This window comes from Pseudomonas sp. P1_C12 (assembly GCF_056406435.1).
In genome coordinates this window covers 1-55,216 of record NZ_JBFUAE010000021.1, presented here as the reverse complement: position 1 = coordinate 55,216, position 55,216 = coordinate 1, and the positions used below count along the sequence as shown (strand labels likewise).

The 55,216-nt window shown below is 60.0% G+C and carries 56 protein-coding genes, 1 tRNA gene and 2 pseudogenes (1 of these 59 cut by a window edge); 30 read left to right on the top strand and 29 right to left on the bottom strand.

The annotated features are described in order from the left end of the window. The 10 genes and pseudogenes from AC1D19_RS26735 to AC1D19_RS26690 all read left to right on the top strand — a co-directional run. Positions 1 to 166: the end of an ABC transporter ATP-binding protein gene (locus AC1D19_RS26735; protein ID WP_477756186.1), read on the top strand. 623 nt of this gene lie to the left of the window's left edge; only the last 166 of its 789 coding nucleotides appear in the window; its start codon lies beyond the left edge, outside the window; its stop codon occupies positions 164 to 166. Positions 167 to 179: 13 nt separating this feature from the next. Beyond that, positions 180 to 905: an urea amidolyase associated protein UAAP1 gene (locus tag AC1D19_RS26730; protein ID WP_477765107.1), complete on the top strand. Its 726-nt coding sequence runs from the start codon at positions 180 to 182 to the stop codon at positions 903 to 905. An 11-nt stretch (positions 906 to 916) separates the two neighbouring features. Further along, complete coding sequence (locus AC1D19_RS26725; RefSeq protein ID WP_477765106.1) at positions 917 to 1,558, top strand: urea amidolyase associated protein UAAP2; 642 nt, start codon at positions 917 to 919, stop codon at positions 1,556 to 1,558. 304 nt (positions 1,559 to 1,862) lie between these two features. Next, positions 1,863 to 5,507 (top strand): urea carboxylase, encoded by a 3,645-nt coding sequence (uca, locus tag AC1D19_RS26720; protein ID WP_477765105.1) that lies wholly within the window; start codon positions 1,863 to 1,865, stop codon positions 5,505 to 5,507. 25 nt (positions 5,508 to 5,532) lie between these two features. After that, positions 5,533 to 7,311 carry an allophanate hydrolase gene (gene atzF / locus AC1D19_RS26715; RefSeq protein WP_477765104.1) on the top strand — a complete coding sequence of 593 codons (1,779 nt, stop codon included), beginning with the start codon at positions 5,533 to 5,535 and terminating at the stop codon, positions 7,309 to 7,311. A gap of 143 nt (positions 7,312 to 7,454) precedes the next feature. Continuing rightward, positions 7,455 to 7,577 (top strand): annotated as a pseudogene (locus AC1D19_RS26710) (hypothetical protein); the annotation flags it as partial. Further along, positions 7,564 to 7,779 carry a cysteine-rich CWC family protein gene (locus AC1D19_RS26705; protein ID WP_477755882.1) on the top strand — a complete coding sequence of 72 codons (216 nt, stop codon included), beginning with the start codon at positions 7,564 to 7,566 and terminating at the stop codon, positions 7,777 to 7,779. The pseudogene AC1D19_RS26710 and the gene AC1D19_RS26705, both read left to right, overlap by 14 nt. 36 nt (positions 7,780 to 7,815) lie before the next feature. Then, complete coding sequence (locus tag AC1D19_RS26700) at positions 7,816 to 8,508, top strand: pseudouridine synthase (protein WP_477765103.1); 693 nt, start codon at positions 7,816 to 7,818, stop codon at positions 8,506 to 8,508. 313 nt (positions 8,509 to 8,821) lie between these two features. Further along, the gene (locus AC1D19_RS26695; protein ID WP_477755880.1) at positions 8,822 to 9,706 is read left to right on the top strand and encodes an alpha/beta fold hydrolase; all 885 of its coding nucleotides are present in this window, start codon (positions 8,822 to 8,824) and stop codon (positions 9,704 to 9,706) included. A gap of 180 nt (positions 9,707 to 9,886) precedes the next feature. After that, positions 9,887 to 9,960 (top strand) — tRNA-Gly (locus AC1D19_RS26690). Between the two features lie 161 nt (positions 9,961 to 10,121). Here AC1D19_RS26690 and AC1D19_RS26685 read toward each other — a convergent pair. After that, on the bottom strand, positions 10,122 to 11,768 hold the full coding sequence (locus AC1D19_RS26685) for a phosphoethanolamine transferase (RefSeq protein ID WP_477765102.1): 1,647 nt from the start codon (positions 11,766 to 11,768) through the stop codon (positions 10,122 to 10,124). Between the two features lie 875 nt (positions 11,769 to 12,643). On the opposite strand from AC1D19_RS26685, the gene AC1D19_RS26680 reads away from it, so the two are divergent. From AC1D19_RS26680 to AC1D19_RS26665, 4 genes are all read left to right on the top strand, one after another. Next, positions 12,644 to 12,823, top strand: coding sequence for a type II toxin-antitoxin system HicA family toxin (locus tag AC1D19_RS26680; protein ID WP_034150107.1), 180 nt, complete (start codon positions 12,644 to 12,646; stop codon positions 12,821 to 12,823). Positions 12,824 to 12,860: 37 nt separating this feature from the next. Continuing rightward, positions 12,861 to 13,268: a type II toxin-antitoxin system HicB family antitoxin gene (locus AC1D19_RS26675; protein ID WP_392886121.1), complete on the top strand. Its 408-nt coding sequence runs from the start codon at positions 12,861 to 12,863 to the stop codon at positions 13,266 to 13,268. A gap of 412 nt (positions 13,269 to 13,680) precedes the next feature. Next, positions 13,681 to 13,950 carry a short-chain dehydrogenase gene (locus tag AC1D19_RS26670; RefSeq protein ID WP_477765101.1) on the top strand — a complete coding sequence of 90 codons (270 nt, stop codon included), beginning with the start codon at positions 13,681 to 13,683 and terminating at the stop codon, positions 13,948 to 13,950. Positions 13,951 to 14,158: 208 nt separating this feature from the next. After that, entirely contained in the window at positions 14,159 to 14,887 is a 729-nt protein-coding gene (locus AC1D19_RS26665) for a class I SAM-dependent methyltransferase (protein ID WP_477765100.1), read from the top strand. Positions 14,888 to 14,927: 40 nt separating this feature from the next. Here the strand turns inward: AC1D19_RS26665 and tam are convergent, their stop codons facing one another. The 5 genes from tam to AC1D19_RS26640 form a co-directional block, all read right to left on the bottom strand. Continuing rightward, positions 14,928 to 15,698: a trans-aconitate 2-methyltransferase gene (gene tam / locus AC1D19_RS26660; protein WP_477765099.1), complete on the bottom strand. Its 771-nt coding sequence runs from the start codon at positions 15,696 to 15,698 to the stop codon at positions 14,928 to 14,930. A gap of 220 nt (positions 15,699 to 15,918) precedes the next feature. After that, positions 15,919 to 16,422 carry a DUF4142 domain-containing protein gene (locus AC1D19_RS26655; RefSeq protein WP_477755359.1) on the bottom strand — a complete coding sequence of 168 codons (504 nt, stop codon included), beginning with the start codon at positions 16,420 to 16,422 and terminating at the stop codon, positions 15,919 to 15,921. Positions 16,423 to 16,494: 72 nt separating this feature from the next. Beyond that, positions 16,495 to 16,653 (bottom strand): KGG domain-containing protein, encoded by a 159-nt coding sequence (locus AC1D19_RS26650; RefSeq protein WP_477755358.1) that lies wholly within the window; start codon positions 16,651 to 16,653, stop codon positions 16,495 to 16,497. A gap of 117 nt (positions 16,654 to 16,770) precedes the next feature. Next, on the bottom strand, positions 16,771 to 18,117 hold the full coding sequence (locus tag AC1D19_RS26645; protein ID WP_477755357.1) for a sensor domain-containing protein: 1,347 nt from the start codon (positions 18,115 to 18,117) through the stop codon (positions 16,771 to 16,773). A 79-nt stretch (positions 18,118 to 18,196) separates the two neighbouring features. Next, positions 18,197 to 18,835 (bottom strand): LysE family translocator, encoded by a 639-nt coding sequence (locus AC1D19_RS26640; RefSeq protein WP_477765098.1) that lies wholly within the window; start codon positions 18,833 to 18,835, stop codon positions 18,197 to 18,199. 153 nt (positions 18,836 to 18,988) lie between these two features. Here AC1D19_RS26640 and AC1D19_RS26635 point away from each other — a divergent pair, with 153 nt between their 5' ends. Together AC1D19_RS26635 and AC1D19_RS26630 are read left to right on the top strand one after the other, a co-directional pair. Beyond that, positions 18,989 to 19,228, top strand: coding sequence for a CopG family ribbon-helix-helix protein (locus tag AC1D19_RS26635; RefSeq protein ID WP_150727562.1), 240 nt, complete (start codon positions 18,989 to 18,991; stop codon positions 19,226 to 19,228). Then, positions 19,218 to 19,502 carry a type II toxin-antitoxin system RelE/ParE family toxin gene (locus tag AC1D19_RS26630; protein WP_477755355.1) on the top strand — a complete coding sequence of 95 codons (285 nt, stop codon included), beginning with the start codon at positions 19,218 to 19,220 and terminating at the stop codon, positions 19,500 to 19,502. Before AC1D19_RS26635 ends, AC1D19_RS26630 begins: the two co-directional genes overlap by 11 nt. Before the next feature lie 20 nt (positions 19,503 to 19,522). On the opposite strand, the gene AC1D19_RS26625 is transcribed toward AC1D19_RS26630, so the two are convergent. Beyond that, a complete protein-coding gene (locus tag AC1D19_RS26625) occupies positions 19,523 to 20,431 on the bottom strand; it encodes a LysR substrate-binding domain-containing protein (RefSeq protein ID WP_477765097.1) in 909 nt (302 codons plus the stop codon). Positions 20,432 to 20,508: 77 nt separating this feature from the next. Here AC1D19_RS26625 and AC1D19_RS26620 point away from each other — a divergent pair, with 77 nt between their 5' ends. Further along, entirely contained in the window at positions 20,509 to 20,997 is a 489-nt protein-coding gene (locus AC1D19_RS26620; RefSeq protein WP_477765096.1) for a DMT family transporter, read from the top strand. Positions 20,998 to 21,075: 78 nt separating this feature from the next. Here AC1D19_RS26620 and AC1D19_RS26615 read toward each other — a convergent pair whose 3' ends face one another. The 4 genes from AC1D19_RS26615 to AC1D19_RS26600 all read right to left on the bottom strand — a co-directional run bounded on the left by AC1D19_RS26615 (position 21,076) and on the right by AC1D19_RS26600 (position 25,820). After that, a complete protein-coding gene (locus AC1D19_RS26615; protein ID WP_223462967.1) occupies positions 21,076 to 22,407 on the bottom strand; it encodes an MFS transporter in 1,332 nt (443 codons plus the stop codon). A 170-nt stretch (positions 22,408 to 22,577) separates the two neighbouring features. Next, complete coding sequence (locus tag AC1D19_RS26610) at positions 22,578 to 23,504, bottom strand: hydroxymethylglutaryl-CoA lyase (RefSeq protein WP_477765095.1); 927 nt, start codon at positions 23,502 to 23,504, stop codon at positions 22,578 to 22,580. Further along, on the bottom strand, positions 23,501 to 24,694 hold the full coding sequence (locus AC1D19_RS26605; RefSeq protein ID WP_477765094.1) for a CaiB/BaiF CoA transferase family protein: 1,194 nt from the start codon (positions 24,692 to 24,694) through the stop codon (positions 23,501 to 23,503). The genes AC1D19_RS26610 and AC1D19_RS26605 overlap by 4 nt, the downstream gene beginning before the upstream one ends. Positions 24,695 to 24,911: 217 nt before the next feature. After that, positions 24,912 to 25,820 (bottom strand): LysR family transcriptional regulator, encoded by a 909-nt coding sequence (locus tag AC1D19_RS26600; RefSeq protein WP_477765093.1) that lies wholly within the window; start codon positions 25,818 to 25,820, stop codon positions 24,912 to 24,914. 132 nt (positions 25,821 to 25,952) lie between these two features. On the opposite strand from AC1D19_RS26600, the gene AC1D19_RS26595 reads away from it, so the two are divergent. Then, on the top strand, positions 25,953 to 26,972 hold the full coding sequence (locus tag AC1D19_RS26595; RefSeq protein WP_477765092.1) for a DUF4917 family protein: 1,020 nt from the start codon (positions 25,953 to 25,955) through the stop codon (positions 26,970 to 26,972). A 122-nt stretch (positions 26,973 to 27,094) separates the two neighbouring features. On the opposite strand, the gene AC1D19_RS26590 is transcribed toward AC1D19_RS26595, so the two are convergent. The 3 genes from AC1D19_RS26590 to AC1D19_RS26580 form a co-directional block, all read right to left on the bottom strand. Next, positions 27,095 to 27,439, bottom strand: a complete 345-nt coding sequence (locus AC1D19_RS26590; RefSeq protein ID WP_116262203.1) for a YegP family protein — start codon at positions 27,437 to 27,439, stop codon at positions 27,095 to 27,097. A gap of 162 nt (positions 27,440 to 27,601) precedes the next feature. Further along, entirely contained in the window at positions 27,602 to 27,907 is a 306-nt protein-coding gene (locus tag AC1D19_RS26585) for a ribbon-helix-helix domain-containing protein (RefSeq protein WP_477765091.1), read from the bottom strand. 14 nt (positions 27,908 to 27,921) lie between these two features. Continuing rightward, a complete protein-coding gene (locus AC1D19_RS26580) occupies positions 27,922 to 28,503 on the bottom strand; it encodes a DJ-1/PfpI family protein (RefSeq protein ID WP_008051822.1) in 582 nt (193 codons plus the stop codon). 335 nt (positions 28,504 to 28,838) lie between these two features. Here AC1D19_RS26580 and AC1D19_RS26575 point away from each other — a divergent pair, with 335 nt between their 5' ends. After that, positions 28,839 to 29,729, top strand: a complete 891-nt coding sequence (locus AC1D19_RS26575) for a DMT family transporter (protein WP_477765090.1) — start codon at positions 28,839 to 28,841, stop codon at positions 29,727 to 29,729. 81 nt (positions 29,730 to 29,810) lie between these two features. On the opposite strand, the gene AC1D19_RS26570 is transcribed toward AC1D19_RS26575, so the two are convergent. The 3 genes from AC1D19_RS26570 to AC1D19_RS26560 form a co-directional block, all read right to left on the bottom strand. Further along, positions 29,811 to 31,025, bottom strand: coding sequence for a class I SAM-dependent methyltransferase (locus AC1D19_RS26570; RefSeq protein ID WP_477765089.1), 1,215 nt, complete (start codon positions 31,023 to 31,025; stop codon positions 29,811 to 29,813). A 132-nt stretch (positions 31,026 to 31,157) separates the two neighbouring features. Further along, on the bottom strand, positions 31,158 to 31,520 hold the full coding sequence (locus AC1D19_RS26565; RefSeq protein ID WP_477756057.1) for a hypothetical protein: 363 nt from the start codon (positions 31,518 to 31,520) through the stop codon (positions 31,158 to 31,160). Between the two features lie 2 nt (positions 31,521 to 31,522). Next, positions 31,523 to 31,801: an Ogr/Delta-like zinc finger protein gene (locus AC1D19_RS26560; protein ID WP_477756058.1), complete on the bottom strand. Its 279-nt coding sequence runs from the start codon at positions 31,799 to 31,801 to the stop codon at positions 31,523 to 31,525. A gap of 300 nt (positions 31,802 to 32,101) precedes the next feature. On the opposite strand from AC1D19_RS26560, the gene AC1D19_RS26555 reads away from it, so the two are divergent. Beyond that, positions 32,102 to 32,527, top strand: a complete 426-nt coding sequence (locus tag AC1D19_RS26555; RefSeq protein WP_477765088.1) for a helix-turn-helix domain-containing protein — start codon at positions 32,102 to 32,104, stop codon at positions 32,525 to 32,527. Positions 32,528 to 32,608: 81 nt separating this feature from the next. On the opposite strand, the gene AC1D19_RS26550 is transcribed toward AC1D19_RS26555, so the two are convergent. The 5 genes from AC1D19_RS26550 to AC1D19_RS26530 form a co-directional block, all read right to left on the bottom strand. After that, a complete protein-coding gene (locus AC1D19_RS26550) occupies positions 32,609 to 32,965 on the bottom strand; it encodes a putative holin (RefSeq protein WP_477765087.1) in 357 nt (118 codons plus the stop codon). After that, complete coding sequence (locus AC1D19_RS26545) at positions 32,952 to 33,254, bottom strand: helix-turn-helix transcriptional regulator (protein ID WP_477765086.1); 303 nt, start codon at positions 33,252 to 33,254, stop codon at positions 32,952 to 32,954. The genes AC1D19_RS26550 and AC1D19_RS26545 overlap by 14 nt, the downstream gene beginning before the upstream one ends. A gap of 130 nt (positions 33,255 to 33,384) precedes the next feature. Continuing rightward, a complete protein-coding gene (locus tag AC1D19_RS26540) occupies positions 33,385 to 34,002 on the bottom strand; it encodes a TPM domain-containing protein (protein WP_477756456.1) in 618 nt (205 codons plus the stop codon). Positions 34,003 to 34,030: 28 nt separating this feature from the next. After that, complete coding sequence (locus AC1D19_RS26535) at positions 34,031 to 34,786, bottom strand: TPM domain-containing protein (RefSeq protein ID WP_477765085.1); 756 nt, start codon at positions 34,784 to 34,786, stop codon at positions 34,031 to 34,033. A gap of 135 nt (positions 34,787 to 34,921) precedes the next feature. Continuing rightward, entirely contained in the window at positions 34,922 to 35,527 is a 606-nt protein-coding gene (locus tag AC1D19_RS26530; RefSeq protein ID WP_477756454.1) for a LemA family protein, read from the bottom strand. Between the two features lie 263 nt (positions 35,528 to 35,790). Here AC1D19_RS26530 and bglX point away from each other — a divergent pair, with 263 nt between their 5' ends. Beyond that, positions 35,791 to 38,082: a beta-glucosidase BglX gene (bglX, locus tag AC1D19_RS26525; RefSeq protein WP_477765084.1), complete on the top strand. Its 2,292-nt coding sequence runs from the start codon at positions 35,791 to 35,793 to the stop codon at positions 38,080 to 38,082. Positions 38,083 to 38,238: 156 nt separating this feature from the next. Here bglX and AC1D19_RS26520 read toward each other — a convergent pair whose 3' ends face one another. The 5 genes from AC1D19_RS26520 to AC1D19_RS26500 form a co-directional block, all read right to left on the bottom strand. Next, a complete protein-coding gene (locus AC1D19_RS26520) occupies positions 38,239 to 39,396 on the bottom strand; it encodes a phospholipase D-like domain-containing protein (protein ID WP_477765083.1) in 1,158 nt (385 codons plus the stop codon). 1 nt (position 39,397) lies between these two features. Beyond that, a complete protein-coding gene (locus tag AC1D19_RS26515) occupies positions 39,398 to 39,988 on the bottom strand; it encodes a YceI family protein (protein WP_477765082.1) in 591 nt (196 codons plus the stop codon). A 118-nt stretch (positions 39,989 to 40,106) separates the two neighbouring features. Beyond that, positions 40,107 to 40,430 carry an amidase gene (locus tag AC1D19_RS26510; protein WP_477765081.1) on the bottom strand — a complete coding sequence of 108 codons (324 nt, stop codon included), beginning with the start codon at positions 40,428 to 40,430 and terminating at the stop codon, positions 40,107 to 40,109. Then, entirely contained in the window at positions 40,427 to 41,521 is a 1,095-nt protein-coding gene (locus tag AC1D19_RS26505; protein WP_477765080.1) for a serine hydrolase domain-containing protein, read from the bottom strand. The genes AC1D19_RS26510 and AC1D19_RS26505 overlap by 4 nt, the downstream gene beginning before the upstream one ends. A 194-nt stretch (positions 41,522 to 41,715) precedes the next feature. Beyond that, the gene (locus AC1D19_RS26500; RefSeq protein ID WP_477765079.1) at positions 41,716 to 42,603 is read right to left on the bottom strand and encodes an acyl-CoA dehydrogenase middle domain-containing protein; all 888 of its coding nucleotides are present in this window, start codon (positions 42,601 to 42,603) and stop codon (positions 41,716 to 41,718) included. Positions 42,604 to 42,925: 322 nt separating this feature from the next. Here AC1D19_RS26500 and olsB point away from each other — a divergent pair, with 322 nt between their 5' ends. Continuing rightward, positions 42,926 to 43,681, top strand: coding sequence for an L-ornithine N(alpha)-acyltransferase (gene olsB / locus AC1D19_RS26495; RefSeq protein WP_477755429.1), 756 nt, complete (start codon positions 42,926 to 42,928; stop codon positions 43,679 to 43,681). Beyond that, the gene (locus AC1D19_RS26490; RefSeq protein WP_477765078.1) at positions 43,681 to 44,472 is read left to right on the top strand and encodes a lysophospholipid acyltransferase family protein; all 792 of its coding nucleotides are present in this window, start codon (positions 43,681 to 43,683) and stop codon (positions 44,470 to 44,472) included. Before olsB ends, AC1D19_RS26490 begins: the two co-directional genes overlap by 1 nt. Positions 44,473 to 44,580: 108 nt before the next feature. On the opposite strand, the gene AC1D19_RS26485 is transcribed toward AC1D19_RS26490, so the two are convergent. Next, entirely contained in the window at positions 44,581 to 45,159 is a 579-nt protein-coding gene (locus tag AC1D19_RS26485; protein ID WP_477765077.1) for an acyl carrier protein phosphodiesterase, read from the bottom strand. A 170-nt stretch (positions 45,160 to 45,329) separates the two neighbouring features. Between AC1D19_RS26485 and AC1D19_RS26480 the strand changes: the two genes are divergently transcribed. The 3 genes from AC1D19_RS26480 to AC1D19_RS26470 all read left to right on the top strand — a co-directional run bounded on the left by AC1D19_RS26480 (position 45,330) and on the right by AC1D19_RS26470 (position 47,973). Further along, positions 45,330 to 45,632 (top strand): ArsR/SmtB family transcription factor, encoded by a 303-nt coding sequence (locus AC1D19_RS26480; protein ID WP_477765076.1) that lies wholly within the window; start codon positions 45,330 to 45,332, stop codon positions 45,630 to 45,632. A 94-nt stretch (positions 45,633 to 45,726) separates the two neighbouring features. Further along, complete coding sequence (locus tag AC1D19_RS26475) at positions 45,727 to 46,893, top strand: MFS transporter (protein WP_477765075.1); 1,167 nt, start codon at positions 45,727 to 45,729, stop codon at positions 46,891 to 46,893. A 30-nt stretch (positions 46,894 to 46,923) separates the two neighbouring features. Further along, complete coding sequence (locus AC1D19_RS26470) at positions 46,924 to 47,973, top strand: alkene reductase (protein WP_477765074.1); 1,050 nt, start codon at positions 46,924 to 46,926, stop codon at positions 47,971 to 47,973. A gap of 262 nt (positions 47,974 to 48,235) precedes the next feature. Here AC1D19_RS26470 and emhR read toward each other — a convergent pair whose 3' ends face one another. Then, positions 48,236 to 48,868, bottom strand: a complete 633-nt coding sequence (gene emhR / locus AC1D19_RS26465) for an efflux system transcriptional repressor EmhR (RefSeq protein ID WP_477765073.1) — start codon at positions 48,866 to 48,868, stop codon at positions 48,236 to 48,238. A 277-nt stretch (positions 48,869 to 49,145) separates the two neighbouring features. Between emhR and AC1D19_RS26460 the strand changes: the two genes are divergently transcribed. The 4 genes and pseudogenes from AC1D19_RS26460 to AC1D19_RS26445 all read left to right on the top strand — a co-directional run. After that, positions 49,146 to 50,303: an efflux RND transporter periplasmic adaptor subunit gene (locus AC1D19_RS26460; protein ID WP_477765072.1), complete on the top strand. Its 1,158-nt coding sequence runs from the start codon at positions 49,146 to 49,148 to the stop codon at positions 50,301 to 50,303. Positions 50,304 to 50,306: 3 nt separating this feature from the next. Further along, a complete protein-coding gene (emhB, locus tag AC1D19_RS26455; protein WP_477765071.1) occupies positions 50,307 to 53,468 on the top strand; it encodes an efflux RND transporter permease subunit EmhB in 3,162 nt (1,053 codons plus the stop codon). Next, entirely contained in the window at positions 53,468 to 54,928 is a 1,461-nt protein-coding gene (emhC, locus tag AC1D19_RS26450; RefSeq protein WP_477755438.1) for an efflux RND transporter outer membrane subunit EmhC, read from the top strand. Before emhB ends, emhC begins: the two co-directional genes overlap by 1 nt. Before the next feature lie 112 nt (positions 54,929 to 55,040). Further along, positions 55,041 to 55,216: pseudogene (locus AC1D19_RS26445) on the top strand (IS110 family transposase); the annotation flags it as partial.

Genomic DNA, 55,216 nt, shown 5'->3' with positions numbered 1-55,216 from the left:
CACCCGCTTGCTGGTGTTCGACAAGGTCCGTCTCGACCCGCATGCACCCGGCCGCTATGGCGCACGCATCACCTACGACATCCCTTTGAACAGCGACCGCCGCACCCACCGTGCCGCCGTCGACGCCCTGCCAGTGCAACTGGCGGGCTCACTTCGAACCGCTTGAGAGGGTTTTGCCCATGACTGATTCGACCCGACTGTTCCCGCCCTTCGCCGAGGAAATGCTCCCCGGCGGCAGCCATCGTTCCTTCGTGCTCAAGCGCGGCCAACTGCTGCGCCTGACCGACCTGCGCGGCGGCGCCAACGTCAGCCTGACGTTGCTTAACGCCAATGAAAAAACCGAGCGCTTGAACCTGCCCGACAGCCTCAAATGCCAACACACCGCCAAGCTCACCGCCGGCCACTGCCTGTACTCGGACATGGGCCGCGTGCTGGCCGCCATCACCGCCGACACCTGCGGCTGGAGCGACAGCCTGGGCGGCGTGCTCTGCGCTGAAGAAGTGACAGAAAAGTACGGCGCCGGCCGCTATCAGGAATTGCGCAACGGCTTCTTCCGCAATGGCACCGACAACCTGTTGGTGGAACTGGGCAAGTGGGGGCTGGGCCTGTCCGAGCTGCTGATGACCCTCAACCTGTTCAGCCGCGTGAACGTCGATGACGCCGGGCGTTTCCACTTCGTCGAAGGCAATTCCAAGGCTGGCGACTACATCGAGTTGTACGCGCCGATGGACACCCTGGTGGTACTCACCGCCCTGCAGCACCCGATGGATCCGTCGCCGCAATACGCACCGAAGCCCTTGAAGCTCAGCTGGATGAACGCCGACGCCAGCGTCGCCGAACACTGCCGCACCTCGCGCCCGGAAAACGAGCGTGGATTCATCAACACCGACCGTTTGTTCGCCTGAGGATCGCTGCCATGTCACTCGCAATCGCCACCGCTCCACAGTCGCCTGAAACGGCCGTCTACCGCGCCACCATCCCCGCCGGAGAGCCCTGGCTGATGGAGGTCAAGGCCGGCCAGACTTTGCGCATCCTCGACCTGGAGGGTAACCAGGCTGTCGACACCCTGTTCTACAGCGTTGCCAACCCGAAGGAACGCTACGACGTGCAGCGCACCCTGCGCCGGCAGAACAGCGTGTACCTGAGCACCGACAGCGTGCTGTATTCCAACCTCGGCAAGCCGATGCTGACCATCGTTGCCGACACTTGCGGGCGTCACGACACCCTGGGTGGCGCCTGTGCGCAAGAGAGCAACACCGTGCGCTACGCTCTGGAAAAACGCTACATGCACAGCTGCCGCGACAACTACCTGCGCGCCTGTGCTCACGATGGCCGCCTGGGCAAGGGCGACATCGGGCCGAACATCAACTTCTTCATGAACGTGCCGGTCACCGCCGACGGCGGCCTGACCTTCGAAGACGGCATCTCGGCACCGGGCAAGTACGTCGACCTGCGGGCCGAGATGGACGTGATCGTGCTGATCTCCAACTGCCCGCAACTGAACAACCCGTGCAACGCCTACAACCCCACCCCTGCGGAGCTGCTGGTATGGAACTGAAACTTTCGCGGTTGCGCCGCTGGTTGTTTGCCTTGTGCCAGGCCCGTTCAGGGCAGTGCATCAAATCTACAGAACACCAATAAACCCTGTAGGAGCGAGCCTGCTCGCGATGGCGTCAGCGCATTCACCACATAGGTTGACTGACCCACCGCTATCGCGAGCAGGCTCGCTCCTACAGGGGATCGGTGGTGTTGCGAAGTGAACTGATTTTTCACCGGGGACGGCCCTGGTGCATCAAGAAAAACTGCGGGACGGCCCGCATCCCAGTCGAGGCTGATGCGCTATCGCCTCCGGGGGTTATGCCATGTTCGAAAAAGTCCTGATCGCCAACCGTGGCGCCATTGCCTGCCGCATCCTGCGGACCTTGCGCGAGATGCAAGTGCAGGGTGTCGCCGTGTATTCCGAAGCCGATGCCGCCAGCCTGCACATCCTGCAAGCCGACGAGGCCCACAGCCTCGGTGAGGGTGCAGCGGCTGGAACTTATCTTGCGGTCGACAAGATCCTCGCCATCGCCAAGTCCACCGGCGCCACCGCGATCCATCCCGGCTACGGTTTTCTCTCGGAAAACGCCGCGTTCGCCGAAGCCTGCGAGGCCGCCAACATCGCCTTCATCGGCCCGACGCCCGAACAACTGCGCGCGTTCGGCCTCAAGCACACCGCCCGCGCCCTGGCCAAACAACACGGCGTGCCCATGCTCGACGGCACCGAATTGCTCGACAGCCTCGACGCCGCATTGGTCGCCGGCGAACAGGTCGGCTATCCGGTGATGCTCAAAAGCACCGCCGGCGGTGGCGGCATCGGCATGCGCGTGTGCCGCAGCGCGGCCGAGTTGAGCGAGTCCTTCGAAGCGGTCAAACGCCTGGGCCAGAACAACTTCAGCGACGCCGGGGTGTTCATCGAGAAGTACATCCAGCGTGCCCGCCATCTGGAAGTACAGGTGTTCGGCGATGGTCGCGGCGAGGTGATCGCCCTCGGTGTGCGCGATTGCTCGGTGCAGCGCCGCAACCAGAAAGTCCTCGAAGAAACCCCGGCGCCGAACCTGCCCGACGGCATGGCCGATGAGTTGTGCGCAGCGGCGGTCAAACTGGCCAAGGCTGTGAATTACCGCAGCGCCGGCACCGTGGAGTTTGTGTTCGACAGCGAGGCCCAGCGTTTCTACTTCCTGGAAGTGAACACCCGCTTGCAGGTGGAACACGGTGTCACCGAACAGGTATGGGGTGTCGATCTGGTGCGCTGGATGGTGCAACTGGCGGCCGGTGACCTGCCGCCGCTGAGCGATCTGGTACAGGGTTTGAAACCGGAGGGTCATGCGATTCAGGCACGGTTATACGCGGAGGATCCGGGTCGTGATTTTCAACCGAGCCCAGGCTTGCTCACCGCCGTGGATTTCCCGCCGGCCAATGGCATTCAACTGCGCATCGACACCTGGGTCGAGGCTGGCTGCGAGATCCCGCCCTACTTCGACCCGATGATCGCCAAGCTCATCAGTTGGGCGCCGACTCGCGAAGAAGCCACTGCGGACCTGTATCAGGCGCTGGGCGACAGCCTGCTCTATGGCGTGGAAACCAACCGCGATTACCTGCGGCAGATTCTGCTCGACGCGCCTTTCGCCAGCGGCCAGCCATGGACCCGTTGCCTGGAGGGTCTGCTGTACCAGGCCAACACTTTCGAAGTGCTCAGCGCTGGCACCCAGACCAGCGTGCAGGACTATCCCGGTCGCCTCGGTTACTGGGCGGTGGGTGTACCGCCGTCGGGGCCGATGGACAGTCGCGCGCTGCGTTTGGGCAACCGCTTGCTGGGCAATGACGAAGGCGTGGCGGCACTGGAAATCACCATGAGCGGGCCGTTGCTGCGCTTCAATTGCGAGACGGTAGTAGCCGTGACCGGCGCGGTGATTCCATTGCTGCTCAATGGCGAAAGCGTACCGATGAACACTGCGTTGATGGTTCCGGCAGGCGCTACCATGAGCCTCGGCACCATTGCCGGAGCCGGTGCCCGCAGCTATCTGTGCCTGCATGGCGGCCTGCAAGTGCCGGATTATCTGGGCAGCAAAAGCACCTTCACCCTTGGCCAATTCGGCGGCCACGGTGGCCGCGCCTTGCGAGCCGGTGATGTATTGCACCTGCCAGCCCTGAATGACCACAGCGCCGGTCAGCAACTGGCTGAAGATCAGCTCACCGAACTGCCTGCGGTTCGGCGAATTCGAGTGATTTACGGCCCCCACGGGGCTCCGGAATACTTCACCGAAAACTACATCGACACCTTCTTCGCCACGCAGTGGGAAGTGCATTTCAACTCCAGCCGCACGGGCGTTCGCCTGATCGGACCGAAGCCGGAATGGGTGCGTGCCGACGGTGGTGAAGCCGGTTTGCATCCGTCGAACATCCACGACAATCCGTACGCGATCGGCGCGGTGGATTTTACCGGTGACATGCCGGTGATCCTCGGACCGGATGGCCCGAGCCTTGGCGGGTTCGTGTGCCCGGTGACGGTGATCGAGGCGGATCTTTGGCAGTTGGGGCAGCTCAAGGCAGGGGACAAGGTGCAGTTCCTGCCGGTCGATATCAAAACTGCCCGAGCCCTCGCCTTGAAATGGGATCACTGTAGGAGCTGGCTTGCCAGCGAAAACGGTGTGTCAGCGACATCAATGTTGACTGACAGGGCCCCTTCGCTGGCAAGCCAGCTCCTACAAGGGGTTGTGTCGCCTGTGGTATTGGATTTGGGGCGGGACGACACGCGTCTGGTGGCGAGGCTCTCGGGCGACACCCACCTGCTGCTGGAAATCGGCGCCCCCGAACTGGACCTCGTCCTGCGCTTCCGCGCCCACGCCCTCATGCAGGCGCTGGAAAGCAAACACCTGCACGGTGTGATCGACCTCACCCCCGGCATCCGCTCACTGCAAATCCATTATCAGCCCGAGCAACTATCACTACCGGATCTGCTCGGCATCGTTGCCGGCGAATGGGACGCCGTGTGCGCCGCCAAAGACCTGCAAGTACCGTCGCGCATCGTGCATCTGCCGCTTTCCTGGGACGACCCGGCGTGCCAGCTGGCCATCGAGAAATACATGACCACCGTGCGTAAGGACGCCCCCTGGTGCCCGAGCAACCTGGAGTTCATCCGCCGCATCAACGACCTGCCGAACCTCGATGAAGTGCAACGCACGGTGTTCGACGCCAGCTACCTGGTGATGGGTCTGGGTGACGTCTACCTCGGCGCACCGGTCGCCACCCCGCTCGACCCGCGTCATCGCCTGGTCACCACCAAGTACAACCCGGCGCGCACCTGGACCGCGGAAAACTCGGTGGGCATCGGTGGCGCCTACATGTGCGTCTACGGTATGGAAGGCCCCGGCGGTTATCAGTTTGTCGGGCGTACGTTGCAGATGTGGAACCGCTACCGCGACGTTGCCGCGTTCGATGGCAAACCGTGGTTGCTGCGGTTTTTCGACCAGATCCGTTTCTACCCGGTCAGCGCCGATGAACTGCTGCGCATTCGCCGGGACTTCCCCCTCGGGCGCTTCGACCTGAACATCGAGCACAGTCAGTTGAACCTTGCGGATTACCAGGCGTTTCTGGCGCAGGAAGCCGAGACCATCGACGCGTTTCGCGATCAGCAAAAAGGCGCATTCAATGCCGAGCGCGAACGCTGGATCGCCAGCGGCCAGGCGCATTTCGACAGTGAAGAACCGGCCCCGGAGACGACCGAAGAGACGCCGCTGGCCGGCGGCCAACAGAGCGTCGACAGCCACATCGCCGGCAACCTCTGGCAGGTTCAGGTCGAGGTCGGCAGCCGCGTCGAGGCCGGTGACGTGCTGGTGATCCTGGAGTCGATGAAGATGGAAATCCCCCTGCTCGCGCCGATGGCCGGCGTGGTGCGCGAGATTCGCGTGCAACCGGGTTCGGCGGTGCGCGCCGGACAGCGCGTCGTGGTGCTGGAACTCGACTGAACCCATTTTGAAAAGGACTCATGCCATGAACATCAATCTGCAACTCGACGCCGTGCGTGGCGCTTATCGCGACGGCCGCACCACGCCACGACAATTACTGCTGCAACTGCGGGACAAAGCCGCTGCGCTGAACCCGGACTATCACCTGTTCATCCACTTGCTCAGTGTCGATGAACTGGAGCCCTACCTCGCCGCCCTCGACGGTCGCGACCTCGACAGCCTGCCGCTGTACGGCGTGCCGTTTGCGATCAAGGACAACATCGACCTGGCGGGCATTCCGACCACGGCGGCGTGCCCGGCATTTGCCTATGTGCCGGAGCGTTCGGCGACCATCGTCGAGCAACTGCTGGCCCTCGGTGCAATTCCGTTGGGCAAGACCAACCTCGACCAATTCGCCACGGGGCTCAACGGCAGCCGCTCACCGTACGGCGCGTGCCCCAACAGCGTGTTGCCGGAATACCCGTCGGGCGGTTCCAGCGCCGGTTCGTCGCTGGTGGTGGCGCTCGGGATCGCGAGTTTTTCCCTGGGCACCGACACAGCAGGCTCCGGGCGTGTGCCGGCGGCGTTGAATAATCTGATCGGCCTGAAAGCCACCAAGGGCCTGATCTCGACGGCCGGCGTCGTACCGGCTTGTCGTACGCTGGATTGCGTCACCACGTTCACTGCCACCGCGCGGGAGGCCAGTCAGTTGCTAGCACTCACCGCGCGCCTCGATCCACGGGACGAATACAGCCGCAGCAACCCGTTGTGGAACGACGGCTCGGCGTTCGGCACACCGCGGCCGTTCCGTTTCGGTGTGCCGCGTGCGCAGGACCTGCAATTTTTCGGTTGCCCTGAAGGCCCGCTGTTGTTCGGTGATGCCATCGACCACCTCAAGGCCTTGGGTGGCGAAGCGGTGGAACTGGACCTGTCGCCATTTCTGGAGGCCGCCCGCTTGCTCTATGAAGGCCCGTGGGTGGCCGAGCGCTACAGCGTGGCCGGTGAGTTGATGGCGCAAAACCCCGAGGCCGTGTTGCCAGTGATTCGCGCCGTATTGGCCAAGGCGCCCGCCGTCGACGGCGTGCAAACCTTCCGCGCCCAATACCGCCTGCAAGCGCTCAAAGCCCTGTGCGACAACGCGCTGGAGGGCCTCGATTGTGTCGTCACGCCGACCATCGGCCGCCCGGTGACGCTGGCGGAACTCGAGGCCGAACCGGTGCTGCGCAATTCGGAACTGGGCTACTACACCAACTTCATGAACCTGCTCGACTACGCCGCCGTCGCCGTGCCCAGCGCCTTCATGGACAACGGCATGCCCTGGGGCGTGACGCTGTTTGGCCGCGCCTTTACCGATCAGTATCTATTGAGCGTGGCGGATGCACTGCAGCGTCAGCAAGGCCTGGCCGCACCTGCCCCGGCGCCGGTTGCACGCCATGATCGGGCGCGGCTGGTGGTCTGCGGCGCGCATCTGGACGGGCTGGCGTTGAACTGGCAGCTCAAGCAGCGCGGTGCCCGGTTGCTGGAATCGACATTCAGCTCGCCGGACTATCAACTCTATGCCCTGGCCGGCGGCCCGCCGTTTCGTCCGGGCATGGTCCGCGTGAAGGATGGCGGCGTGGCGATTGCGGTGGAGGTCTGGGAGCTGCCAAGCCGTGAACTCGGCTCGTTCCTGACCGGGATTCCGGCACCGCTGGGGCTGGGCAAGGTGCAACTGGCGGATGGTCGCTGGGAGAGCGGATTTATCTGTGAGGCGTATGGGCTGGAGGGTGCGGTGAACATCAGCCACTTTGGCGGCTGGCGGATGTATCTGAAAACACTGCTGTGATCTTTCGATTCGCTGGCAAGCCAGCTCCTACAGGGTTAGCGCAGAACTGGTAGGAGCTGGCTTGCCAGCGAAGGCATCAGCCCAGGCACCGCGGCACCTGGTCCCAGCCGATTTACCCTATGAATCCAGCAGTTATTTCCCCACAGCCCGATGACACCTTGCACAGCCTGCTGTCACGGGCGGATCATGCGATGTATCGGGCCAAACAAAGTGGCCGCAACCGAACCTGCGTAGAGAAGTCTCACTCCGTCCATGAACCAGCCTGATCTCTGCCCCGCCTGCGGCGCCCCCAACGACTGCACTCTGGCTGACCCGCGAACCGCCGACCGCGCCTGCTGGTGCTACGGCGTCAGCATCGACCCGGCGGTGCTCCAGGCGCTGCCGACGGAACTACGCAACGCCTCGTGCCTGTGCCCGCGTTGCGCCGAAGTCGAGACGCAGTTGCAAGCAGCGCCCGAATCGTTCTAGTAAGATGCGCGCCCCTTTCCTCACTGATCCTTAGTCATGCGCGTCGACCGTTTCCTCAGCAATCTGCCGTGCTTCAACCGTAAGCAGGTACGCCTGTTGCTGGTGGAAAAACGCGTCAGGGTTGACGGAAAAGTCGTCAGCGACCCGCACAGCGAAGTCCGCGAATTCAGCCGCGTCGAAGTCGACAACGACGTGCTGCAAGTCGGTAAACCCCTGCGCCACTTCATGCTGCACAAACCTGCCGGTTGCGTCAGCGCTACCAAGGACCCGCAGCACCCGACCGTGCTCGACCTGATTCATGAACCGGACAAGGAAGAACTGCACATCGCCGGACGCCTGGATTTCAATACTACCGGTCTGATGCTGATCACCAACGACGGCAGCTGGTCGCGACGCTTGACCCAACCACAGACCAAACTGCCCAAGGTCTATTACGTCGAAACCGAACAGGACATCGGCCCCGAATACGCGATCAAGTTCAGCGAAGGGCTGTACTTCGCCTTCGAAGACCTCACCACGCAACCGGCCGGGCTAGAGCTGCTCGGGGCAAAATGCGCACGCCTGAGCATCGTCGAGGGCCGTTATCACCAGGTCAAGCGCATGTTCGGCCACTTCAATAACAAGGTGATGCGCCTGCACCGCGAACGCATGGGGCCGCTGGTGCTCGACGACGCGTTGAAACCGGGCGAATACCGCCCACTGACCGATGAAGAGATCGGATCGATCTAAGCAGGCGACCGCCGAGCAGAAGTTGTCGAACAATTTACCAATGGCACTTGCGCGATGACGTGACCCCTGCTTGAATCAGGACGTCGGCCGAAATGTGACCGATGAGTCACCCCATACTTCTAAGAAACTTTTTGCCGGTAGGAACCCTTCGGTTCCGGCCTCATCCGGCAGACTGCCCGCCAATAACAATACCCGTCGACCGGACTGCAATGGATCGACATGGGCCTCTCAAATTCCAGGCGTATGCCTACCTGTCACAAAGCTCGTGCAATCTCTATTTGCGCGCATACCCGCTTGCCAGGAGTCTTATGACATGAGGCCAGAAATCGCTGTGCTGGATATACAGGGTCAGTATCGGGTTTACACGGAGTTCTATCGCGCAGACGCCGCAGAGAAGACCATTATCTTGGTCAACGGCTCGATGGCCACGACTGCGTCGTTTGCACAGACCGTGAAAAACCTCCATCCGCAGTTCAACGTCGTCTGCTACGACCAGCCCTACGCGGGCCGGTCAAAAGCCCACAACCTGCATGAGAAAATGCTCACCAAGGAAATCGAAGGGCAGATCCTGCTTGAGCTGATCGACCACTTCGCCGCCGAGCACGTGCTGTCGTTTTCCTGGGGTGGCGCCGCGACCATGATGGCGTTGTCGCAACGGCCACGGCGCATCGAAAAAGCCGTGATCAGCTCGTTCTCCCCGGTGATCAACGCACACATGCTCGACTACCTCGAGCGCGGCGTCGAACACCTCGGCAACCTGGACCGCGACCGGGTCGGACACCTGGTGAACGACACCATCGGCAAACACCTGCCGTCGTTGTTCAAGCGCTTCAACTATCGCCACGTCAGCTCCCTGGCCGAACATGAGTACGGGCAGATGCACTTCCACATCAACGACGTGCTGCACAGCGACCGCCAGTGCTACCTGCACGCGGCGAAAAAAATCGACGTGCCAGTGCTGTTCCTCAACGGCGAATGGGATGAATACACCGCCGCCGCCGACGCCCGGTTGTTCGCCAGCCACGTGCAACACAGCACATTCAGCACCCTCCAGGCCACCGGCCACTTTCTCGACATGGAGCACAAAGCCGCCTGCCGAGACAGCCGCAACGCACTGATGGGCTTCCTGAAACCTTCACAACACGAAAGCCGACCGCGTTACCACTACGTCCAGGACCACCATGCATTGGCAATCTGAAATAGAGTCATCGCGAGCAAGCTTCGCCCCGCAGCGTTAATCGCATTTCTGTAGGAGCGAGGCTTGCCCGCGAACGACCGCCATGCGGTCTATGCATCGTTTCACCTGCGCTAAAGCCATTTGGTGCAAAGAAAAACTTCAAATCCCCGCGCGTATCTGGTACAAAGTCAGCCGCTCTGAGCGGGTGTCGTATAATGGCATTACTCCAGCTTCCCAAGCTGATAACGAGGGTTCGATTCCCTTCACCCGCTCCACTAATTTCAAAGCTTCCAGCAGCGTCTGTACGCATCGACAACGAGCTGGAGGTCGCATTGGGGGACGTTTAGTCTCACCATCGCGCTTCAGACCAAATCCTCACCTCGCCATACCCGCCACGCCACTTCATGTTGCCCCGTCGGAAAACGATCTGGCCGGTTTAAAGCGCATCAAAATCAAATGTCGGAACATATCCTGAACCGAGCTGGTATGGACATTTCGACGTCACAAAATCATTGCTTAACAAATCATCCGAGCTCTTATATTCACTCGTGAGAACGCCAGTGATATTTAAAAGCGTATGCGGCAAGGACGATATGCTAGCTCTTTGATTCTCTCTTTCCTTCAACTTTGAAAGCTTGAGCGCTTGCTGGTTTGAAATATTATCGGATGCCCAGACAAACGCCGAAACCGGCAGATCATACTTATTGCCAATTCCATGACCCAACAGCCCTCGACTATCATCCATGAGATTTTCGCCATGATCCGATGAATAAAACAAGATCGATGGTTTTTTGCTCAATTTCAATTGCTCAATAATTGAGATTAACAGCCAGTCCGTATACAAGATGGAATTATCATATTCTGCGGTGATTTTATCTTTTACGCTATTGGTTGACGGCTTGAATTTTTTGAAATCATCTGGATACCGGCGCGAGTAATCGAAATGACTGCCCTTGATGTGGATAAATATGGCTTGTTTTTGCGTACCGCCGTTGTTTAAAATTCTTTCATATTCCGGCATCAATGCTCCGTCATAGCTCCTTTCAAAATATTGCCAATTTTGTGCCTCTGCTGCTATTTGCGGAATTATTCCGCCGAAACTATCGACTTCCTGCACTGACAACCAATAGGTCATGTAACCGGCTGCGCGAAATATACCCACCAAGGATTTTTTTGACGCAATGGCATTCCAATCCGATATGGGCTCAAGGCTGAGCATTGAGGGAACGGCGACCGAAGTATATGGGGCTGTCGTACACATGCGATTGAACTTGTAAATCCCTGCCAGCTTGTCGAGATTCGGAGTGGTCTGCTTGTCATATCCGTAGAGAGACCAATTTTGCGGCCGCGATGACTCACCGATTACAAAAACAACAGTTTCTATATTTGACTCATTCGAAACACTGATTATTTTCACCTCCGATTCCTGGCGCCGCTTGATAAATTGCTCCGATTGCAAATACAAGTGAGCAGTGAGGCCGAGTTGCGATAAGTACCCGACGGGCGTGCTTTGATCTTTTGCAACGAGATCCAGGACCGCATGCTTCCCGAAAGAATTGACTTTGACCGTTTTATAAAAATACGCGCCATACCCCAAAAGCAAGGCACTAATTGCCAAAACGAAAATACCCTTGTTTTTATGTAATTCACGCTTATGCAAGCCTATGAGCCCTGCCCCATAGCAAGCGACGAATATTATCAAAACGATGGTAAGCGGCCGCCAATAAGTCGGCAAAAAATCGCTTGCCTCCTTGTAGTTGTTCAAACCGATAAACACATAGGCCGCCGTGAATCTCGAATTGAAATTCAGAACAAGGAATAGATCGACGACCGCCAACAAATAGAACGGAAGCAGAACGACGTGAGTTTTGAATTGATTGAACGAAGAAAATCGAATCGCCAGAAGCCACAACACTGAAATAGAGATGGTATACATGGCCAATAAATCAATTTTCGAGTATCGATAGTTTATGATTAATCTAATTATCAGCGGCGACAACAAAAAAGCCCACAATACTAAGTTTGGCCATTCCGCTTTAAATACTCTTGTTGGGTAATCGATGGCCTTTGCTGATATTTTCATAGTCGAGCTGTTCTCGTCGGATCCAACCTGCTGCCCAAAGGTTAGCTCAGTTGGCGTGTAGCGCCACGAGGCTCACCCTGCATTCGCAACAGCGCAGAATCGACCCGCCGGGCCAAGCGCTCGTATAGTTTTCGTATAGATCCGCCCCTGCTCGTAAAGAAGCAATAGCGCTGCGTTGAGCCGGACGGGAGATACCTTATCCTCCCGGCTTACCCTTTGCCCCGATATCACCATGGACAGTTCAGAGTTGGGAATCATGATCGTTTCAATGATCGGGTTGTTCGGCTTTGCTTCGTTTATTTTTGAATACTTGAGTGCCAGGCGCTCAAAGAAAAGTAAGCCGCAGTGATTTTCACCATCTCGCGATGGCCAACGCCAATCCGTTAAGCGCGACTCTGAACCTGTGACGAGGGAGCTTGCTCCCGTTGGACGGCGCAGCCGTCCCATTTTTTGGGGACCGCTTCACGCTGGGGCGCCAGCCCGGCCCAGCGGGAGCAAGCTCCCTCGCCACAGATTACTGGTGAGCAATGCTTCGGTCCGACACCGGCTATCTTGAATTTGGCTTTTTCACCAAAAAATTAGCGCTTCGCCATAAAGTCGCTGTCCTGTTAGCGTTTTTCTCGCCTCCGTAAAGGATTTCGTCTCCTGGCAGACGATTGGCGCACCTGTTGCCCGCGCATACGCCTGCGCGGCAAATCCTTGCAATACACATATCACTTCAATTCGGCCATGCCTGAAGCCATGGCCGCAGAGCCCTCCTAGACTCGATCCCTATCGCCCTATGCCATCGACCCCAGGACGATTTCGGTGGTTATAGTATTGATTCAAATATTTCAGTAGGTATAGTAACCACAAGCACACCACAAGGAGGTGATGTGAATAGCCGATTTTTGATAAGCCAAATCATTGCGGACGGTTGGTATCTGGTACGTATCAGAGGCAGCCATCATCACTTCAAGCATCCGACCAAGCCGGGCTTGGTGACGGTCCCTCATCCCAAAAAAGATCTGCTGAAGAAAACGGCCATCAGTATTTTGCAACAGGCGCTGCTCTAACGAGCCCGATGCGCTGAGTCCTCGGAGGACAATGAACATGCTGTACCCAATTGCAATTTCAATGGGCGACGACGAGCACGCCTGGGGCGTGGAAGTCCCCGACATTCCGGGCTGCTTTTCCGCGGGGGAAGATCTGGACGACGCGATGGCCATGGCCCGAGAAGCCATTGAGGGCCATTTCGAGATTCTGGCCGAAGATGGTTCACCCATTCCGTCTGCCAACAAAGTGACCCTGCATGCAGCTAATCCGAAGTACGCGGGCTGTGCGTGGGCACTGGTGGACATCGACGTCACTAAATACCTGGGCAAGGCCCAGAAGCTGAACATCACACTACCCGGCTACCTGCTCAACCGAATCGATGAGTACGTGCTGCACCACCCGGAAGAGAAAAGCCGTTCGGGTTTTTTGGCGTCGGCTGCTCTCAAGGTGCTGCAGCAAGGCTGATGACCCTATTACATTGATATATCAACCGGCCCCAAGTGGCCGGTTTTTTTATGAGCGGGAATTTAGTGAAGCGCTGCAGGCAACTTTCAAGAAAAAGCCGCGTCCTACACGACACTAGGAATTGTCCGTACACTTGCGCATTGCTGTGCCTTTGTCATGAGCCCTATAGTCCGAGCGCGCCCAAATGGCGTATCGGGTTTGGCGACTCGATGTCAGCGGCATAGGAACCTCCGAGCTTAACTCGGAGCGTTTTTAATCGCACTTGGCTGCCTTTTTTCGGTAGCTGTGCGTGGGAGACCTTCGGGTCTGCCGGTTTTGCCGTTGCCCGGTTCGCCAACCCGCGTACAGCTACCACCCTATTGTTTGGCGACGATTGAGTGGTAGGTCTTTCACCTGCAAACGGTAGTTACTCATGAACGAATATATGGCTTTAACCAGCAACGCCGACGACCTCCCCTCCCTCTACGTCAACACCACCCAACCCCTGCACTCCCTGCTCAGCACGGTCAGTTACAGAATCCGCGCCGTGACGCAGCTTCTTGAAAACCTCGCAATGCGCGGCGACCTGACCTCTGACTCAGTAGTTCTCAGTGACTTCGCATTACTGTGCTGCGTGCCATTGCGCGACGGTTGCGATGTGCTGGACGTTATCGCTCGACGCATGGATGCAGAGCCGTCCTGAGCAATCGCGGCCAGTTAAGAGATAGCACGGACGAACAGTCATTGTGGCGAGGGAGCTTGCTCCCGCTGGGTCAGTCCGCGTTCGGGCGAAGCGACCCCGAAAGGGACTGCTACGCAGTCCAACGGGAGCAAGCTCCCTCGCCACGGGTTGCCATCACTCGCGGGAAAATTGTGCTGTCATGTGAACAATCCCATGAGAGGTCCCAAACATGACCCAAAACATCTACGACGACCCTAAATTCTTCCAGGGCTACAGCCAGATGGCCCGCTCCATCGGCGGTCTCGATGCCGCGCCGGAATGGCCTGCACTGAAGGCCATACTGCCGCCAATGCAGGGTCTGAAGGTAGTGGATCTCGGTTGCGGCTACGGTTGGTTTTGTCGCTGGGCCAGTGAGCAAGGCGCCGAAAGCGTGCTCGGCCTGGATGTTTCGCAGAAGATGCTGGAGCAGGCGCGCAAAACCAGATCCGCTTCGAACATCCGTTATGAGCGCGCCGATCTGGGGCAGCTCAATCTGCCCACCGCCAGTTTCGATCTGGCCTACAGCTCCCTGGCGCTGCATTACATCAAGGACTTGCCGGGGCTGTTCGCCAGTGTCCACGCAGCCCTCAAACCCGGTTCGCATTTCGTGTTTTCCATCGAACATCCGATCTTCATGGCACCGCGCAATCCTGGCTGGATCATCGATGCCCAGGGCAACAAGAGCTGGCCCGTGGACGGTTATCAGAGTGAAGGCGAGCGCGTGACCAATTGGCTGGCGGACGGTGTGATCAAACAGCACCGCACCATTGGCACGTTGCTCAACACGCTGATTGGCGCTGGATTCAGCATTCAGCACGTCGACGAATGGGGGCCGAGCGATGCCGAGGTGGCGGCGCAACCGGCCCTTGCCGAGGAGCGTGAGCGGCCCATGATGATGTTGGTCGGCGCTCAGCGTTGATGGATAAAAAAGGGACAGATAAGTCTGTCGCTTTTTCGCATCAGCGGGTTGCGACGATAAACAGTCGTGGGAACGGCAACAGTACCGAACCATCGGCCAAGGCCGGATACGCCTGTTCGATAGCCGCTTGATACTGCTTCAGATACTGCGCCCGTTCCGCTTCGTCCAGCGGGTCGAGGAACGGCCGCAACCCGCTGCCCTTGAACCACTCGACGACACCCGACGCACCGTCCGCGAGCGGATGATGATAGGTGGTGCGCCACACATCGACGCGGGCGCAGTGGGGCTTCAACATCGAGTAATAGCCACCGGCATCAGCCATTTCCGTGCGTTGCCCGGCAGCACCGGCCAGTTTGGTGGCCCAAGGGCCATGAGCTGCTACTTCGCGCATTAAACGGTGTGAAGGCTCATTGAGGTTGTCCGGCATCTGAATGCCCAAGGTGCCACCCGGTGCAAGCTTGTTCACCAGCGAAGGCAACAATGTCGCGTGATCAGGCAGCCACTGCAATACCGCGTTGGCAAATATCACATCGAACGGGCCAGTGCCGCTCCAGCTATCAATGTCCGCGATGTCGAAACGTACTTGCGGCAGACGCTTGCGGGCGGCTTCGATCATGTCGGTCGAACTGTCCAGCCCCTGCACCGAGGCGCCGGCAAAGCGCTCCACCAGCAACTCGGTGGAGTTACCAGGCCCGCAACCGATGTCGACGGCCGTACGCACGTCCCCGGCAGGAATGGCCGCCAGCAGGTCACGGGCGGGACGGGTGCGTTCATCTTCAAAAGCGACGTACTGTTTGGCGGACCAACTCATTGCGTTCTCCTGTCGGTGCGTTGTCCTCGGGCCGCTACGATACCGCGGCAAGCACCGCTAAAGGTTTCAGAAAATCACCTTTTCGGTCACGTCGAATTTTCATTCGACCGCCACTGTCTGAAAAATCCAACACAAAACCCCAAGCCGCATCTGGATCAGTGCCGAACAGAAAAACGGCGCGTGACCGAAATCCCGCGCCGTTTATGTTCAATCCTTGTGCTCAACTTTTGGCCTGCAATGCCTTGGCCATTTGCAGATGATTTTGCAATTTGGGCAGGGTTTCTTCGGCGAACGCCTTGATTTCCGGCACGTCGGTGGTCTGTGCTTCCTGCTGCAACTGATCGATGGCTTCCTGGGTGGTCTTCACCTGACTGGCTGCATAGGCCTCATCAAAGGTCGTCCCATCCATGGCTTGTGGCATCAGGGCTTTGGCCTTTTCGACAATTTCTTCGCGCGGGGCGACGGGCAAATCCAGTTGCCTGGCGATTTTCGCCAGGTGCTGGTTCGCAGTGGTGCGGTCGTTGATGACGACGATGGTGTAGTCCTTGACCTCTTTGGACTCGGATTTCTGGTGCGCCAGACGACTGGCTTCGATGTCGGCCATGCCTTTGGCCGAGGCTTCGTCGATGAATTCGGCGGATGACTGGGCAAAGACGCTACTGGCAAACAGCCCCAATAACGTGGCAAAACTGGCATTACATAATCGGGTGGCCATCCGGTTCATGGTCGCGCCCTCCTTGAAAAGTTCAAACGGGAGCTTTCGCCCCCGCTTCTCAATCAAAACCACCCGCATCCTTTAGCGGGATTTCTGACCGCCCTTGCGGCCCATGTCGGGTTTCGCCGGGTCTTTTTCGACGGTCGTGGTGGTGGTTTTCCCACCCTTGCGACCGGCTTCAGAAGCCTTCGTTCGATCGTTGGCGAAATTCCCCGAGTTCGAGTTTCTTGAGCTAGGCATGATTCTCTTCCTCTTGGTGATAGTCGCGGCGAGCTGTAGCCCCCATAGAATCTGAAGTTGCGCGTCCCAAAAGGTTTAGAAAATTATGTGGATACCACGACGAACGGTGCCTGGTTTTCAGACCAGTCGCAGGTGATGCTCGCGTTTGGCGCAATACATCGCTTCGTCGGCATGCCTGAACAATTGCTTCTCTTCGGTGCCGTGATCGGGGTATCGGGCGACGCCGATACTTGGCTGGATGTTCAGGCTGTGCCCGTCCAGACGCAGGGGCTGGACCAGGACCTGACGGATTTTCTCGACCACGATGTCGGTATCGTCCGCAGCGCGAATGCTGTGCAGCAACACCACGAACTCATCGCCGCCGATGCGTGCCACGGTGTCGGTTTCCCGCACGCAGCCCTTGAGCCGGTTGGCCACCGCTTGCAGCAGCATGTCGCCGACCGCGTGGCCATGGGTGTCGTTGACGTGCTTGAAGCGGTCGAGGTCGACGTACAACAGCGCCATGCGCCCGCGGTCTTCCCGGGCCACTTGCAGTGATGCCTTGAGCCGGTCGCGCAGCAGTTCGCGGTTGGGTAACTGGGTCAGTTGGTCGTACTGGGCCATGTATTGCAGGCGGGCATGCAGTTGCTTGCGCTCGATGGCGGTTGCGACCTGGGCGCAGACGTATTGCAGCAGTTCCTTGTCTTGCTCGGTGTAGCGCTCGCCGCCCGGAATGCTTTTGACGATCAACGCACCGATGGTGCCGTTTTGCGAGTTCAGCGGCACACCCAGCCAACACGGTGCGTTCTGCTCGGTTACCAGCGCTTCGAAGCCGGCAGGCGGTGTGCACTGGTCCGGGGTCAACAGGATCGGCTGCCCCGTGCGGATCACTTCGGCGCACAGGCGCCCGGTCATTGTTCCGGGCTGTTCGGGCTGTGGCTCGTGGTCATCGACGTGATAAGGGAAATTCAACTGTGCGCAGCGCTCGTCGTACAGTGCCACGGAAAAATTCAGTGCCGGCAACCATTCGCCGATGATCATGTGGATGCGTTTGAACAACGCCAGCAGATCCTCTGCCGCATGGGCCGCCTCGGAAATCGCATACAGCGCGGCCTGCCGGGATTCGGCCTGCTTGCGCTCGGTTATGTCGCGGGCCACCGCGATGCGCAATTGATCGTCCTCGGACCAGCGCGCCGACCAGAGGATGTGCACCACGCGGCCATCCTTGCGCAGGTAGCGGTTTTCGAAGTTGAGCTTGGGCTCGCCACCCATGATTTCCCGGGCGGCATCGAGGGTTCGCTGGCGATCGGCCGGGTGCACCATGTCGATCATCGGCTGGCCGATCATCTCATCCGCGCTGTAGCCGAATATGCGCTCGCACGCCGCACTGACAAAGACGAAGCGGCCCTGTTTATCCACCGCACAGACGGCGTCCAGCAACAGATCGATGTAGCTCGCCAGCGGCGCGGAATTTCGGTTTTCCATGGTTCAGCGTGGGTGTCCCGATAATGCAGCGCTTATCAATCATCCCTGCCCTGTCGGCCTTGCATCCTTGTGATCATATTCAAGCCTTGTTCGGCATCAGCCCCGGCAACGCATGGACCAGCGCGTTAATGGCGAAACCGATGAACATCACCCCGCACAACCGGGTGATTGCCAGTTCATGACGCTGGTACAAGCTGCGCACTCGCCGCGCACCGACAACGCCAATGAGAATAGCGTAGGCGAGCAACCCGCCGACGAAACTCAGGGCGATCAGCGCCGGCAGCATTGACCAGTTGAGCAGTTCCGCGCGGCTCGACAACAGTGCCGTGAACGTCGCCACGGCCACCGGATAGGCCTTCGGATTGGTCAAACCGAACAGAATGCCGTGCCAGAACGGTTGCCGTGCCGGCCCCCGTGGCGCATCAGCGCTGCTGCGCCGGGCGCGCACCGCACGCCAGCCGAGCCAGAACAGATACAGGCCGCTGAGCACACCGAGCACGTCGAACGCGGTACTGCCGATCTCCCGCGCACCGACAATCGCGATCAGCGCCGTACTGCACCAGATCACATCGCCGAGCAAATGCCCGCACAGAAACCCCGCCCCGGCCCGTCGCCCATGGGCCGCGCCAATGCCGAACACCGCCAGCACACCCGGCCCGGGGGTGATGCCGTAGATAAAACCCGAGGCAAGCACGGCCATTAGCAACGATGGGGTCATGGGGAGTCCTTTTGAACGGCTTGGTGAATGGTCGCCAGTCTATATCAGGTCATTGCCTGTCGATTGAAACATCTCGACAGACGAACGGGCTGGCCCCGCCTCACTGATGACGGTGTAGTATGTTGTATTACAAACCACTACATCGAGACCACCATGTCAGTTATGTCCCTGCGCATACCAGACGAAATCGCCGATACCCTCGCGAGTCTTTCCAAGGCAACGGGCCGCAGCAAATCATTTCTGGCCGTGGATGCGCTGCGTGAATACCTGGCCCGTGAAGCGTGGCAAATCGAGGAAATTCAGAAAGCCTTGAAAGAAGCCGATGAAGGTGACTTCGCGACACAAGAAGAAGTAAACGCAATGGCTGACAAGTGGACGGCGAATGCGCGTTGAGTGGTTGCGTACGGCGTTAAAGAATCTGGATGACGAAGCCGCCTACATCGCCATCGAGAATCCAGAAGCTGCAGCAGATTTTGTTCGAGCGATTCTCGCCAGTGTCGATCACCTTGCCCGATTTCCAGCGACGGGTCGTGAAGGACGCTTACCCGGTACCCGGGAATGGGTCATGCCTGATCGCCCCTATTTGATTCCCTACCGGGTTCGCCAAGGTCGGCTTCAGGTACTACGAGTTTTTCATACGCGTCGCCTGCCACCTTCCAATTGGTAAAGGCCATTTTAGAAAAGCTTCTAGCGTTCGATCCCCTCCCCAATCCTCCGATTCAACCAGTTCAACGCCTGATCTCCACCCCGCCGTGTATGCCACGCCAACACAATAGTGAACGATGGAATGTGAAACGGCGGTGGCACGACAACCAATGTGGACTCATCGATATCGCGCAAGCCTCGCGACGCGACAGTGAGGATCAGGTCCGTTCCGCTGATGAGCTCCGGGGCGACGCTCCAGTGCGGCAGGCTGATGGCGACACGCCGGCGTTCGCGCAATGCGGTCAGCGCCCGCTCGATTTCCGGGGTGCCGCTGCCGCGCATCTCCAGCAGGACGTGGGGGCGTGCCAAATAAGTGGCCAGGTCGAGGGCTCCGTCGACGGGCAGGCTTTTGGGGTCCAGCAGGCAGGCGTAGTGCTCTTCGAACAGCGGCGTGCTGCGCAACTCGTTGGGCATTTCCGGGAATACACCGGCGGCGACATCAATGTCACCGTTGAGCACCCCTTCGAGCATGCTTTCGCGGCTGCCATGGCTGATTTGCAGGTCAATGCCCGGCGCTTCGCGGCGCAACGCTCGGATCAGCCCCGGCAGGACAATGGCGGCGCCGTAGTCGGACATCGCCAGGCGGAAGGTGCGCTGGGTGGTCGCCGGATCGAAGGCGTTCGGCGCCAGCAGCGCTTGCACCTGGGCCAAGGCTTCGGCCAGCGGTGCCACCAGTTCCAGCGCTCGCGGAGTCGGTACTAGGCTGGCACCGGCGCGCACCAGCAGGGGATCGCCGAGCAGGTCACGCAATCGCGCCAGCGCATGACTGACCGCTGGCTGGCTCAAGTGCAGACGCTCGGCCGCCCGGGTCACGTGTTGCTCGCTGAGCAAGGCGTCGAGGATTACCAGCAAATTGAGGTCGATGCGTCGAAGATCATTCATCTGCTGCATGTTCTGAATAGCAAAACGGAATTTAAATCTGCGCGACGAATACCCTAGAGTCCAGCAAAACCTGTTGGGGATCGATCATGAGTACGTTGCATTGGGTGAGTCTGTTGGTGCTGGCAATGATTGCCGGGGCGGTGGTGCCGTTTCAGAGTGCGATCAACGTCAATCTCGGGCGCGGGTTGGGCCATCCGTTGTGGGCGACGCTCGCCTCGTTGCTCGTGAGCATTTTGGTGTTGTTGCCGATCATCGTTGCGATGCGTTTGCCGTTGCCGTCACTGGCATTCATCAGCAAGGCGCCGCTTTGGATGTGGGCCGGTGGCGCTTTTGGGGTGTGCTTTATTTCCTTGGCATTGGTGCTGCTGCCCAAGCTGGGTGCCGCAGGGTTCATGGCATTGGCGCTGGCGGGGCAAGTGGTGGCGTCGTTGTTGCTGGATCACTACGGCTGGTTTGGGTTGGTGGAACGGCAGCTCACCTTGCCCAAGGTGTTTGGGGTGGTGCTGTTGATGGCCGGGGTGGTGTTGATTCAGTTTAGTGACGCTGCGGAAAAAGCGATGACAGCGACTTCTTGAAGATCAAAAGATCGCAGCCTCCGGCAGCTCCTACGGGGATGCGTGGTCCGTGTAGGAGCTGCCGAAGGCTGCGATCTTTTAAAACTTATCGAGTGTGCGCAACTTCTGCGGCAATCCCCACAGCAACAGCGCCACCGCGATCAGCGCACAGACACCGATGACATACAGCGCCGGCGTGGTGCTGCCGGTCAGGTCCTTGATCCGGCCGACCATCACCGGGCTGACGATGCCGCCGAACTGGCCCAGGGTGTTGATCACTGCAATCCCGCCGGCAGCACCCGCGCCGGCACCGGCCAGCAGTTTCGGCGGCAGGGTCCAGAAGCTCGGGATAGAGGCGATGATCCCGGCACCGAGCAGGCCCAGCGCGACAATCAGGAAGGTCGTGTGGTTGGCGAAGATCCCCGCGCAGAAGAACCCGATCGCACCGACCGCCACCAGACCGGCGACAAACTTGCGGCGCTCGCCAGAAGCATCGGACAGGCGTCCGATCACCACCATGCTGATGGCACCGCAGATGTACGGGATGGCCGTCAGCAAGCCGATCATCACCGGACTTTCAGTGCCGGCGCTGCGGATCAGTTGTGGCGCCCAGAAATTCAAGCCGTAGGACGCCACCTGAATCAGGAAATAGATCAGGCCCAAGGTCAGGAAACCCGGAATCCTAAGTGCAGCGAGCAGCGAACCTCCGCTCTTGTGCGGCTCATGCTGAGCGATGCGGCTGGCCAGCAAGGTCTTCTCCGAAGGCGTCAGCCAATGGGCGTCTTCGATGCGGTCCTTGAGCAGGGTCAGCACCAGCAAACCGAGGCCGATGCACGGCACGCCACCGAGCAGGAACAGCCAGTGCCAGCCGCGCATTTGCAGCACTCCGTCGAGGTGTTGCAGCACAAGCCCCGAGAACGGCGCGCCCACCAGGCCGGCGAACGCCGACGACAGGAACAGCATCGAGGTGATACGCCCGCGATAGTGCTGCGGGAACCACAGGGTCAGGTAGTACAGCACGCCCGGGGCAAACCCCGCCTCCATCGCACCGATCACGAAGCGCAGCACGTAGAACTGCCATTCGCTGTTGACGAACACCATGGCCGCCGTGGCCAGGCCCCAGGACATCATGATCCGGGCGATCCAGCGGCGTGCGCCGACCTTGTACAGCATCATGTTGCTCGGCACTTCGAAAATCACGTAACCGACCACGAACAACCCGGCGCCTAGGCCGTACGCGGTGTCGCTCAGGCTCAGGTCGGTCTGCAGCTGAAACTTGGCGAAGCTGATGTTGATGCGGTCGAAAAAGGCGAACAGGTAGCAGACCATGATCAGCGGCATCAGGCGCCAGGCGACTTTACTGACCAAGGCTTTTTCGGTGTCGTGGCTAACGGCCGGGCTCGCGCCGGCCTCCAGTGCATTCAGGCTCATTGCAGTTCTCCAGGCGGACTTCCCGTGGGTGTCCGATTGTTTTTGTTGTCTGGTTAAGGTGCTTTTTACTGTAGGAGCGAGCCTGCTCGCGATGACTGAGTCACATCCAACATTGATGTCGACTGCCTCACCGCTATCGCGAGCAGGCTCGCTCCTACAGGGGATTGGTGTCAGGTGGGGATCGGGTGCAGATCGCAATTACGTCCAGCCTTGGCCAGTTGCCCTGGTACTTCATGGCCGAGCAGCGCCGGCAGCCCTCGGGACAGTTTCAGCAGCAGCGGCAAATCGATGCCGGTATGAATGCCGACTTCATCGCACAGGTTCACCAGATCCTCAGTGCAGATGTTTCCCGATGCCCCCGGCGCAAACGGGCAGCCGCCGAGACCACCGAGGGCCGCGTCGAAGCGCCGGGCACCGGCCTCGTAGGCGGCCAGCACGTTGCACAGGCCGAGGCCGCGGGTGTTGTGAAAGTGCAGGGTCAGGTCCGTCGGGGACACCCGCTGCAGCACCCGGCGCACCAGTCGGTCGACCTGACGCGGGTTGGCCATGCCCGTCGTGTCGGCCAGGGTGATGCCCTGGATGCCGAGCTCCTGATAGGCCTCGACGATGTGCAGTACACGGTCCTCATCGATCTTGCCCTCGAACGGGCAGCCGAAGGTGGTGGCGATGCTGGCGTTGAGTCGCACGGCGCTGTCGCCGACGAACTGCACAATCTCGCCGAACGCGGCCAATGAATCTTCACAACCCATGCGCATGTTCGCCCGGTTATGAGTCTGGCTGGCAGACATCACCAGGTTCAGCTCATCGGCACGGCACGCCAGTGCCCGTTGCGCGCCTTTGAGGTTGGGGATCAACGCGACGTAGATCACCCCCGGTTGCCGGGCGATGCCCTTGAACACCAGTTCGCCATCGCGCAGTGCAGGAATGGCTTTGGGTGACACGAACGAACCGGCTTCGATGCGGCTGAATCCGGCCTGCGACAATTGATCGATCAAGGCAATCTTGTTGTCGGTTTCAACCCAGGTCGGCTCGATTTGCAAACCGTCGCGCGGGGACACTTCCTGCACGATCAGGCTATCGGAATAATCAGTGATCATTGCACCACTCCTTCGACTTTCAGGCGTTCGATGTCCATCGCGGTCAGGCCCAATTGCGCGAGGATGCCGTCGGTGTGCTGGCCCAGCCCGGGGCCGGACCAGTTCACGCCGCCGGGTGTCTCGGAGAGTTTCGGCACGATGCCCGGCATCTTCACCGTGGCGCCACCGGGCAGCTCGGCATTGAGCAGCATGTCCCGCGCCTGATAGTGCGGATCGGCGACGATGTCGGCCACCGAATAGATGCGCCCGGCCGGGACTTCGGCGGCTTCCAGGGCGGCCAGTACTTCGTCGATGGGCAGACTGCTGGTCCAGTGGGTGATGGCGGCATCAAGCAGATTGCTTTTGGCCGCACGCCCGTCGTTGTGAGCGAATTCCGCCGCCTCGGCCAGATCGGCGCGGCCGATGGTTTGCATCAGGCGCTTGTAGATCGGATCGCTGTTACCGGCGATCACCACGTAGGCGCCATCGGCTGTCAGATACGTGTTGGATGGCGCGATGCCCGGCAAGGCACCGCCGCTGCGTTCGCGCACATGGCCAAGCATGTCGTATTCCGGCACCAGGCTTTCCATGACGTTGAACACGCTTTCGGCCAGGGACACATCAACGATTTGCCCGCCGCCCTGCCCGGTCTTGACCCTTAGCAGCGACATCAGCGCGCCGATCACCGCGTGCAGCGAAGCCAGGGAGTCGCCAAGGCTCACGCCAACCCGCGCCGGCGGCGAACCGGGCGTGCCGGTGGTGTAGCGGATGCCGCCCATGGCCTCGCCGATGGCACCGAAACCCGGACGATCGCGGTACGGGCCGGTCTGGCCGTAACCGGAAATCCGCACCAGCGTCAGGTTGGGATTGAGCGCGTGCAACACGTCCCAACCGAGGCCGAGTTTCTCCAGGGCGCCGGGGCGCAGGTTTTCGATCAGTACATCGGCACTGGTTGCCAGTTGCTTGACCAGTTCGATGCCTTCGGGGGATTTGAGGTTCAGCGCCAGGGACTTCTTGTTGCGCGATTGCAGGTACCACCACAGCGAGGTGCCTTCGTGCAGCTTGCGCCATTTGCGCAGGGGATCGCCCTGGCCCATGGCTTCGATCTTGATCACCTCGGCGCCGAACTCGGCCAGCATGCGCGCCGCAAACGGCGCGGCGATCAGCGTGCCGATCTCGATCACTTTGATCGCACTCAAGGGGGCAGTCATCGCGGGATACCTCTTGTTCTTGGAATATGCGCCAAGGCTAGAGGACAGGGGGCTCGGGAATCCAACCTTCAGTTGGCAACGAGCGTTCGCGAAATGCGAACGCTCTGGAAGATTGTCGTGACCTTAGGTCAGTCATCGCGAGCAAGCTATTTGGAATGCATTTCCCTGTAGGAGCGAGCCTGCTCGCGATGAGGCCGGTGCATTCAGCAGAGAACTGTCAGACACGACCCCGCAAATGCTCAAACAACATCCGGCTCACCGGCGACAGCAACGCCTCATCGCGCACCACCAGAATCAGCGCCCGATCGGACCATTCGTCCGTCAACGGCACCGCGTGCAATCCCAGCGCCCGGCCAAACAATTCATAGGCCCGTTGCGGAAGGATGCCGATCCCCATGTTGGCCTGGACCATGCGACACATGGCATCGAACCCTGGCACATGAATGCGCACCCGCAACACCTTGCCAGCCTCACGGGCTGCGGCATGGGTACGCATGTTGATCGAACTGGCGGCATGCAGCCCTACGTAATCGCTCTGTAGCGTATCGGCGAAAGCCACGCTCGACCGGCTCGCCAATGGATGATGGGGCGGCATCAACACCACCAGTTTGTCCTGGCGATACAACACGCTGTGCAGGCCCTTGATGTCACTGTCGATGGAACAGATCCCGAGGTCGGCCACCCCGTCGAGCACGCCCTGAATCACCCCAGCGCTGGGCCGTTCTTCGAGGTCGGTCTTGACCTGTGGGTGACGCTCGGAAAAATCCCGCAGGTCCTCGGGCAAAAACTGAATGATCGCCGACAGGTTGGCGAGCATCCGCACATAGCCGCGTACACCGTGGCTGTGTTCGCCCAGTTCAAGGCCCATTTTCTCGACGTTGAACAACATCTGCCGGGCATGGTGCAGCAGGGTTTCACCGGCCGGCGTCAGTGACATGCCCTTGGCCTGGCGCACGAACAGGCTGATACCCAGCGCCTCCTCCAGCTCCATCAAGCGCTTGCTCGCCGCCGAGACGGCAATCGCTTCGCGCGAGGCGGCACGGGTCAGCGTGCCTTCTTCATGGACGGCGACGAACAATTGCAGAGTGATCAGGTCGAGACGGCGGATCAGGCTTTTTTGCAGCATCGGGTACTCGGCGAAGTCGGCTCAGGCAAAGTCGCAGCATAGCGTTCTTCGCCCGGGTCGTGCCGTGGTCCGGGCACCCGGTCGTGATAAAGTCGCCGCCCACAGACCTTTTGCCGTGAGACGAAGACCGCAATGACCGATTTCCAGGATGTCGATGCCCAACTTGAAGACTGGAACGTCTTGCGCAGCACCGCTTCGTTCAGTGGTTTGCTGGTGGGCAACGGCGCCAGTCGCGCGGTGTGGGACGATTTCGGCTACGAGTCGCTGTTCGAAAACGCCCGCACCGTTGAAGAAAAACCCCTGAGCCCGTCCGAGCTGAGCGTGTTCGATGCGCTGCAGACCCGCAGTTTCGAGCAGGTACTGAGCGCCCTGAAAACCACCAGCCGGGTTAACAAGGCCTTGGCTGTCAGCTCCGCCGCCCCACGCAATCGCTATTACGCGATCAAGGAAGCGCTGATCAACACCGTGCATGCGCTACATATCCCGTGGCGGCTGGTGGTGCCTTCGACGCTGGCGACGATCAATCAGGAACTGGCCAGTTATCGCACGGTGTTCACCACCAATTACGACCTGCTCACCTACTGGGCGGTGCAACACCAACCTGGGGCGATTACCGACCTGTTCCAGGGGGGCGAACCCGGTTTCGACCTGAGCGACACGGCCACCGACAAAACCCGTTTGCTGTACCTGCACGGAGGCCTGCACCTGGTGCGCAACCAGGACGGTACGGCGCGCAAGCTGATGTCGACCGAGGGCACGTTGCTGGGCAGTTTCGCCATCAACAACACGATCAAGACCCTCGACGACGTGCCGCTGTTCGTCAACGAAGGGCCGAGTGCGGACAAGCTCAAGACCATTCGCAGTTCGGACTATCTGTCGTTCTGCTACGAGCAATTACTCGGTCACGGCCAGGCGCTGTGCATCTTCGGCCATGCGTTGGGGGAGCAGGACAGCCATATCATCCACGCCTTGCGCCTGGCAAAACCGCAGGTGGTAGCGATCTCGATTTACCCGCGCAGTAAGGCGTTCATCCAGCACCAGAAGCGGCATTACGCGAAGGTGTTTGAGGGGACGGGGGTGGAGTTGCGGTTTTTTGATTCGAAGAGCCATGCGCTGGGTGGCCCGAAGCTCACCGTACCTGTCGAGGTTTAGCGGCGACGCAGTTAACGCTATCGCGAGCAGGCTCGCTCCCACAGGTGACCGAGTTCCTTCAGATAAAATGCGGTCGAATGTGGGAGCAAGCCCGCTCCCACATTCGGGGATGTGTGTTGAGTTCAAAGCACCGGCAGTGTCTTGTCCTTGACCACCTTGGTCGAGCCGTTGGCCTTCACGCTGGCGATGCCTTTCTCCATGGCGGCATCGGAGGAATAGGCCTCGCTGCTGCCGATGATCTCGTGGTTGCCCGCCTTGAGGTTGAAATACGGATGGCCATCCTTGGTGGTTTTCTTCTCGTAACGCTCATCCAGCGGGCTGTTGGCCTGGACCGAGGCGATGCCTTTGTCGGCGGCGGCGTGGGTGGTGTACAGCTCGCTGGTCAGAATGGTCTCGGCGTTGGCCGCCTTGAGGACAAACCTGAACTGACCATTGCTGCTTTTGCTCACTTCATACCATCCGGACATGCTCTTTCTCCTGGGCGATTGAGAGGTTGCGCGCTTCACAGTAAAGACCACACTGTTATTTCTGTCGCCTGTACCGGCCCCATCGCGGGCAAGCCCGCTCCCACAGGTTCAGCGTGATCCCTGTGTGCGAGCTTGCTCGCGATGGCGTCGACACGATCTTCCTTACTTCGCCGCAGCCCGCACCACCGACAACTCCGGCGTCGAATTCCGACGCTGACTCAGGTACCGCGTACAACTGACCCGCAAGAACGAGGCGAAATTGACCACCTCGCCGCGATAGTCCATCACCTCTTCATACAGCTTGGCGATCAACTGATTGGTGGTCATGCCATCGACTTCGGCGATTTCGCTGAGGATGTCCCAGAACTGATTCTCCAGCCGCAGGGTGGTGACCACCCCGCAGATGCGCAGCGAGCGAGAGCGCGATTCGTAGAGTATCGGGTCGGCTTTGACATACAGCTCGCACATGGACAGGTCCCTCGTTACAGCGTGATTTTGGTACCCAGCAACCCCAGGAAACCGGCCAGCCAGTTCGGGTGCGCAGGCCAGGCCGGAGCTGTGGCCAGATTGCCCTGAACATGGCCGTCCGTCACCGGAATATCGATATACGTACCGCCCGCCAGTCGCACTTCCGGAGCACAGGCCGGATAAGCGCTGCATTCGCGACCTTCGAGAACACCCGCGGCCGCCAGCAACTGCGCGCCATGGCACACGGCAGCGATCGGCTTGCCGGCCTTGTCGAATGCGCGCACCAGCTCCAGGACTTTTTCGTTCAGGCGCAGGTACTCCGGAGCACGGCCGCCGGGAATCAGCACGGCGTCATAATCAGCAGCGTTGACCTTGGCGAAATCGAAGTTGAGGGCAAACAGATGACCGGGTTTTTCGCTGTAGGTCTGGTCGCCTTCGAAGTCATGGATCGCCGTGCGCACGGTCTGGCCGGCAGCCTTGTCCGGGCAAACGGCGTGCACCGTGTGGCCGACCATCAGCAGCGCCTGGAACGGCACCATCACTTCATAGTCTTCGACGTAATCACCGACCAGCATCAGAATTTTTTTCGCAGCCATGGGGAGGACTCCTCTGGAAGTGGGCTTGCAGGAGTATTCAAGGTAGTCCTTATCCGGCTGGGCGGGTAACAACCGGCTACTACGAATGCACAGGACCACTGTAGGAGCTGCCGAAGGCTCGGGCCGCGTTCGGACGATCTTTTGATCTTGATCCTTGGATTTATTGGATTTGTGGCGCGGCGGGTAAAAAGATCGCAGCCTTCGGGAGCTCCTACGCGTTGCTCGCATTACTCGCAACTGTACGGATAAGTCTGTGCCTAGCTGTAACAGCGGCTTACACCGGGTTTATGGCTAGATAACACTACCTCCCACCCTCCACGATTCTGGTTGCCATCATGTCCTCGCGCGAAAACACCGGCATGGCCCTGGGCCTGCTCGGCGTTGTGATCTTCAGCCTCACCCTGCCCTTCACGCGGATCGTCGTGCAGGAACTGCACCCGCTGCTCAATGGCCTGGGCCGGGCACTGTTTGCAGCGGTTCCGGCGGCGTTGCTGTTGCTGTGGCACCAGGAAAAATGGCCGACCTGGAAACAGGTCAAAGGCCTGACGCTGGTGATAGCCGGGGTGATCCTCGGTTTCCCGGTATTGTCGGCCTGGGCCATGCAAACCTTGCCGGCGTCCCACGGTGCGCTGGTCAACGGTTTGCAGCCGCTGTGCGTGGCGCTGTATGCCGCGTGGTTGTCCCATGAGCGGCCTTCGAAAGCCTTCTGGGCCTGCGCGGCATTGGGCAGCGCGTTGGTGCTCGGTTATGCACTGATCAGCGGTGCCGGCAGCATTCAGGCCGGAGATTTGCTGATGCTTGGTGCCATTGCAGTGGGCGGATTGGGCTACGCCGAGGGAGGCCGACTGGCCAAGGAGATGGGTGGCTGGCAGGTGATCTGCTGGGCGCTGGTGTTGTCGACGCCGCTGCTGATCGGCCCGGTGGTGTATCTGGCGCTGCAGCATCAGGGCGAGGTTTCCGCCAAGACCTGGTGGGCCTTCGGTTATGTTTCGCTATTTTCGCAGTTCATCGGTTTCTTCGCGTGGTACGCCGGGCTGGCCATGGGCGGCATTGCCCGGGTCAGTCAGATCCAGTTGCTACAGATTTTCTTCACCATCGCCTTCTCGGCGCTGTTTTTCGGTGAACATGTGGAGCCGATTACCTGGCTGTTTGCTGGCGGCGTTATTGTCACTGTGATGCTCGGACGCAAAACGACAGTGCGCCCGGCGCGAACTGCCACTGCATGACCCTGTAGGAGCCGGCTTGCTGGCGATGGCGTCCTCGAGATCGCTATCGCCGGCAAGCCGGCTCCTACAGGATTGTGATGTTTACAAATAGCCGTCAGCGCGCAGCAAGGTTTCCAGGCAATGCTCGCTGATGTGATAGAAATCCTTCAGCTCCTGAATCTTCGCCAGCAACAAGGCCGGGGCCACCGGCTCGGCGCGTTTGACCGCCAGGATCATCTTGTTCTTGTTGGTGTGGTCCAGGGAGATGAACTCGAACACCTTGGTTTCGTAGCCACAGGCCTCAAGGAACAATGCGCGCAAACTGTCAGTGACCATCTCCGCCTGCTGGCCCAGGTGCAAGCCGTATTGCAGCATCGGCTTGAGCAGCGCCGGGCTCTGGATTTGCAGGCGGATCTGTTTGTGGCAGCACGGCGAGCACATGATGATCGAGGCGCCGGAACGGATGCCGGTGTGGATCGCATAGTCAGTGGCGATATCGCAGGCATGCAGGGCGATCATCACGTCCAGCTCGCTCGGCGCCACGCTGCGCACGTCACCGCACTTGAACACCAGGCCGGGGTGTTCAAGCCTGGCGGCGGCGGTGTTGCACAAGGTGACCATGTCTTCACGCAGCTCGACGCCGGTCACCTCGCCTTCGGCCTTCAAGGTGTTGCGCAGGTAATCGTGGATGGCGAAGGTCAGGTAACCCTTGCCCGAACCGAAGTCCGCCACGCGCACCGGTTTGTCCAGCGCCAGGGGCGACGAGGTCAGCGCATGGCTGAACACTTCGATGAACTTGTTGATCTGCTTCCACTTGCGCGACATCGCCGGGATCAGCTCATGCTGCTGGTTGGTCACACCCAGGTCGGCGAGAAACGGCCGGCTCAGGTCAAGAAAACGGTTTTTTTCACGGTTGTGCTCGGCCGATGGCACTTCGCGCAATTGTTGAGGTTTGCTCTTGAACAGCGATGACTTGCCCTTTTTGCTGTATTCGAGCTGGGCTTCGTCGGTCAACGCCAACAAATGCGCATTTTTGAACGACGCTGGCAGCAGCTCGGCAATGCTCGCCACGCCTTCGGCCAGCGGCAGGTTCTTGGTGATGTCGCGGGTCTTGTAGCGGTAGACAAAGGACAGGCAAGGCAGCGCCTTGACCGTCACCGGTTTGATGATGATCCGCTGCAGGTCCGTTTCATCGCCCACGTACTTGGCCAGCACCAGTTTGATGAACGCATTTTGCTCGAGGCTGGTTTGCACCAGGTCGATGAACTGGGCGTGATGATCCGGCGCGAGGCTGGCGGGAGTGGCGGTGACGGACATGGAAAAACGGCCTCAGGCGATGCAAATCGGAGAATGCCGGTATTTTAAGGGGGACGAGGACTTTGGGCACGGGGTTATTTTGCGGCAGGTCCCAGTCATGGTGCCCAGGACCTCAATACAACCGCTGAAAACTCAGGGTTCCACCAGGCGAAGCCTGCGGTTATTCGGCGAGTTGATGATGTGTTTGACGATCAGCCCCACTGGAACCGCCCAAGTCAGGCCATTGGCAGGGTCAGTCACCACGGCGACCGTTTCGGAACTGGCATCGATATCCAGGCGCCGCCGGTCGTTGCACGACTTGAGTACGCCGTAGGCACGGCTGACCAGCCTTTCCGCCAGGTACATCGGTACATCCATATTCTGCAGATGCTTCACCGCGCGACAAAACAGGACTTGATCATCGTTCCCCCCTTCACTTTCATGGCGCCCCAGAAACGCTTGGGCTATAGCCAACAGTTCCTCATTCATATCTGCATTTTCATCGATGACCTTCATGCTCACGTCTCCTGCGGCACGTCTGTGGTGGCAGGACTGATTGCTACGGGCCGGGCGGCACGGCGCAAATCGGGTCCGGCGCAAGGCAGGCGTACGGCCGGATTGGGCATGCCACTGGGCGAAAGTTCATGGGTCATTTCAAATTCGGCACGCACGGACCAACCGCAAGCTTCCGACGTGCATTGCAGATACGCCACCCGCAGGAAAATATGTCGGCCTTCGCTGGTGCGGATGCGCATCCTGTTCAAGCAGTGCGGGCACACCATTTTATAAGTACTCATGCTTGATTCCCGACGGTCATTGGGTGGCAATCAACCTGATCAAACGCAATACTGCTTGAGAGTTTCATCGCGGCGCTCCGGTCTTGCGAACAGTGTCTGCCAGACATAAGGAAGTGCATCGGGCAGTCGCGTAATGGGTTCGAGCCATGCTCGTAGGAAATCACCCTGATAGCATTAGGAAGTTTCGACATCGTATTCTTCTGACTCATCTTTGATGATTGATTAGTTACAAGAAAAAAAGTACTCATTACGCATAAATTAGGCACTCAAAAAGCATATGTCAAAAGGAAGAGGCTCAAATTGCGTAGCAAAAAATCACAAGCTGTTCTGGCTCGTTTAAAGCAAATTACAGGTACTAAAACCGATGTTTCTTTATCTTCGGCGCTACAGATCAGCCCGCAAACCCTTAGTAGCTGGAAAGGCCGCGACAGCACGCCGTACTCATTATGCGTAGAAATTGCTCAAACTCGGGGTATCTCCCTTGACTGGTTGCTGCTGGGCGAAGGTCCGATTTTGAGACAAACAGTTACTAATTCTTCGGAAGCCAATCAGGAAAGCACAACACGGGAAAACACCATTCTCACGCTCTGGCGGTTGCTCGACGAAGATGATCGCTGCGCCATACAACACGCACTCGAGGAAAAGCAACGACTGCGTGATATGGAACTCAGGCTTTCCGAAATGGCCTCCATTCTGGCAACACTTAAACCTTCGAATGAAACTTGATGACCTATGTAATCCGAAGTTTCATAGTTTCAAGACATGCCGCGCCCGCCACCCACACCAAAGCAACCCATTCATGGCCCCTTATCTTCGCCTTCGCAGGTGTCGAATGATTTCGCCGATACCGACGCTATCGATCCATTGCATGAACTTGATGCTCATAGGAATAACAACCAGTGCGCAAAGAAAGGCTGTCACGCCTGCTGTCAGAAAAGGCACCAGCGGATGTGCGACAGGCGTGAAGAGGTAACCGACACCCGCAGACAGCGACCAGGAACCGATGCGTTGCCAGGCCTTGAAGTCAGTGCGAGTGGTTGTAACCAGCCACGCGCCGAGCATTGCACCAAACAGTACCTCGCCATCAACCACTGGCAGTGATGCAATCCCCATTCCCAACATGAGCCCACTGATACCGTTGTAGGTCGAATCAGTCAGGCTCATGTGCACCTCGCGCAACGACCGAATCCACGATGATCGCTCCCGACTCGATCGCCTTGAGCAAGGCAGAACTGCGAGTGCTGACGTCGAACTTTCGGCGAATATTGGCGAAGTGAAAATTAACGGTAGATTCCGAGCAATTCTCGATCCTGGCGATTTCCCAGGAAGTCTTGCCCTTGAAACACCACATCAGGATTTGTGTTTCTTTCGCCGTCAGCTTCGCCGTTGGTGTACTTCCCTCTCCGCCGGGTGCTACCCGCGCCAAAGAGTCATTCGATTGTTGGGTTGACATAAGAATCCCTCTTTGCGGGAACACCCGTCGCTGGGCGTCCACTGTTAGAGAGAAATACTGACGATCAAGCCGAACCCGAACAATCGACGGGAGTTGTAGCGGCGAGCGCTACATAACGCGATGAAAAGTCTTAGCCGAGTACTACCAACCGGTTCGGCAACTCATTGCGCGCATGGGTCACTGGCACATGCACTTTGAGCAATTCGCCACAGGCTTCGATGCAGCTGACAAACCCTTGCAGCGTCTGCCCCTGCTTCACCTGTTGGGTGAACGTGGCGACAATGGCGTCCCAGTTCTTGTTGTCCAGGCGACTGGAAATCCCTTCATCCACCAGGATCTCCACATAACGCTCGGCCTCGGAGACGAAAATCAGCACGCCAGTGCTGCCCTCGGTGTGGTGCAGGTTCTGCTCCAGGAACTGCCGGCGCGCCAGGTTCGAGGCGCGCCAGTGGCGCACCGAGCGCGGGATCAGATGGGTGGTGACGTTCGGCAGGCGGAACACCAGGCACAGCACAATGAATAGCGCCCATTGCACCATCAGCAGGCTGTGCAGGGTCAGCCAACCGGTGAGGTAATGCACGACGCCCGGCACCAGCAGCGCCAGCAGGCTGGCCCACAGCAACGGGATGTACGCATAGTCGTCGGCGCGGGCCGCGAGCACGGTCACCAGTTCCGCATCAGTATCGCGCTCGACCCGGGCAATTGCCTCGGCCACTTTGCGTTGTTCGTGTTCAGTCAGTAATGCCATGTCGTGAAGTGCCTGCTCGTTTTTATTATCACCAGCCGCCGGACGAACCGCCCCCGCCGAAACTGCCCCCGCCGCCGCTGAAGCCTCCACCTCCACCGCCGCCGCCAAATCCACCACCGCCAAAGCCGCCCCCGGATCCGCCGGAGCCGCCCCGGCCGGCAGGAAGAATACCGAGCATCTGGCACACAAAAACAGTCAGGATGAACAACATCAGCAAAAACACGAACAACCCGGGATGCCGCGAGACGAAATCGCCCCCCGGATCGCCTCTGGATTCATACGCCGTGGAGGGTTCGTCCAGGGGGTTGCCGCCCAGCACCACCAGCATCGCCGCCACGCCGTCACTGATGCCCTTGCTGAAGTTGCCGGTCTTGAACGCCGGGGTAATGACCTGGTTGATGATCACCGAACTCTGGGCATCGGTCAGGCGATCCTCCAGGCCGTAGCCGACTTCGATGCGAAGTTTACGCTCGTCCCGGGCGACGATCAGCAAGGCGCCGTTGTTCTTGTCCTTCTGCCCGATGCCCCAGTGGCGGCCGAGTTGGTAACCGAAGTCGGCGATGTCGGCGCCTTGCAAATCCGGCAAAGTCACGACCACAAGCTGCTCGCCGGTGGCTTGCTCATGGGCCTGAAGTTGTTGGCTGAGTTGCTGGCGCACCGATGGCTCGATCATCTGCGCATTGTCGACCACCCGCCCGGTCAGCGCCGGGAAGCTCAGCTCGGCCCGGGCCGTGATCGTCACCAGCCAGAACAACAGCAACAGGACTGTTTTAAACACACGCATTAGCAACCTCTTCCGTCCCAAGCCTGGCCCTGTAGGAGCTGCCGCAGGCTGCGATCTGTTGATCTTGACCTTTAGCGCTCGCGAAAAAATCAAAGTCAAAAGATCGCAGCCTGCGGCAGCTCCTACAGGGTTGATTCAGAATTTGACCTCGGGGGCCTTTTCCGACCCCGGTGTGGCTTCGAAGGTCTCGCGCACCGGCAGGTCGCTGTACATCACGCTGTGCCACAGGCGACCGGGGAACGTGCGGATCTCGGTGTTGTATTTCTGCACCGCGAGGATGAAATCACGCCGGGCCACGCTGATCCGGTTCTCGGTGCCTTCAAGCTGCGATTGCAAGGCGAGGAAGTTCTGGTTGGCCTTCAGGTCCGGATAGCGCTCGGAGACCACCATCAAACGACTCAAGGCGCCACTGAGCTGATCCTGGGCCTGTTGGTACTGCTTGAGTTTTTCCGGGTTGTCGAGGGTCGAGGCATCCACCTGGATCGACGTGGCCTTGGCCCGAGCTTCAATGACCGCCGTCAGGGTCTCTTCCTCATGTTTGGCGTAGCCCTTGACGGTTTCCACCAGATTGGGAATCAGGTCAGCACGGCGCTGATACTGGTTCTGCACCTGGCCCCAGGCGGCCTTGGCCTGTTCGTCGAGGGTCGGGATATTGTTGATGCCGCAAGCGGTCAGCAACGTGGCCAGCATCAGCAGCGTGGCGACCTGCAGGCGCGAACGGTAGATTGGACTTACATTCATCAGGCTGAAGCTCCCTTGTACATTTCATGAAAAGACCGACCGTGAAACCTACTGAGCCGGCTCTTGGGGCATAATCGCCCGCGCCTCTGGATTGCAACGGGCCGATGGGCTAAAAAGAGGCCCTGCGCAAAAACGCATCCGCCATCTGGCTGTGGTTTTTTGGCTCTGGTCTTTTGAGCGGGCACCCGAACAACAATAGACGCTCCCTAAATTTTGGCTGGCCGGCGTGTGCATCGCCGTTTGGGCCCTTGAGAAAACTATTCATGAAGAAGCTGTGTTTGCTGGGCCTGTTCGTCAGCCTGGCCAGTCATAACGTATTGGCCGCCACGACACCCGCACCCCTGGAGAACAAGGAAGCCTTCGTCAGCAATCTGATGAAGCAAATGACCCTCGATGAAAAAATCGGCCAGTTGCGCCTGATCAGCATCGGCCCGGAAATGCCCCGGGAGCTGATCCGCAAGGAAATCGCGGCGGGCAACATCGGTGGTACGTTCAACTCGATCACCCGCCCGGAAAACCGGCCGATGCAGGACGCGGCCATGCGCAGCCGCCTGAAGATCCCGATGTTCTTCGCCTACGACGTGATCCACGGCCACCGCACCATTTTCCCGATCCCGCTGGCCCTGGCCTCGAGCTGGGACATGGACGCCATTGGCCTGTCCGGGCGCATCGCCGCCAAGGAGGCCGCGGCTGACAGCCTCGACATCACCTTCGCGCCGATGGTCGACATCTCCCGCGACCCGCGTTGGGGCCGTACTTCCGAAGGCTTCGGCGAAGACACCTACCTGGTGTCGCGCATTGCCGGCGTGATGGTCAAGGCGTTCCAGGGCACTGGCGCCAACGCGGCCGACAGCATCATGGCCAGCGTCAAGCATTTCGCCCTGTACGGCGCGGTCGAGGGTGGCCGCGACTACAACATCGTCGACATGAGCCCGGTCAAAATGTACCAGGACTATCTGCCACCGTACCGTGCGGCGATTGACGCTGGTGCCGGCGGAGTGATGGTCGCGCTGAACTCGATCAACGGCGTGCCGGCCACCGCCAACACCTGGCTGATGAACGACCTGCTGCGCAAGGAGTGGGGCTTCAAGGGCCTGGCAGTCAGCGACCACGGGGCGATTTTCGAGCTGATCAAGCACGGCGTTGCCGCCGACGGTCGCGAAGCGGCGAAGCTGGCGATCAAGGCCGGCATCCACATGAGCATGAACGACACCCTGTACGGCAAAGAGCTGCCAGGGCTGCTGAAGTCCGGCGAGATCCAGCAGAGCGACATCGACAATGCGGTGCGTGCGGTACTGGGCGCCAAGTACGACATGGGCCTGTTCAAGGACCCGTACCTGCGCATCGGCAAGGCCGAGGATGACCCGGTCGACACCTACGCCGACAGCCGTCTGCACCGCGCCGAGGCCCGCGATGTGGCGCGTCGCAGCCAAGTGCTGCTGAAAAACCGCAACGAAACCCTGCCACTTAAGAAGACTGCAAAAATCGCCCTGGTCGGTCCGCTGGCCAAGGCGCCCATCGACATGATGGGCAGCTGGGCCGCTGCCGGTAAACCGGCGCAATCGGTGACCCTGTTCGACGGCATGACCAACGCCCTGGGCGCTCAATCGACGCTGATCTACGCTCGTGGCGCCAACATCACCAGTGACAAGAACATCCTCGGCTACCTCAACTTCCTCAACTTCGACGCCCCGGAAGTGGTGGATGACCCTCGCCCGGCGAACGTGCTGATCGACGAAGCAGTGAAAGCGGCCAAGGACGCTGACGTAGTGGTTGCCGCCGTCGGCGAATCCCGTGGCATGTCCCACGAATCGTCGAGCCGCACCGACCTGAACATCCCGGAAAACCAGCGCGAGCTGATTCGCGCATTGAAGGCCACCGGCAAACCGCTGGTGCTGGTGTTGATGAACGGCCGCCCACTGACGATCCTCGAGGAGAAGGAGCAGGCTGACGCGATCCTGGAAACCTGGTTCACCGGCACCGAGGGCGGCAACGCCATCGCCGATGTGCTGTTCGGCGACTATAACCCGTCGGGCAAACTGCCGATCAGTATCGCGCGCTCGGTCGGCCAGATTCCGACCTACTACAACCACCTGACCATTGGCCGGCCGTTCACCCCGGGCAAACCGGGCAACTACACCTCGCAATATTTCGATGACACCACAGGCCCCCTGTACCCGTTCGGTTATGGCCTGAGCTACACCGAGTTCAGCCTGAGCGACATGGCCCTGTCGTCGACCACACTGAACAAGACCGGCAAGCTCGACGCCAGCGTCACAGTGAAGAACACCGGCAAGCGTGACGGCGAAACCGTGGTGCAGTTGTACATCCAGGACGTGGCCGGCTCGATGATCCGCCCGATCAAGGAACTGAAGAACTTCCAGAAAGTGATGATCAAGGCCGGCGAACAGAAGGTCGTGCACTTCACCATCACTGAGGACGAGCTGAAGTTCTACAACACCCAGCTCAAGTACGCGGCGGAGCCGGGCAAGTTCAACGTGCAGATCGGCCTGGATTCCCAGGACGTGACGCAGCAGAGTTTTGAGTTGCTGTAATCCCTGACACACCGCAAAAACCTGTAGGAGCGAGCCTGCTCGCGATGAGGCCATAACATTCAACATCATTGTTGACTGTCAGGCCGCCATCGCGAGCAGGTCGGGTCGCCGCACCGTCGCTCCTACAGTGGTTTCAGGGTGTTTGAAAGTTTGGGTTCAACCCCTTCGATCCAGCAGATTCACCACCACCCGATCCACCCATCCCCACACCCGCTGCTTGATCCGCCGCCACAGTGGCCGGCGCTTCCATTCTTCCAGGCTGACTTGCTGGCTCAGGGCGAAGTCGTGTTCGAAGCTCGCGGCCACCGACCGGGTCAACCCGGGGTCCAGCGCTTCCAGATTGGCTTCCAGGTTGAAGCGCAGATTCCAGTGATCGAAGTTGCACGAGCCGATGCTCACCCAGTCATCGATCAAGACCATTTTCAGGTGCAGGAAACACGGCTGGTACTCGAAGATCTTCACCCCGGCCTTGAGCAGTCGCGGGTAGTAACGATGCCCGGCGTAGCGCACGGACGGGTGATCGGTACGGGGCCCGGTCAGCAGCAACCGCACATCGACGCCCCGGGCAGCCGCCCGGCGCAGGGAACGGCGGACTTTCCAGGTCGGCAAAAAGTACGGCGTGGCCAGCCAGATCCGTCGCTGGCCGCTGTTCAGGGCGCGCACCAGCGATTGCAGAATATCCCGGTGCTGGCGGGCGTCGGCATAGGCCACCCGGCCCATGCCCTCGCCCATCGATGGCACCCGAGGCAGGCGCGGCAAGCCGAAATGCGAGGCGGGACGCCAGGCGCGACGATGGCGGTTGGCGATCCACTGGCGGTCGAACAGCAACTGCCAATCGAGCACCAGCGGCCCGGTGATTTCCACCATCACTTCGTGCCATTCGCTGACGTCTTCCCCCGGGGTCCAAAACTCGTCGGTGACACCGGTGCCGCCGACCACTGCCATGCTCTGGTCCACCAGTAACAGCTTGCGGTGATCGCGGTAGAAATTGCCGACCCAGCGCCGCCAGCTCAGGCGATTGTAGAAACGCAGCTCCACCCCGGCGGCCATCAGCCGCCGGCGCAAGGTCAGGGTGAAGGCGAGGCTGCCGTAATCATCGAACAGGCAGCGCACCCGCACCCCACGCTCGGCGGCCTGTACCAGGGCCTGGACCATGGCTTCGGCACAGGCGCCCGCCTCCACCAGATACAACTCCAACTCAACCTGTTCTTCGGCGCGGGCAATCGCCACCAGCATGCGCGGGAAAAACTGCGGACCATCGACCAGCAGTTCGAAGTGGTTGCCTTCACGCCAGGGAAAAATCGCTCCGGCCATGTCAGCGCGCCGTAAAAATCAGCACCGCACCCACCGGCACCGACAGACTGATCGCCGAGAGGCCGGCCATTTTGCGCAACGTCTCCAGACCAGGCGTCAGATCGAAATCCTCGGCATTGATCACCAGCGGTTCGAGGGTCACCACCTGGAAGCGCCGGTCATCGAGACGGGTCGCCAGCAGTTCGGCGGGGTATTCGTGTTGTTTGCCGTGCAGGTCCACCATCAGCAGCAGGCGCAACTCCAGCTGTGCGCCGGGAGCAAGATCATTGATCGGGCGCAGATCGATTTTCGTGGTGATCAAGGCGTCGGGAAACCGGTCGATCTGGAACAGTTCCTTGCGCATGCGCTCATCGCGCAGCGCAATGCCGCTGTTGATCGACTCCAGCTCGACTTCCACCTGCGCCAGTCCTTCGGGATCGACCTTGCCGTGCAGCACCAGAAAGCGCTGCACTTCGCAGACATTGGCGTTTTTGGTGCTGACGAACGACAGGCGCGAAGACTCGCCATCCAGGTACCAATCGGCACGGGCCGACAACGCAGCACCGGCCAGCAGCAGGAAAGCGAGGGGTTGAAGGGTGGAGCGCTTGAACATAGAGACTCGTGGGGCAGATAAACCTGTGCTGAACCTTAACCGGCCTTCAGCGCATTGCAAGCCATCCGTTACCCCATCGCCACAAAAGCCCTCCTCTCACCCAGGCACTTCATCGCACTCAGGGCTGCAAGCGACAGCCCTGGCGCTCGCCGATCCACACTGCGCTGTTGCTGCGGCCCATGCCGCTGACCGTTACCCGCTTGCCAGCAACATCATCGGTAAAGTCGCTGGCGGGCAGCCACTGTTGCACATAACCGTGGCAGTACTCGGCGTCGTTGTTCATCACGTAGCGGCACGAACAGTATTCCTTGGCGGTGTAGGCGCTGATGATGTCGGGGAACGCCCACAGCGCCACCCGCTCGTGCCAGAACCAGCCGAGCAAGGCGATCAGCAGGATCAACAATAGGGAACTGGCCGGTCGACGGCGAATGAAACCGGTCATGGCTGCACCTTCCCGGCAAAGACCTTGAGCGCGAGTTGGAGCAATTGGTTGTGCCGGTAGCTGCCGTCGCGGTCATCGCCATAGCGGACGATCACCAGGTGTTCGCTGGGGATCACATACATTGCCTGCCCCCAATGACCCAATGCGGCGAAGGTGTCGGCGGGGGCATCGGGCCAGGGTTGTGCCGCGCCCTCGACGGCTCGATTGAGCCACCATTGGCCGCCGGGTACGGCATCGTCTTTGTGTGCGTGATAGTGAGCGAACGGCTCGCGGTTGAACGCCACCCAATCCTTGGGCAGTAGCTGCTTGCCTCCCCAACGACCTTCGCGAGCCATCAACAGACCGACCCGGGCCAGGTCCCGTGCAGTGAGGTAGGCATAGGACGACGCGACGAAAGTGCCCGTGGCATCTGTTTCCCAGATCGCGTGGCGAATGCCCAGCGGTTCGAACAATGCAGTCCACGGAAAGTCGGGATAACGGCCGGGACCGACGATGGTTTTCAGCGCGGCGGACAGCAGGTTGCTGTCACCGCTGGAGTAGCGAAACGCCTGGCCTGGCGCGGCATAAGCATCATGGGCCGCGGTGAACGCGGCCATGTCGTGGTGACCGCGGGTGTAGAGCATGGCCACCACCGAAGACTTCAGCGGTGCGTATTCGTAGTCCTCCTGCCAATCCAGGCCCGAGGCCCAGTGCAGCAGGTCGGCCATGGTCATGTCGGGGTGTTTTTTCAGGGGCGGATAAAACTTCGCCACCGGGTCGCCGAGCTTGAACAAGCCTTCGCCATAGGCCACGCCGAGGATCGTGGCCATCAGGCTCTTGCTGATCGACCAGGTCAGGTGCGGCGTCTCGGCCGTCGTCGGACCGGCGTAGCGTTCGTAGATCAACTGGCCGTCGCGGATCACCAGCAAGGCATCGGTACGAACACCCTGGCGAGTGGTGTCATCGCGGGATGGGAAGGCGTAGGCCTCCAGGGCTTGCAGCGCCGGGCCGGTCGGCGTCGGGGCGGTCGGCCATTGCTCGGCGGGCCAGTTTTCGGCCTGGACCGTGAAGCTGAGCAACAGCAGGAAAATAAGGGACAAGCCTTTAGGCATGGCGGGGGCTCGGAGATTGAACTTGGTGAGCCTAGTCGAGGTTGATGACAGTTCTGAAATTTGTGTTGTCTGTGAGGGCGCTTTCGCTGGCAAGCCAGCTCCTACAGGTGCTGCGTCGAACACAACATTTGTATACGACACAGGTCCTTGTGGGAGCGGGCTTGGTCCGGGCGGCGATCCGACGAAGAGGCCGGTCAGGGCAGCGAAGATTCCGCCAGTGCCTTGGCCAGCCGCTTGCCCCGCGCCCCCGCCGCCAAATCCATCACCGCCTTGTCCCGCTGCCACATCGCCGGCCACTGCGCAGGCCCGCCAGCCATTGCCTCGTCCACTTCAGCCTTGAGCCCTTCGAACTGCGCAAATAACCCGCCAAGCACCACATGCCCGGCCAGACTGGTCGGTGGCTGGCGACTGGTTTCCGCGCACCCGGCCAACAACCCCAGCAACCGCAGTTGCAAGCCTTGTGGCCAATCGCATTCCTGGCCGACGCCATACAACCACGCCGTCATGGCGCTCAGTACGTAGATGTCTTCCAGCGTGCGGAACGGTTTGACGTACGCGTCCCAGCCATCCCCGGCGAGCAATTCGCACAGTGCGTTATCCAGAAACAAGCAGCCGTGGCTGATGTCCGGCATCAACGGAATCGGCGCCAGCTTTTCCACCCGCACACCCGGCTCACCACGATAGATCACCGCCAGGCTCAAGCGTGGATCGACACCGGGCTCCTCGCTGCGGGCCGCCACCAGCAGCCAGTCGGCGGCATTGCCGGCAGTGACGAAATCCTTGCGTCCGCTCAGACGCAAACCGCTCAGTCGGGTTTGCATGTCGGCCGGGCGCAGACTGCGCTGTTCGGTGGCGCACAGCGCGCCGAGGCTCAGCGGCGCACTCGGCCAGAGCATGCGCAAGGCCGCTTGATACCCCACCAGAAACGCCAGCCCCGGCGTCGCCATCAACCGCCCGCCAAGCACGGCCAATTCGAACGGCGTGACCGCTCCCAACTGCTGCAACAAGGTCGCGAAACCTTCAGCCAGATCCGGGTTGGCGGGCAGGCGATCACGGCGGTTCAACAGGATTTGCCAGGGCATAAGAGGCTCCTTGTGGGCTGTCATATAAGCATCACCAAAGCTTAATGGCGATGACACCGGGGCTACATAGCCTGACTTTGCACAACACGGCTAGGGGGCGTTCTCAATTAGTTTCCCTACCGCGCCGGGTTGTGCCTTAAAGCTGGCCATGCTGCGTTGCAGGCCTTGGAAAGGGAACAACCATTCCCAGCGGCCTACGCCTTGCCTGGCCAGCTTTAAGGCGACAACGCGGTGGGGAAACTAATTGAGAACGCCCCCTAGACAAAGAAAGTCGATTCGCTGTAGCCCAAAGACGGGTGAGCAGCCCGCACGGAGATTCGCCATGACTCAGATCGCCCGCATCAGCGACACCGGCAACGAACGCCGCCTGCAAGCCGAACGCCTGGTGGGTGCCGAGGCATTGCAGGAGGCCCAGGCCTTGCGCTTCAACGTGTTCAGCGGCGAATTCAACGCCAGGCTCAAGGGCGCTGAATTGGGTCTGGACATGGATGACTACGACGTTCACTGCGCCCACATCGGCGTACGTGACTTGAATACCGGACGTCTGGTGGCGACCACCCGTTTGCTCGACCACACCGCTGCCAGCAGCCTGGGCAGGTTTTACAGCGAAGAAGAATTCAGCCTGCACGGCCTGGTGCACCTGCAAGGCCCGATCCTGGAAATCGGTCGCACCTGCGTCGACCCGGCCTACCGTAACGGCGGTACCATCGCCGTGCTCTGGGGTGAACTGGCCGAAGTCCTGAACCAGGGCGGCTACAGCTACCTGATGGGATGCGCGAGCATTCCGATGCAGGATGGCGGCGTGCAGGCCCACGCGATCATGCAGCGTCTGCGCGAACGCTACCTGTGCACCGAACATCTGCGCGCCGAGCCGAAAAACCCGCTGCCAAGCCTGGACATCCCGTCGAACGTGATCGCCGAAATGCCACCGCTGCTCAAGGCCTACATGCGCCTGGGCGCGAAGATCTGCGGCGAGCCATGCTGGGACGAAGACTTCCAGGTCGCCGACGTGTTCATCCTGCTCAAGCGCGACGAGCTCTGCCCGCGTTACGCCAAACACTTCAAGGCGGCTGTGTAATGAGCCGGTTGCGGGTGTACGCGCGAATCGCGCGAGTGCTGTTGGTGGTGACACTGGGCTTGGGCATGGCCAGTGTGTTCGGGGTGTTCGAGCGCCTGGGCCCGGCCCATTCGATGGCGCGTCGTCAGCGCTGGTCGCGGTTTTTCATGGCCCGTCTGAGCAACGCCCTGCCCTTTGACGTGACCGTCCATGGCGAGCTGCCGAAGACACCGATGCTCTGGGTCAGCAACCATGTATCCTGGACCGATATCCCGCTGCTGGGCATGCTCACGCCACTGTCGTTCCTGTCCAAGGCCGAAGTCCGCACCTGGCCAGTGGCCGGCTGGTTGGCGGCCAAGGCCGGCAGCCTGTTCATCCGCCGTGGCTCGGGTGACAGCCAGTTGATCCGCAAGCAGATGACCCGTCACCTGGAACAAGCCCATCCCTTGCTGATGTTCCCGGAAGGCACCACTACTGATGGCCGCTCGCTGCGTACCTTCCATGGTCGCCTGCTGTCCGCCGCCATCGATTCCGAAGTGGCGATGCAGCCGGTGGCGATTCGTTATGTGCGCGACGGTGAGCCTTGCGCGCTGGCGCCGTTCATTGGCGACGATGATCTGCTCTCGCACTTGATGCGTCTGTTCGCCAACGACCGTGGTGGCGTGGAGATTCATCTGCTCAAGCCAATCGCTTGCGAAGGACGGGAACGCGCGGCGCTGGCGTTCGAGGCGCAGCAGGCGGTGCAGAAGGCGTTGTTTGGTGAAATTGTCGAACCGCAACGAGCACCAATGCGCCCTGCAATTGCAGCGTAAACACATGCCCCCTGTAGGAGCGAGCCTGCTCGCGATAGCGGCTTAACATTCAACGATGATGCTGAAGGACAGACCGCAATCGCGAGCAGGCTCGCTCCTACAGGGGTTTTATGGTGTTGGATAGTTCCGGGCAAATGCCTGCAACTGCGGATAGAACAACCGAAAATCCTCGCTCAACGGTTCATACAACCGCCGCAACTCCTGCATCGCCGCCGCCAGTTCCTCCGGCCGGGTCAGGCGCCGCGAGATCCCGCGCAACACCTGCTCCAGTACCTCGAATTCCTGATACGAACCCAACCAGTCATTGGCCACCATGTGCGGCGCTATCTTCGCCAGCCGCTCCGGCAATTGCCGTTCGCTGGAAAGCACCCGGTAAACGTCCGAGATGAACAACGCCAGGGGCCGGTCGGCATACAGTGTCCAGTCCCGGGCCAGGCAATGGTCGAAAAACACGTCGAGCACGATCCCGGCGTAGCGACGACGGGTCAGGGAAAAACGCGACAACGCGACGTCCACCAGCGGATGGCGATCGGTGAACACGTCGATGCTGCGGTGCAGCTGGATGGCCCCCTCGATTTCCGGAGCGAACTGCCCTTGCAGCCGTCCCTTGACGAAATCGCCATACAGACTGCCGAGCAATTGACCTGGACGCTGACCACCGAGGTGAAGATGTGCGAGATAGTTCATGGGCGCAGCTTAGCACCGCCATCTTGTCTTGTTACACTCAACATATCGTTATAACTCGATATACCGAAATGCGAGCTGGTCAGAGCCAAATCATATTTGTATATCGCGAAATACCGATTTAAAGTTCGCCTCATCGCGATATAGCGTTTTAAACATCACGAGCCCACATCATGACCATGAATCTCGACGAAATAATAAAAGCCTTGGCGCACCCGGTACGGCGAGACATCCTGCACTGGCTCAAGGACCCGAGCGTCGAATTCCCCGACCAGTCCCACAGCAACGAGCACGGCGTTTGCGCCGGGCAGATCGATCAACGTTGCGGCCTGTCGCAGTCCACGGTGTCCGCACACCTGGCGACCCTGCAACGCGCCGGCCTGATCAGCAGCCGTAAAGTCGGCCAGTGGCACTTCTTCAAACGTAATGAGGAAACCATCCAGGAATTCCTCAAAACCTTCAGTAAAGAGCTCTGACCCTGTGGGGGCGTTCTCAATTGGTTTTCACACAGCGCCGGGAAAACCAATTGAGAACGCCCCCCACGTCAGTCGGCCGACAAGGAATTAAACAATGCCCCTCTCGCTACTCATCCTGGCCTTGAGCGCCTTCGCCATCGGCACCACCGAGTTCGTCATCATGGGCCTGCTGCCCAACGTGGCGGCTGACCTCGGTGTGTCGATTCCCGGTGCCGGCTGGCTGGTGACCGGTTACGCCCTGGGCGTGGCCATCGGCGCACCATTCATGGCGCTGGCCACCGCCCGACTGCCGCGCAAGGCCGCCCTGGTGGCGTTGATGGGCATTTTCATTATTGGCAACCTGCTCTGCGCAGTGGCTAGCGACTACAACGTGCTGATGTTCGCCCGTGTGGTCACCGCCCTGTGTCATGGCGCCTTCTTCGGTATCGGTTCAGTGGTAGCCGCCGGCCTGGTGCCTGCGAACAAACGCGCTTCGGCCGTGGCCCTGATGTTCACCGGCCTGACCCTGGCCAACGTCCTCGGCGTACCGCTGGGCACCGCCCTCGGTCAGGCAGCCGGCTGGCGTTCGACCTTCTGGGCCGTGACCGTGATCGGTGTGATCGCACTGATCGGTCTGATCCGCTTCCTGCCGGCCAAGCGTGATGAAGAAAAACTCGACATGCGCGCCGAACTCGCCGCACTCAAGGGCGGCGGGATCTGGCTGTCCCTGAGCATGACCGCGCTGTTTGCCGCCTCGGTGTTCACCCTGTTCACCTACGTCGCGCCGCTGCTGGGCGAAGTCACCGGCGTCTCGCCCCGTGGCGTGACCTGGACCCTGATGCTCATCGGCCTGGGCCTGACGGTCGGCAACATCATCGGCGGCAAGCTGGCCGACAAAGGCATGGCCGCGACGCTGATCGGCGTGTTCATCACCATGGCCGTGGTGTCCACCGTGCTCACCTGGACCAGCGTCGCGCTGATCCCGACCGAAATCACCCTGTTCCTCTGGGCCACCGCGTGCTTCGCCGCCGTACCGGCGCTGCAAGTGAACGTGGTGACCTTCGGCAACGCCGCACCGAACCTGGTATCGACCCTGAACATCGGCGCTTTCAACATCGGCAACGCCTTGGGTGCCTGGGTCGGCGGCAGCGTGATCGCCCACGGCTTCGGCCTGACCAGCGTGCCGCTCGCGGCAGCCGCACTGGCGGTACTCGCCCTGCTGGTGACCCTGATTACTTTCCGTCAGAGCGGCAATCCCGATCTGGCCCCTGCTACCAACTGATCAACCATTACCTCACGAGGGTTACACTAAATGACGACTATTTTCGATCCGATCAAACTGGGCGACCTCGAGTTGGCCAACCGCATCATCATGGCGCCACTGACCCGCTGCCGCGCCGACGAAGGTCGCGTGCCCAATGCGTTGATGGCCGAGTACTACGTGCAACGTGCCTCCGCCGGGCTGATCCTCAGCGAAGCCACTTCGGTGACGCCGATGGGCGTCGGCTACCCGGACACCCCGGGCATCTGGTCCAACGATCAGGTACGTGGCTGGTCCAACGTGACCAAGGCAATCCACGGTGCCGGCGGCAAGATCTTCCTGCAGTTGTGGCACGTGGGTCGCATTTCCCACGGTTTGTACCTGAACGGTGAAGCCCCGGTCGCCCCGAGCGCCATCCAGCCAAAGGGCCACGTCAACCTGGTTCGTCCGTTGGCCGACTTCCCTGTCCCGCGCGCCCTGGAAACCGCTGAAATCGCCGACATCGTCGACGCTTACCGCGTCGGTGCCGAGAACGCCAAGGCCGCCGGCTTCGATGGTGTGGAAATCCATGCCGCCAACGGTTACCTGCTCGACCAGTTCCTGCAAAGCAGCACCAACCAGCGCACCGACAACTACGGCGGCTCCCTGGAAAACCGTGCCCGCCTGCTGCTGGAAGTGACTGACGCCGCCATCGAAATCTGGGGTGCCGGCCGCGTGGGTGTGCACCTGTCGCCACGCGCCGACTTGCATGACATGGGCGACGACAACCTGGCCGAAACCTTCACCTACGTCGCTCGCGAACTGGGCAAGCGTGGCATCGCCTTCATCTGCTCGCGCGAGAAAGAAGGTGCCGACAGCCTCGGCCCTCAACTCAAGGAAGCGTTCGGCGGCCCATACATTGCCAACGAGCGTTTCACCAAGGACAGCGCCAACGCGTTGCTTGCCAGTGGCAAGGCCGATGCCGTCGCCTTCGGCGTACCTTTCATTGCCAACCCGGACCTGCCAGCGCGTTTGCAGGCTGACGCGCCGCTGAACGACGCGCGTCCGGAACTGTTCTACGCCAAGGGCCCGGCCGGTTACATCGACTACCCGACGCTGTAATCAGCAACCGTGGAAATACAAAAGCCCCGATTCGAAAGAGCCGGGGCTTTTTGTTGAGTATCGAGCCCGAGCCTTCGGCAGCTCCTACAGGGACCGTGCAATGAAGGGGCCTCATAAAGGCGACACAAATTCCCTACAAAATACTGAGCTTGCTACCTGTTATCCCGCCAAGGGTACGTATATAAAAGCACCCCATTACGGCACATCGAATGACAAAAAAGGCCCTCGGTTGACACACGCGGACCCAATTACGAATTTTGTTTCATTTGCGCAGGCTGGGGCTCAAGCGCAGCATATCCAGCCCGGTATCGACCCAACGCTCGGCTTCGGTGTGCAATTCAAAACTGTCGGGGGCCAGCAGCCACTGGTACAGGATGCCATCAATATAAGCATGCAAGCTGATCGCGGCGCGGGCGGTGTCGAGGTTTTCCGGCAACTGGCCACGATTCACTGCATTACTCAGGGCCAGGCCGATCCGCACATTGCATTCGAGGCTGGCTGATACCCGTTGTTGGCGCAGGTCGCACATTTCATCGGTGAATTCGCACTTATGATAAAGAATCTCATTGATGCGGCGGGTTTTCGGGTCCAGCGCAATTTGATGAAACAAATGAATCAACAGTTTGCGCATGCAGCCCAGGGGATCGAGTTCGTCTTCGCTCTCGCTGGCCTTGGCCATTTCTTCCAACGGCTCATGCAAAGTGTCGAGCATGGCCTGCACCAGATCCGCCTTGTTGCTGAAATGCCAGTAAATGGCCCCGCGAGTGACGCCGGCCAAGGTCGCGATGTCCGCCAGGGTCGTGCGCGCCACGCCCCGCTCGAAAAAGGCCTTTTCGGCCGCCTCGAGAATTTGTGCGCGGGTTTCCTGAGCTTCCTCTTTGGTACGACGGACCATGGCAGTACAACCTCAATCAGGGTGCTTCAGCGATGTCTGAATATCAGCTGAATAAAAGTGGGGCGAACGTTCTGGGGGTTCGTCCCCGGCCTACAATTCCAACCTTTCAACGGCTTGTGTAACGGCTTGAGTAACGACGTTGATACGCAGCCTGGGTATTTACAAACAGCCATGTACGTAAGTATATTCATTAGCAAGCTACTTATCCACTCTGCAAACATTTTTCAACCTTCCACCTTTCTAGTGCGCTCCTTGCGCGCCTGACCCGAGGATTTTCATGCAATTCAAGCCAGCTGTTACCGCTCTGGTCGCCGCCGTCGCCTTGGCATCGCTACTCAGCGGATGCAAAAAGGAAGAGGCAGCACCGGCCGCCCCACCGCCTCAGGTCGGCGTCGTGACTCTGCAACCGCAAGCTTTCACCCTGACATCCGATCTGCCCGGCCGTACCAGTGCGTTCCGCATTGCCGAAGTCCGTCCTCAGGTCAACGGCATCATTCTCAAGCGCCTGTTCAAGGAAGGCAGTGACGTCAAGGCCGGCCAGCAGCTCTATCAGATCGATCCATCGGTCTATGAAGCAACGCTCGCCAGCGCCGAAGCCAACCTGCGTTCGACCAAATCGATTTCCGACCGCTACAAGCAACTGGTCGACGAGCAAGCCGTAAGCCGTCAGGAGTACGACACCGCCGTGGCCAACCGCCTGCAATCGGAAGCCGCGTTGCAATCTGCCCAGATCAACGTGCGCTACACCAAGGTCTATGCCCCGTTGACCGGCCGTATCGGCCGCTCCTCGGTGACTGAAGGCGCGCTGGTCAGCAATGCCCAGGTCGACGCGATGGCGGTGATTCAGCAAATCGACCCGATCTACGTCGACGTGACGCAGTCCTCGGTCGAGTTGTTGCAACTGCGCCGTGAGCTGGAAAGCGGTCGCTTGCAAAAGGCTGGCGATAACGCGGCATCGGTCAAGCTGACCCTCGAAGACGGCAGCGAGTACAAGCTGGACGGCAAGCTGGAATTCTCCGAAATTTCGGTTGACCAGACCACCGGTTCCGTCACCCTGCGCGCGATTTTCCCGAACCCTGATCACACCCTTCTGCCTGGCATGTTCGTGCACGCCAAGTTGCTGGCCGGTGTGAACAGCGCAGCGATCCTGGCCCCGCAGCAAGGCGTGACCCGCGACCTCAAGGGTACCCCGACCGCACTGGTTGTCGGCCCGGACAACAAGGTCGAACTGCGTCACCTCAAGGCCAACCGCACCGTCGGTAACCAATGGCTGATCGAAGACGGCCTGAAGGCCGGCGATCGACTGATCACCGAAGGTCTGCAATTCGTCAAACCCGGCATCGAAGTCAAGGCCAGTGAAGCGACCAACGTAGCCGCAAAGAACCCGGCCCCCGCCCAGGCAGCTAATACAGCTTCTGGCGGTAAAGGGGAGTAAACCATGTCGAAATTTTTTATCGACCGTCCGATTTTCGCCTGGGTAATTGCCCTGGTGATCATGTTGGTCGGGGCTCTATCGATCCTCAAACTGCCGATCAACCAATACCCGAGCATTGCGCCGCCAGCGATCGCCATTTCCGTTGCCTATCCGGGTGCTTCGGCACAGACCGTACAGGACACCGTGGTGCAGGTGATCGAACAACAGCTCAATGGTATCGACCACCTGCGTTATGTCTCGTCGGAAAGTAACTCCGACGGCACCATGACCATTACCGCGACCTTCGAGCAAGGCACCAACTCCGATACCGCGCAGGTTCAGGTCCAGAACAAGCTGAACCTGGCTACCCCACTGCTGCCGCAAGAAGTGCAGCAGCAAGGTATCCGCGTCACCAAGGCGGTGAAGAACTTCCTGTTGGTGATCGGCGTGGTGTCGCGTGACGGCAGCATGACCAAGGACGACCTGTCCAACTACATCGTGTCGAACATGCAGGACCCGATCTCGCGGACCGCCGGTGTCGGTGACTTCCAGGTGTTCGGTTCCCAGTACGCCATGCGGATTTGGCTCGATCCGGCCAAGTTGAACAAATTCAACCTGACCCCTATCGACGCCAAGACCGCCATCGCTGCGCAGAACGTCCAGGTGTCGTCCGGCCAGCTCGGCGGCCTGCCGGCCCTGCCCGGCACCCAGTTGAACGCGACGATCATCGGCAAGACCCGTCTGCAGACCGCGGAGCAATTCGACAAGATCCTGCTCAAGGTCAACAAGGACGGTTCCCAGGTTCGCCTCAAAGATGTCGCCGAAGTCGGTTTGGGGGGTGAGAACTACAGCATTAACGCCCAGTTCAACGGTGCCCCGGCATCCGGCCTGGCGGTGAAACTGGCTACCGGTGCCAACGCTCTCGATACGGCCAAAGCCCTGCGCGCGACCATCGACAACCTCAAGCCGTTCTTCCCGCAAGGGATGGAAGTGGTGTTCCCGTATGACACTACTCCGGTGGTGACCGAATCGATCAAAGGCGTGGTTCACACCCTGGTCGAAGCGGTCGCACTGGTGTTCCTGGTGATGTTCCTGTTCCTGCAGAACTTCCGTGCCACCATCATCACCACGATGACCGTGCCGGTGGTATTGCTCGGTACGTTCGGGATCCTCGCGGCAGCCGGTTTCAGCATCAACACCCTGACCATGTTCGGTATGGTGCTGGCCATCGGCTTGCTGGTGGACGACGCCATCGTCGTGGTGGAAAACGTCGAACGGGTGATGAGCGAAGAAGGCCTGTCACCCAAGGAAGCCACCAAGAAATCCATGGGCCAGATCCAGGGCGCACTGGTGGGTATTGCCCTGGTGCTGTCGGCGGTGCTGCTGCCGATGGCGTTCTTCAGCGGCTCCACCGGTGTGATCTACAAGCAGTTCTCGATCACCATCGTCTCGGCCATGGCCCTGTCGGTACTGGTTGCACTGATCTTCACCCCGGCGCTCTGCGCGACCATGCTCAAGCCGATTCCGAAAGGCGAGCACGGCACCCCGAAACGCGGTTTCTTCGGCTGGTTCAACCGCAACTTCGACCGCGGCGTCAGAAGCTACGAGCGTGGCGTGGGCAATATGCTCGCGCAAAAGGCCCCGTACCTGCTGGCCTACCTGATCATCGTCGTCGGCATGATCTGGCTGTTCACCCGTATTCCAACGGCGTTCCTGCCGGAAGAAGACCAGGGCGTACTGTTTGCCCAGGTGCAGACCCCGGCCGGTTCCAGTGCCCAGCGCACCCAGGTGGTCGTGGACGAGATGCGGGAATTCCTGCTGCGTCCGGGCAAGGATGGCGGTGAAGGCGATGCGGTGAACTCGGTGTTTACCGTGACCGGCTTCAACTTCGCCGGCCGTGGCCAGAGTTCGGGCATGGCGTTCATCATGCTCCGGCCGTGGGACGAGCGTAACGCCGACAACAACGTGTTCAAGGTAGCGGCCCGTGCCCAACAGCACTTCTTCACCTTCCGTGACGCCATGGTGTTCGCCTTCGCGCCACCGGCGGTACTGGAGTTGGGTAACGCCACCGGTTTCGACGTGTTCCTGCAGGACCGCGCCGGCATCGGCCACGACAAACTGATGGCTGCACGTAACCAGTTCCTCGGCATGGCCGCGCAAAGCAAGATTCTGACTCAGGTGCGTCCGAACGGCCTGAACGACGAACCGCAATACCAACTGGAAATCGATGACGAGAAGGCCAGTGCCCTGGGCATTACCATCGCCGATATCAACAACACTCTGTCGATTGCCCTGGGCAGTAGCTACGTCAACGACTTCATCGACCGCGGTCGCGTGAAGAAGGTTTACGTGCAAGGCCAGCCAGGCGCTCGAATGAACCCTGAAGACCTGCAGAAGTGGTACGTGCGCAATAGCAGCGGCACCATGGTTCCGTTCTCGGCGTTCGCCAGGGGCGAGTGGATTTACGGTTCGCCGAAACTGGCCCGCTACAACGGCGTGGAAGCGATGGAAGTCCTCGGAGCCCCGGCGCCTGGCTATTCCACCGGTGAAGCCATGGCCGAAGTCGAAGCCATCGCGCAGAAGCTACCGGCGGGTGTCGGTATTTCCTGGACCGGTCTGTCGTACGAAGAACGTCTGTCCGGTTCGCAAGCACCCGCGCTGTACGCCCTGTCGCTGCTGATGGTGTTCTTGTGTCTGGCGGCGTTGTATGAGAGCTGGTCGATTCCGATCGCGGTGATGTTGGTGGTGCCGCTGGGGATCATCGGTGCATTGATGGCCACCAGCCTGCGCGGTTTGTCCAACGACGTGTACTTCCAGGTAGGTCTGTTGACGACCATTGGTCTGGCGGCGAAAAACGCCATTCTGATTGTCGAATTTGCCAAGGAACTGCACGAACAAGGGCGTAGCCTGCGCGATGCGGCAATTGAAGCCAGTCGCATGCGTCTGCGACCGATCATCATGACCTCGCTCGCCTTCGTTCTGGGTGTGGTACCACTGGCGATATCCACCGGCGCGGGTTCCGGTAGCCAGCATGCAATCGGCACCGGTGTGATCGGCGGTATGATCACGGCCACTGTGCTGGCGATTTTCTGGGTCCCGTTGTTCTTCGTCACCGTGTCGTCCATAGGCCAGCGCAAAATCGCCGACCAGGATGACGCCACTGAAACTCCTCAAGAGGCTGGCTAATGAGCAAGTCGCTACTCTCCCTGGCAGTCGCCGCCTTCGTGCTCGGTGGCTGCTCGCTGATACCTGATTATCAGCAGCCCGAAGCGCCGGTGGCGGGCCAATACCCGCAGGGCCCGGCGTACTCGCCGGCCCAGGCACCGGCGCAAGCGGCTGCCGAGCAAGGCTGGAAGCAGTTTTTCCATGACCCGGCGCTGCAACAGCTGATCCAGGTGGCCCTGGAAAACAACCGTGACCTGCGTGTCGCGGCCCTGAACATCGACGCGTTTGCGGCCCAGTACCGCATTTCCCGTGCCGATCTGTTCCCGGCCGTTTCGGCCAACGGCACCGGCAGCCGCCAGCGGGTTCCGGAAAACTCCTCGCAAACAGGTCAGTCGGGCATCGTCAGTTCCTACTCGGCCACGGTCGGGGTCAGCGCCTATGAACTCGACCTGTTCGGTCGGGTTCGCAGCCTGAACGAAGAGGCGCTGCAGAAGTACTTCGCCACCGAAGAAGGCCGCCGCAGCACGCAAATCAGCCTGGTGGCCAGTGTCGCCAATGCCTACCTGACCTGGCAGGCCGACAAGGAACTGTACAAGCTGACCCAGGACACCCTCGCCGCATTCGAGGAGAGCTACAAGCTCACCGCCCGCAGCAACGAAGTCGGGGTCGCCTCGGCCCTGGACCTGGCGCAGTCGCGCACCTCGGTGGAAAACGCCCGTGCGCAACTGGCCAAGTACACCCGTCAGGTCGCCCAGGACGAGAACATCCTGGTGCTGCTGCTCGGCACCGGTATCCCGGCCAACCTGCAAGCGGCCAAACCGCTTGACGACGACCTGCTGAGCGACGTTCCGCCCGGCCTGCCGTCGGACCTGCTGCATCGTCGTCCGGACATCCTTCAGGCCGAGTACAACCTGAAGGCCGCCAACGCCAACATCGGCGCGGCGCGGGCTGCGTTCTTCCCGAGCATCAGCCTCACGGCCAATGCCGGCACTCTGAGCCCGGACCTGTCCGGCCTGTTCAAGGGCGGTTCGGGCACGTGGCTGTTCCAGCCGCAGATCAACCTGCCGATCTTCAACGCCGGCTCCCTGAGCGCCAGCCTGGATTACTCGAAAATCCAGAAAGACATTGGCGTGGCGAACTACGAGAAGTCCATTCAAACGGCCTTCCAGGAAGTTGCCGACGGCCTGGCCGCCCGCCAGACCTACGTCCAGCAGTTGCAGGCACAGAAAGATTTCGTCAGTGCCAACCAGCAATACTACCGCCTGGCCGAGCGTCGTTACCGCATCGGTGTCGACAGCAACCTGACCTTCCTCGATGCCCAGCGTCAGCTGTTCAGTGCGCAACAGGTGTTGATCACCGACCGTCTGGCGCAGTTGGTCAGCCAGGTCAATCTGTACAAGGCACTGGGTGGTGGCTGGAACGAACAGACGGCGAAGAACGAGCCGTTGAAAGAAGAAGCGCCGAAGATGAAGTATTTCTGATAGCGCTGTGAAAACAAGGGGCCCACCGATTGGTGGGCTAATGAGATGGTCACCCCCACACCCTGCGAGGGCTACGCTTTCGCAGGGTGTTTTGTTTTCGGAGGCCATCATCATGATCCAGTCAGCACTGATCGGTATCGATCTCGGCAAACATAATTTCCACCTTCACGGCCAGGATAAATCAGGCCGCGAGGTGTTTCGCAAGAAGCTCTCTCGGGCGCAGATGATGCAGCTTTTCGGCAACGTGCCGAGTTGTATCGTGGTGATGGAAGCCTGTGCGCCTGTGCG

Bases quoted from the DNA above. Each gene is read 5' to 3' on its own strand.
- AC1D19_RS26570 (WP_477765089.1), bottom strand. From the start codon at position 31,025: ATGTCCGTCACCGCCACTCCCGCCAGCCTCGCGCCGGATCATCACGCC.
- AC1D19_RS26580 (WP_008051822.1), bottom strand. From the start codon at position 28,503: ATGGCTGCGAAAAAAATTCTGATGCTGGTCGGTGATTACGTCGAAGAC.
- AC1D19_RS26510 (WP_477765081.1), bottom strand. From the start codon at position 40,430: ATGACCGGTTTCATTCGCCGTCGACCGGCCAGTTCCCTATTGTTGATC.
- emhC (WP_477755438.1), top strand. From the start codon at position 53,468: ATGAGCAAGTCGCTACTCTCCCTGGCAGTCGCCGCCTTCGTGCTCGGT.
- bglX (WP_477765084.1), top strand. From the start codon at position 35,791: ATGAAGAAGCTGTGTTTGCTGGGCCTGTTCGTCAGCCTGGCCAGTCAT.
- AC1D19_RS26615 (WP_223462967.1), bottom strand. From the start codon at position 22,407: ATGAGCCTGAATGCACTGGAGGCCGGCGCGAGCCCGGCCGTTAGCCAC.
- AC1D19_RS26540 (WP_477756456.1), bottom strand. From the start codon at position 34,002: ATGGCATTACTGACTGAACACGAACAACGCAAAGTGGCCGAGGCAATT.
- AC1D19_RS26665 (WP_477765100.1), top strand. From the start codon at position 14,159: ATGACCCAAAACATCTACGACGACCCTAAATTCTTCCAGGGCTACAGC.
- AC1D19_RS26630 (WP_477755355.1), top strand. From the start codon at position 19,218: ATGCGCGTTGAGTGGTTGCGTACGGCGTTAAAGAATCTGGATGACGAA.
- AC1D19_RS26475 (WP_477765075.1), top strand. From the start codon at position 45,727: ATGCCCCTCTCGCTACTCATCCTGGCCTTGAGCGCCTTCGCCATCGGC.
- AC1D19_RS26610 (WP_477765095.1), bottom strand. From the start codon at position 23,504: ATGATCACTGATTATTCCGATAGCCTGATCGTGCAGGAAGTGTCCCCG.
- AC1D19_RS26565 (WP_477756057.1), bottom strand. From the start codon at position 31,520: ATGAAGGTCATCGATGAAAATGCAGATATGAATGAGGAACTGTTGGCT.
- AC1D19_RS26705 (WP_477755882.1), top strand. From the start codon at position 7,564: ATGAACCAGCCTGATCTCTGCCCCGCCTGCGGCGCCCCCAACGACTGC.
- AC1D19_RS26485 (WP_477765077.1), bottom strand. From the start codon at position 45,159: ATGAACTATCTCGCACATCTTCACCTCGGTGGTCAGCGTCCAGGTCAA.
- AC1D19_RS26650 (WP_477755358.1), bottom strand. From the start codon at position 16,653: ATGCCTAGCTCAAGAAACTCGAACTCGGGGAATTTCGCCAACGATCGA.
- AC1D19_RS26545 (WP_477765086.1), bottom strand. From the start codon at position 33,254: ATGTCAACCCAACAATCGAATGACTCTTTGGCGCGGGTAGCACCCGGC.
- AC1D19_RS26670 (WP_477765101.1), top strand. From the start codon at position 13,681: ATGAACGAATATATGGCTTTAACCAGCAACGCCGACGACCTCCCCTCC.
- AC1D19_RS26655 (WP_477755359.1), bottom strand. From the start codon at position 16,422: ATGAACCGGATGGCCACCCGATTATGTAATGCCAGTTTTGCCACGTTA.
- AC1D19_RS26470 (WP_477765074.1), top strand. From the start codon at position 46,924: ATGACGACTATTTTCGATCCGATCAAACTGGGCGACCTCGAGTTGGCC.
- AC1D19_RS26490 (WP_477765078.1), top strand. From the start codon at position 43,681: ATGAGCCGGTTGCGGGTGTACGCGCGAATCGCGCGAGTGCTGTTGGTG.
- emhR (WP_477765073.1), bottom strand. From the start codon at position 48,868: ATGGTCCGTCGTACCAAAGAGGAAGCTCAGGAAACCCGCGCACAAATT.
- AC1D19_RS26605 (WP_477765094.1), bottom strand. From the start codon at position 24,694: ATGACTGCCCCCTTGAGTGCGATCAAAGTGATCGAGATCGGCACGCTG.
- AC1D19_RS26500 (WP_477765079.1), bottom strand. From the start codon at position 42,603: ATGCCCTGGCAAATCCTGTTGAACCGCCGTGATCGCCTGCCCGCCAAC.
- AC1D19_RS26550 (WP_477765087.1), bottom strand. From the start codon at position 32,965: ATGAGCCTGACTGATTCGACCTACAACGGTATCAGTGGGCTCATGTTG.
- AC1D19_RS26575 (WP_477765090.1), top strand. From the start codon at position 28,839: ATGTCCTCGCGCGAAAACACCGGCATGGCCCTGGGCCTGCTCGGCGTT.
- AC1D19_RS26625 (WP_477765097.1), bottom strand. From the start codon at position 20,431: ATGCAGCAGATGAATGATCTTCGACGCATCGACCTCAATTTGCTGGTA.
- olsB (WP_477755429.1), top strand. From the start codon at position 42,926: ATGACTCAGATCGCCCGCATCAGCGACACCGGCAACGAACGCCGCCTG.
- AC1D19_RS26685 (WP_477765102.1), bottom strand. From the start codon at position 11,768: ATGAAAATATCAGCAAAGGCCATCGATTACCCAACAAGAGTATTTAAA.
- AC1D19_RS26480 (WP_477765076.1), top strand. From the start codon at position 45,330: ATGACCATGAATCTCGACGAAATAATAAAAGCCTTGGCGCACCCGGTA.
- AC1D19_RS26595 (WP_477765092.1), top strand. From the start codon at position 25,953: ATGACCGATTTCCAGGATGTCGATGCCCAACTTGAAGACTGGAACGTC.
- AC1D19_RS26505 (WP_477765080.1), bottom strand. From the start codon at position 41,521: ATGCCTAAAGGCTTGTCCCTTATTTTCCTGCTGTTGCTCAGCTTCACG.
- AC1D19_RS26675 (WP_392886121.1), top strand. From the start codon at position 12,861: ATGCTGTACCCAATTGCAATTTCAATGGGCGACGACGAGCACGCCTGG.
- AC1D19_RS26560 (WP_477756058.1), bottom strand. From the start codon at position 31,801: ATGAGTACTTATAAAATGGTGTGCCCGCACTGCTTGAACAGGATGCGC.
- AC1D19_RS26695 (WP_477755880.1), top strand. From the start codon at position 8,822: ATGAGGCCAGAAATCGCTGTGCTGGATATACAGGGTCAGTATCGGGTT.
- AC1D19_RS26460 (WP_477765072.1), top strand. From the start codon at position 49,146: ATGCAATTCAAGCCAGCTGTTACCGCTCTGGTCGCCGCCGTCGCCTTG.
- AC1D19_RS26585 (WP_477765091.1), bottom strand. From the start codon at position 27,907: ATGTGCGAGCTGTATGTCAAAGCCGACCCGATACTCTACGAATCGCGC.
- uca (WP_477765105.1), top strand. From the start codon at position 1,863: ATGTTCGAAAAAGTCCTGATCGCCAACCGTGGCGCCATTGCCTGCCGC.
- AC1D19_RS26600 (WP_477765093.1), bottom strand. From the start codon at position 25,820: ATGCTGCAAAAAAGCCTGATCCGCCGTCTCGACCTGATCACTCTGCAA.
- AC1D19_RS26700 (WP_477765103.1), top strand. From the start codon at position 7,816: ATGCGCGTCGACCGTTTCCTCAGCAATCTGCCGTGCTTCAACCGTAAG.
- AC1D19_RS26620 (WP_477765096.1), top strand. From the start codon at position 20,509: ATGAGTACGTTGCATTGGGTGAGTCTGTTGGTGCTGGCAATGATTGCC.
- emhB (WP_477765071.1), top strand. From the start codon at position 50,307: ATGTCGAAATTTTTTATCGACCGTCCGATTTTCGCCTGGGTAATTGCC.
- AC1D19_RS26520 (WP_477765083.1), bottom strand. From the start codon at position 39,396: ATGGCCGGAGCGATTTTTCCCTGGCGTGAAGGCAACCACTTCGAACTG.
- AC1D19_RS26725 (WP_477765106.1), top strand. From the start codon at position 917: ATGTCACTCGCAATCGCCACCGCTCCACAGTCGCCTGAAACGGCCGTC.
- AC1D19_RS26730 (WP_477765107.1), top strand. From the start codon at position 180: ATGACTGATTCGACCCGACTGTTCCCGCCCTTCGCCGAGGAAATGCTC.
- AC1D19_RS26515 (WP_477765082.1), bottom strand. From the start codon at position 39,988: ATGTTCAAGCGCTCCACCCTTCAACCCCTCGCTTTCCTGCTGCTGGCC.
- AC1D19_RS26590 (WP_116262203.1), bottom strand. From the start codon at position 27,439: ATGTCCGGATGGTATGAAGTGAGCAAAAGCAGCAATGGTCAGTTCAGG.
- AC1D19_RS26645 (WP_477755357.1), bottom strand. From the start codon at position 18,117: ATGGAAAACCGAAATTCCGCGCCGCTGGCGAGCTACATCGATCTGTTG.
- AC1D19_RS26635 (WP_150727562.1), top strand. From the start codon at position 18,989: ATGTCAGTTATGTCCCTGCGCATACCAGACGAAATCGCCGATACCCTC.
- AC1D19_RS26640 (WP_477765098.1), bottom strand. From the start codon at position 18,835: ATGACCCCATCGTTGCTAATGGCCGTGCTTGCCTCGGGTTTTATCTAC.
- AC1D19_RS26535 (WP_477765085.1), bottom strand. From the start codon at position 34,786: ATGCGTGTGTTTAAAACAGTCCTGTTGCTGTTGTTCTGGCTGGTGACG.
- tam (WP_477765099.1), bottom strand. From the start codon at position 15,698: ATGAGTTGGTCCGCCAAACAGTACGTCGCTTTTGAAGATGAACGCACC.
- AC1D19_RS26530 (WP_477756454.1), bottom strand. From the start codon at position 35,527: ATGAATGTAAGTCCAATCTACCGTTCGCGCCTGCAGGTCGCCACGCTG.
- atzF (WP_477765104.1), top strand. From the start codon at position 5,533: ATGAACATCAATCTGCAACTCGACGCCGTGCGTGGCGCTTATCGCGAC.